Consider the following 47,729-nt stretch of genomic DNA (forward strand, 5'->3'; position numbering starts at 1 on the left):
GATGCTGGAAGGTGTGAGTCCTTGGTGGTGGGTGGTGGCGGCGGGGTTGTGTGAGGTGGTGTATGCGGTGGTGATGCCGCAGACGCAGGGGTTTACGCGGTTGTGGCCTTCGTTGTTTACGTTGGCTTTTATTGCGGCGAGTATGTATTGCCTTTCGTTGGCGATGCGGGGGTTGCCGGTGGGGACGGCTTATGCGGTGTGGGTGGGGATTGGGGCGTGTGGGACGGCCTTGGTGGGGGTGTGTTTTTTAGGGGAGTCGCGGGATGTGGGGCGGTTGTTGGGGATAGGGTTGATTGTGGTGGGAATTGTGTTGGTGAAGCTTTCGCATCGGTGATGGGGGGGGATGAGGGCCTGGTGCGGGGGGAGATTAGTAAAGGGGTTGGGGGATTATTTCTGTTGCGGGGATGAAGAGGCTGAAGGTGGTGCCTTGGCCTGGTTCGGTGCGGACGAAGACGCCTCCTTCAGCGGCGCGGAGGAGTCGTTCGACGACGGCGAGGCCGAGGCCGGTGCCGGTGCCTTGGGGTTTGGTGGAGAAGTAGGGTTCGAAGATGCGTTCGAGGATGTTGGGGGGGATGCCTTGGCCGTTGTCTTTGATGTGGAGGGCGACGAGGGGTGCGCGGTTGGCGAAGGTGAGGCGGTTGATGAAGATTTGGGTGGGGGTGTTGAGATAGAGGCTCATGTCGATGGGTTGCATGAGGATTTCGGGCTTGATTTCGATGGTGAGTGGGGTGTCGGGGTCTGCAGCGCTGCGGCAGGCGTTTTCGATGATGTTGTAGAGGATTTGGAAGAGGTCGGTGCGGCTGATTTTGATGTGGATGTCTTCGGTGGGGTGGAAGCGGAGGGTGTGTTTTTTAGATGCGGGGTGGATGCGGAAGACGTTTTCGATGTCGGCGAGGACTTGGTTGAGGGAGGTTGGTTGGGTCTGGGTGGGGTTGAAGAGGCCGAGGTAGCGGCGGCTGATTTCTGAGGCGCGTTCGGTTTCTCGGATGATGTCGTAGGTGAATTCGGCGAATCGTTTTTTGGATTCGGTGTCGAGGGTTTTGTGTTGTTGGATGAGCTCTTGGAGGAGTTCGGCTTGGGTTTTGACGGTGGTAAGGGGGCTGAGGATGTCGTGGAGGATGCCGGGGTAGATTTCGTCTTTGATGCGGGAGAGTTCGATGCTGAGTTCTTTTGCTTCAAGTTCGTTTTGGACTTGGGTGATTTTCTCGGTGTTTTCTTTGGAGAGGAGTGCTTGGTAGCGGCGGTCCATTGCTTTTTCGACGGCGTCGCGGACGCGGTGGATGTCGAAGGGTTTGTTGAGGTATTCGCAGGCGCCGTAGTTGATGGATTGGCGGAGGGATTTGGTGGTTTCGTAGGCGGTGAGGATGATGACTTGGATGTGGGGGTCTATTTTTTTGAGTTGGTTGAGGAGCTCGATGCCGGACATTTCTGGCATGCGGATGTCGACGATGGCGACGTCGATACGGTGTTGGCGGGCAATTTTGAGGGCTTGGGATGGGGCGCTTGCGACGTATACTTCGTAGTCGTCTTGGAAGACGATGCGGAGGGATTTGCGGGGACCTTCGTCGTCGTCAACGATGAGGAGGCGTCCTCGGACGGCTCGTGAGCCATCGGGTAGGGTGGTTCCGGGTTTGATGGTGGGGTCGGTGATGGAGGGGGCCATAGGATGGGTGGGGGTGGGGGTTATGCGGATCGTATGGGCATGATGACGTAGAGGAAGGGTTTTGAGTGTTTGATGACACCGGGGCTGAGTTCGTCGGTGTAGTCGAAGAAGAGGGTTTCGGTGTCGAGGTTGCGGACGGGCTCCATGAGATAGACGGGGTTGAAGGCGATGGCGAAGTCTTTGCCTTTGTAGTCGAGGGCGATGGTTTCCTTGGCTTCGCCTACGTCGGGGAGGTGGGTGCTGAGTTCGAGTTTATTTTTGGTGAAGGTGAGGCGGACAGCGGTGTGGAGGTCGGGGGCGAGGCAGGAGACGCGGCGGAGGGCGTTGAGGAAATGTTCACGGTCGATGATGACGCGTTCTTTGGCTTCAGTGGGGATGACTTGGCGGTAGTTGGGGTATTTGCCTTCGACGAGCTTGGTGACGAGGATAGTGTTGCCTAGGGAGAAAGCGATTTGTTTTTCGTCGGCGACGGTGAGGGTGAGTGGGGCTTCGGAGTCGGAGAGGATGGTTTCGAGGTTTCGAATGGCTTTGGAGGGGACGATGATGTCGAGCTCTTGGCTTTTTGTGATTTCCATTTCGTGCTCGGTGAGGGCGAGGCGCTTGCCGTCTGTGGCGACGAGGGTGAGTTTTCCGTTCTGAAAGCTGAAGAGGGTGCCCATGAGCATGCGGCGGGTGTCGTCGCTGGCCATGGCGTAGGAGGTTTTGCGGATCATTTCGCGCAAGGTTTTTTGGGTGAGGGTATAGGTGCGGGAACCTTCTACGGTGGGGAATGGCGGAAATTCTTCCTCTGGTAGGCCGAGGATTTTGAATGTGGCTTGGCCGGATTCTATGGTGGCGTTGTTTTTGGAGTCGACAGTGAAAGCTAGCTCAGGGGTGGGAAGCTCGCGAACGACGGTAGAGAGGCGGCGTGCAGGCAGAGTAGTGGCGCCTGGTTTTTCGACGGTGCCGTCGATGGTAATTTTGATAGCGTTGTCGAGGTCTGTGGCAGTGAGTGAGATTTTTCCGTCTTTGGCCTGTATGAGGGTGTTCGAGAGAACAGGCATGGTGGTTTTTTGATCAGCGGCCAAGAGGACTGTCTGAAGAGCTTGGTGTAGGGATTCCTTGCTGAGAATGCATTTCATAAGGCCTGTGGCAAAGCTTTTATCCTAGGATATGGGGGGAGAAAAACAAGACTTTTTTATTCGGCTTATTCATGGTGTGAATAAGGGCGATTTTTCTGGTTAACTCCTTGTGGGAAAAGGTGTTGTGATTAGTGAAAGGTTGTGAGTTATAAAATCAATAAGACGGGAGAGTGGGGGGTGGGCTGTTGGAGGAACTGGAGGTGGTGAGGGGTGAGGGGGTGTTATTGTGGAGAAGTTGGGGGTTATTCGCGAAGTTGTTAACATTTGTTAGAGCTGAGGATGCGGCTGTGGATAGCGGTGATAGGCTCTTCCTGGTTGATTTGTTTGGCGAGGTTGAGGGCGGCAGTCGTGAAATGGGGGTTATTTTCGATCTGAGTGATGGCAGCGAGGAGGCTATCGGCGGTGAGCGAGGTGGCTGGGAGGGTGAGGGCAGCTCCGAGATGGGCGAGACGTGCAGCGTTTTGAGGTTGGTCAAATGCGTGGGGGATGACGATGGAAGGTTTTCCTGCGCGCAGGACTTCGGCCGTTGTGCCGATGCCACCGTGGTGGATGACTGCACGGCAGTGAGGTAGGATTCGATATAAGGGAATGTAATCAGTTATGAAGTGCGCCTCTGAGTGTAGGTTTTTGTTCTTCAGGAGCATAGCATGGCGGCCTGCCAGGAAAATGGCGCGCCGCGTGCGAAGTGCGGACATCACCGTCTCAAAAAACAGGCCTGGATGCTCGATAATGGTCGTGCCAAGGGTGATAAGCCACGGGGGATCGTTGTTGTCTAGAAACATGGTAAGCGCTTGGTCGTCTTGTATGGGAGGCCACGGCTCTTTCCAAAACGCAAAGCCCAAAGGATGCCATTCTGGCGGCCATTCTGGTGCGGGTGGAGCAAACGAAGGGGAGTAGAGTTGCAGGAGGGCCTGCCGTGTGAAGCCCGCATAGAATGCGTTATTGATTGGGGGAAGCCCGACTTCTTGCCTGAGGTGATTAATAATCGGGTCTGTGACTCTTCGCATAAGCTGACGCCCGACTATCCACGCGATCTTAGAGATTGGAAAAAGCCATGGGTTACGGGGAAATATCCAGCTTGTGCCAGCGGGTCCTTGGCCGTGGCCTGGGGTAATACCGGGCGCGAGCGTGATAGTAAAAATAGGACTTTTGTGGCGGTCTGCAGCTGCTTGTGCGCTGAATGAGAAATGGTGCGCGATCATGCCATCGTGTTGTGGGATAAGTTTGCAGAGTGTTTGATATGCTTCTTTGAAGATAGGTGCGATGCCTTTTGAAAGTAAGGTTTTTAATGCACTGAGGCCGATATGTCGCGTGGAGAAGGCATCGTGTAGGCTACTAAGTAGCGCTTGCTGGCTGTGCTGAATCAAAGGACAGAAGGCAGCGTGTGTGAGCCTTGCTTTGTTTTCCCACATCGGATCCAGAGCTAGGGTGATAGAATGACCGCAGCGCTGCAATCCTTCTGCAAGAGCTAGAAAGGGATGGATATCGCCTGCGGATCCCCAGGACGTCAGAAGCCAACGCTGTGCGGCCATGGATTAACGCTCCAATACGGGGATTTGCACTTCGAAAGCCTGCATAAAAAAGGGAGTGATTCGTGGATTAGCAAATATGGCGTATCGCGGCTGTCCTACAAATTTCCAGCTTCTTTTTTTTCCCTCCTGAAGAAGCTTTTGTGTAGCTTTAAGTAAAGTTTTGATCTTTGGGCGTTGGTTGATGCGATAGCATCCTACCACGAGCGCGTCCAGGCGCTTCAGGCTCCAACGGAGGTTTTGAAAGAGTCGCGCTGAATAACGCTCTGCGACCTCGTCTGGATCAGGATATTTGCCTCCTTTATCAGGCAGGAGAAACAACCAGTCGTGTTCGGCGCGATCAGTCTCGTCCGGCAACACGAGAAAAACAGGCCAGGACATTCGCATCTTGCTATGGCTAAAGTAAAGCATCGCCGCGCGGTGTGCGATAGACCAAGTCTCCTCTTCTCTTGCGATGCTCACACGCACTGATAACACATCTGCCGATGGGAGATCCTTAATGGTGGCGGTTTCTCGGGCACTGCGTTGAAATAGTGGGTGCTCGGGCTCAGCGCATCCCAGAAAGAAATAGCATAAGAGTGCGAGCGACCCAAAGCTGGTTATCCGGATCTTATAAAAAGCTCTGTCCCGAGGGACTAAATCCGTAATTTTTCCCATGATCTGCTAAGGTTGCTTACTCCTCACAAAGTGCTCAAGCGCCTCTAAGACACCTTTTCCAGCTTTTCCCTTGGCAACGTAGCCCCCTTCTTTTCGCACATGCTTTTTTACGGCTTCTATTCCGTTTGCAGGACAAGCCAAATTGTGCGCGATAGACCGCTCTAGCATCGGGAGGTCGTTCCAGTGATCGCCTATTGCAAAGACTTTCTCGGAAATTGCCCCGATACGCTTCGATAGGGCGTTTAGGCAAGTCCCTTTATTGTATTCGGGGTGGCTAAAACGAAAATACACAGAGTTCCGCACGACCATCATCCCTGGATCCTCCGCGAGGATTTCGTTAATCAGAGCATGCGTGCGTTCAGCTTCCACTTCGTTGTCCGCAATAATTGCTAAGGGGGATCCCGGATCAGCATGGATTTGAAACGACACGCGCACTGAGCGACGCAGCACTTCATACAGGCGATCCAGCAGCGCTGCCTTCGCCGAAAAAAGCTCTCGGTGAGCAGCAGCACAGCGGTCATTCCATTCCGTCCAAGGGATGATTTCTCGATCTCGCACAGCATGAATCTCTCGCTCCACTAGCACGACCCAGTCTGGCCACTCGGAAAATTCCCGTGCGGTCAATTCCACACATAGACTATGCCAATCGCGCCCCGTGTTGATCACCCACTGCCCACCCGAGCGGCGAAGCTCCCGAACGGCTTCAAAAAAGCCATCTGGCGGCCGATCCCACGGATCCTGATCCACCAGTGTGCCGTCAAAATCCGTGCAGATCAGAGATAAAGGATAGACTGCGTTCATTCGCTCTCCCTTCCTAATCGCGTCGCTTTCGAGTCAGTCTCCATATAGCGTAGCCTAGCGCGATGCTGCTTGGTAAAAGGAACGGCGGCAACGTCATCGGAATCGGCAGAAAAATGTAGAGCAACACTCCGAGCGCAAAGATATTCACCCCTAAGAGAAAGAAAATCGGCACATAGAGAGGAAGCGCCCGCAAATGATCTTGAAGCGGATCCCACCAGCGAGACAAAATTTTACGCAGCATAGCATCAATTCTTCTCATAGCCGATCAAAGGCGTTAACGTCGAATTCAATTTTTCGCTATGAAAATGATTCCCCTCTCCCAAGACCAACTTCCTCCTCTGGGTGCTGCCACACTCATCGAAACAGAAAGTCACCGCATCGCCTTATTTCGCACCAGTAGCGGCCTCTACGCGCTCGACGATCACTGCCCGCATCGCGACGGACCGCTGCACCAAGGCACCATCGAAAATGATTGCGTCACCTGTCCGTGGCATCTCTGGCAATTTCGTCTCACCGATGGCCGTTGCACGAATGTCTCACACGCTACCGCTGCCAAGACATACCGCATCGTCGAAAAACAAGGCGAATTCTTCATCCAGATCGAGGACTAACAAAAGCTCCTTCTTCCCCTTCCCCTATTTCTGAGCTATCGCAGGCCATTTCTGCCCCAGCCACCGCCGCCCGATTCACAGCGTGCCAAACTTCGCCAAGTGCCCCTCCCGCCGCGCAGATTGATACAACACCCAAGTCAACACCCCCGCCCCCACCAGCCACAACACGTTGAGCCCCGCCGCTCGCAAGAAAAGCTCCATCGGGAAACTTCCAGGATCGGCGATCACCTGCCGCATCCCTTCAAACGCATGCGTCGCCGGCATCCAGCTCCCCACCGCCTGCATCCACGGCGGCAGCACCTCTAGCGGATAAAACACTGCAGCGAAAGGTTGAATCAGAAACGGAATCCCCCACGCCAGCGCTTCCACACCTTGCCCATACCGCATGATCAGAGCCATCGTGATCATCCCTATCGCCCATCCCATCACCATCAAATTCGCAAACAACGGAATCAACGCCAACCCCAGCCGCGTCAAATGAAAATCATAAATCGCCACCGCCAATCCGCTCAATATCAGCACAATAAATGACGTCTTCAAAAATCCCACCACATACGTCGCCACGATAAACTCCGAAATCCGCACCGGCGCCACAAAGACATTTAGCGTATTCCGCGCCCAGATGTCCTCGAGAAACGATATCGAAACCCCCTGCGCCGAGCGATACAAGATGTCCCAAAAAATCATTGCCCCGATGAGAAACGTAATCTTCGGCGAGCCGCTCAACTGCGTCATATACACCGTCAAAAACCCCCACACCAGCAAATCCATCGTCGGCCAAAACAACATCTCGATCAACCGCGGCACGCTCCGCCGATAGATATACAGATACCGCAACACAATCCCGTAAATCGTCACCCCATTCATGATCCCCTTGCCTCCACTTCCTCAAGCTGCCCATCCCGCGCGATGCGGATAAAGACATTTTCTAAACACGAAGCGTTGAACCGCCTCGTGATCTCCTGCGGCGTGCCCTCCGCTATCACACGGCCGCGACTTAGGAAAATCACCCGATCACACATCACCTCCACATCCCGCATATTGTGCGACGTGTAGAGCATCGTCATCCCGCGCTCCGCGTGGATGCGCCGCAACAACGTCCGCACTTTGTCCGCCATATCCGGATCCAAGCTCGCCGACGGCTCATCCAAAAAAAGAATCTCCGGATTATTGAGCAACGCCTTAGCCAAATTCACCCGCGTCGATTCGCCAGCCGAAAGCCGTCCCGTGATCTGCGTCCGCAGATGCGAGATTTCAAGCGTCTCCAAAAGCGACGCAATCGTCGCCTCCTTATTCTTCACACCATACAACGTCGCAAAAATCCGCAAATTCTCCACCACCGTCAGATTCGTCGGCAGCGAAACGTAGGCCGAAGAAAAGTTGCAACGCCGCAAGATCGCCACCCGATGCCGCTCCAGCGGCAACCCAAAAATTTGCACCGTTCCCGACGTCGGCAACGTCAACCCCAGCAAGATCGAAATCAACGTCGTCTTCCCTGCGCCGTTCGGCCCCAAAAGCCCTAAAATCTCGCCACGTGAGATTGAAAAGGAAACACCATCGAGCGCCTTCTTTTTTTTGAAAACCTTCGTCACCCCGCTTACCTCGAGCACGCAATCCTCGAGGAATGATGCCGACATAAAAAACAGGAATTCAATAGGGGATGCGGAGGCAGGATTTGAACCTGCGACCTTCAGGTTATGAGCCTGACGAGCTACCGGGCTGCTCCACCCCGCAATGTTGGCTGGTAATATGCACCGCCCGACTCAAAGAGCAAGAATTTTTTGAGCAACCCCCTTCGCTACGGCCTCCTGCAGAGCATCTCGTGCCCGCCGGGAAACCGCATTTGTAAAACACACGGCCCGAGAAGTTTTCAAGCTAAACATTTCGATGCAACGCGAACTAAAAAGGCGGCTGAGGAAACCTGCCCTCCTTTTTGGCCACTGGGTTTGAAAGGCAGCACGGGCACAGGGTGGGTCAACTATGAACAGTTAACAGCCAGCCTTCTGATTCTGAGAGGATCTGGAGGAGGCAACTCGGAGACAGAAGGCTGGCTGTATGGGGTTATCCTGATGCTCCTATAAGGGGGTTATCCTGATGCTCTTATATCCTGATGTCCTGCAGCGGTGTGGCGGAAAGGTAAGGTTTTAAAGCGGCGCCGGAGAGGCCTTGCGACGCCAGGGATGAAGGAGAGCAGGGAAAAGGCCGAGAGTGGGGCAACTCGGGAGAGCTGCGGTTTTTTGCCTCCCGAGTTGCCGTGGTGTTGCGTGGTTATTTACCGCAGCAATCTTCGCATTTGCCTTTGCAGCAGGCTTCGCAGTTGTCGCCGCAACATTTTTTGCAGCGGTCGCTTGTCTTCTCGGCTGTGGTGGCACAGCCGATGGTGAGGAAGGCTGCAAGAGCAATAAGGATGAATGTTTTCATAAGTGAACCTCCGTTTGTGAAGGGTTTAATAGACGAGCCCCAAGGATTGGCCTGGGTTTATTCAGGCATGATTGGGGTGCCGACTTTCGAGGCCGATCAGATGAGGCGAGGCGGAGGGAGGAGAGGGCGCTCTGTGCGGGAGAGGGCCGTCTCGTCGAGGAGATGAAAGGATTGGGTGAGGGCGGGGCAGGGCAAGAGAGAGGTCGGAAGTGAAAGGGTGTAGGGATAGGGGGAGAGGGGTGAGCAGAGACAGGTGGCGTGGCAGGGAGTGAAGGGCGCGTGGGAACAGGCTGCGGGAGATGCGTCTTGAGACGGAGATGGAGCACAGCAGGAGGAGGCAGGTGGGGTGTTTTCGCAACAAGCACAGGAGGAAGGTTGGTGGGCAAGCGGGAGCGAGGCAAAGCTTGTGATGGGCGTAAGCACTGAGGCGGCCGTCAGGCTTGTGAAAGCCAACGAGGCGATGAGCGTGGAGAGGGATGACGGCCGCATAAGGTTAAGATAAATGCGGAACGGAGCGTGTCAAGGTAGAGACGGCTTGTGAGGCGGGTCGCGGTGGGGTAGGATGAGGGGATGATAGCACGTTATGCGCGGCCGGAGATGACGGCGATTTGGGAGGAGCGGACGAAGTTGGATTTGTGGCTGGAGGTGGAGGTGACGGCGTGTGAGGTGATGGCGGAGCTGGGTTGGATCCCGGTGGAGGATGCGCGGGTGATTCGGGAGCGGGCGAGGTATGATGTGGAGGCGGTGCGCGGGAACGAGGCGCGGACGCAGCACGATGTGTTGGCGTTTTTGGAGGAGGTGGCGGCGCAGGTGGGGCCGGCTGGGCGGTGGATTCATCAGGGGTTGACGTCGTCGGATGTGTTGGATACGGCGTTTGCGGTGCAGTTGTGTCGGGCGTGTGATCTGCTTTTGGCAGATGTGGAGGGGGTGATCGAGGCGGTGCGGCGACGCGCGGTGGAGTATATGTTGACGCCGATGATGGGGCGGACGCATGGGGTGCATGGGGAGCCGATCACGTATGGGTATAAGTTGGCGGGGATGGTGGAGGAGTTTCGGCGGGCGGCGCGGCGATTGCGAGCGGGGCGGGAGGAGGTGGCGGTGGGGAAGATTTCTGGGGCGATGGGGACGTATGCGCATGGGGCGCCGGAGTTGGAGCGGCGGGTGTGTGAGCGGTTGGGGTTGAGGGCGGAGCGGCTTTCGACGCAGGTGGTGCCGCGGGATCGGCATGCGGCGTTGATGCAGGTGTGGGCGCTTGTGGCGACGAGTGTGGAGCGGTGGGCGGTGGAGTTTCGGCATTTGCAGCGGACAGAGGTGCTGGAGGTGGAGGAGTATTTTGCGGAGGGACAGAAAGGGTCGAGTGCGATGCCGCATAAACGGAATCCGATTGTGGGGGAGCGGCTGTGTGGGTTGGCGCGAGTGGTGAGAGGGTATGCGGTGACGGCGCTGGAGAATGTGGCGTTGTGGCATGAGCGGGATATTTCGCATTCGAGCGCGGAGCGGGTGATTTTTCCGGATGCGGCGGTGGCGCTGGATTATATGCTGAATTTGCTCAGAGAGCTTGTGGAGCGGCAGTTGGTGTATCCGGAGCGGATGCGGCAGAATTTGGAGCAGATGCGTGGGCTGTATGGTTCGCAGGGGTTGTTGTTGGAGTTGACGCGGAAGGGTGTGGGGCGACGGGAAGCGTATGAGGCGGTGCAGGCGGCGGCGATGGCGTGTTGGCGGGATGAGAGGGAGCGGCCTTTTGTGGAGCATGTGCGGGAGGTGCCGCTTTTGCGGGAGAAGTTGAGCGATGAGGAGATAGCCGCGGCGTGTGGGCTCGAGCGGCATGTGAGGTGGGTGAGGGAGAAGTTTGAAGAGCTTGGACTGGTGAGCCCGTAGGGATGCTGGAGAAAAAGAGCGGCGGGAAGACAGGGGGAGGGTCAGGCCTGTGGAACGGCGGGTTTTTGGGAGGTGATGTGGAGGCGGTCCCACCAGATGGGTTGTGAGGGGTGAGTGAAGGGAATGCGTTGGGTGGGACTGGCTAGAGTGTAGATGGCGTAGGAGAGATTTTGCTTGAGGTAGTCGCCGCGAAGGAATTTGCGGATACGGTGAAGGAGGACGATGGGAAGACGCAAGAGGCGCGTCCAGAGGGGAGCGAGTTTTTTGTGGAGGTAGTAGGCTTCGGCGCGGGCGTTGGGTTTGAGGTTCATATTATCTCCGGTGTCAGTGAAGGTGGAGATGTAGTCGCGGATGGCGTGGAAGGAGGAGCCGTCGCGGAGACGTTCGATGACCCAAGCGGCGTCGGCGAGGTCTTTGTAGCGGGTGTCGAAGCGTTTCCAGGGTTTTTCGACGACGTGACGTTTGTAGAAGAGAGCGGCGGTGAAGATGGGGAGGTGATCGGCATAGACGTGGCAGAGCCAAGGCTTGAGGCCTGGGCGGTTGGAGATGAGGTGACCGTTTTTATCGACGACGAGGACGCCGGCGCAGAGGATTTCAGTGGAGGGGTGACGTTGAAAGTAAGCAGCGATGGTGGTGAGTGCGGAGGGGAGAAACTGTTCGTCGCAGTTGAGGTAGCAGAGGATGTCGCCAGTGGCTTTGGCAATGCCACGGTTGATGGCATCATACATGCCGTGGTCCTGCTCTGAGTAGATGGAGAGTTGGTAGAAGGGATTGTTTGAAGAGGGGTCGAGGATTTTTTGTTGGTTGACGTAGAGGGTGGCGTTGAATTTTTGGGCGAATGGCTGGATCTCGGGGGTGCCGGCATCTTGGATGATGTGTTCGACGGAGATAGGAGGGTTTGTGCCTTGGACTTGATCGGCGACGGAGGCGATGCAGAGGGCGAGCCAGTCGAGCTGGCGATAGCTCGGGGTGATCACGGAAAACTTCATATTTTGTGGGAGGAGAGGATCACATTTTAGTATCGGTTTACGATGCAATACTTGGGGTCTTGGCGGATCATTTGGTCGTAGATCCAGCGGTAGGTTTTTTCGAGGCCGACGCGGAGGGGGATGGAGGGTTCCCAGTTGAGGAGGCGTTTGATGAGGGTGTTGTCGCTGGATCGGCCGCGGACGCCGAGGGGGGCGTCGAGTTTGTAGTGGCGCTTGAGTTTGACGCCGGCGATTTCTTCGGCGATGTCAACGAGTTGGTTGATGGTGACCATTTCAGCGCTGCCGAGGTTGATGGGGTCTGTGATTTGGCTTTCCATGATCATGGTGGTGCCTTTGATGCAGTCGTCGATGTATTGGAAGCTGCGGGTTTGTTGGCCGTCGCCCCAGATTTCGATTTCGTATTTTTTGTTGAGGACAGCGGAGATGACTTTGCGGCAGATGGCAGCGGGGGCTTTTTCGCGGCCGCCGTCGAAGGTGCCGTGGGGGCCGTAGACATTGTGGTAGCGGGCGACGCGGGTTTCGAGTCCGAAATCTTCTCTGAAGTGGCGACACATTCTTTCGGAGAAGAGTTTTTCCCAGCCGTAGCCGTCTTCGGGGTCGGCGGGGTAGGCGTCTTCTTCTTTGAGGCCGGGGTTGTTGGGGTCGCGTTGTTTGTAGCCGGCGTAGACGCAGGCGGATGAGGCGAAGAAGAAGCGCTGGGCGCCGCATTGTTTGGCGGCGAGGAGGAGGTGGGTGTTGATGAGGACGTTGAGCATGCAGAGGGCTTTGTTGAGTTCGATGAAACCCATGCCTCCCATGTCAGCGGCGAGGTTGTAAATCCAGTCGCAGCCGTTGACGGCTTGGATGCAGGCGTCTTTTTCTTCGAGGTTGAGGGTGAGGTTTTCGGCTTGGTCGAAGCGTTGATACCATTGCCATTGGGGTTTTTTATCTACGGCGCGGACGCGGTAGCCTTGGGAGAGGAGGTGTTTGACGAGGTGGCCACCGATGAAGCCGCCGGCGCCGGTGACGAGAACGAAGGGTTTGCTCATAGAGGGAGGGGTGAACCTAAGTAGTGTGGGGTTGTGGGGGTGTCAATTTTAATTCGGGGCATTTGTTGGGTGATGCAGTGGATGGCGCCGAGGCCCCAGATGAGGTCGGTGGCGTCGAAGGGGACAATGGTGCGATCGGGGAAGCATTGTGCGAGGATGGAGCAGGCGATGTCGTCGGCGGGGTCGCGGAAGATGGGGACGATGACTTGGCGGTTGGCGATGTAAAAGTTGGCATAGGATGCGGGAAGGCGCTGGTCGTCGATGTAGCGCGGTTTTGGCATAGGTAGGGTGGTGATGCGAAGGGGGCGACCGCGGGCGTCGGAGAGGGTTTGGAGGAGGGTGTAGTTGTTGGTGAGGGGGAGGTAGTTGGGGTCGTGGGGATTTTCTTCGATGGCGGTGACGACGTGGCCTGGGGCGACGAAACGGGTGAGGTCGTCGACGTGGCCGTCGGTGTCGTCGCCTTCGATGCCTTCGCCGAGCCAGAGGACTTTTTGGATGCCGAGGTAGTCGCGGAGGTAGGTTTCGATTTGATGGGGGGAGAGGGTGGGGTTGCGGTTGGGATTGAGGAGGCAACTTTTTGTGGTGAGGAGGGTGCCTTCGCCGTCGGTGTCGAGTGCGCCGCCTTCCATGATGATTCCTGGGGTGAAGAGGGGGAGGCCGAGGAATTGTGCGACTCGGGAGGGGATGATGTCGTCGAGATCGTATGGGGGGTATTTGCCGCCCCAGGCGTTGTAGTCCCAATCTACGATGGCGGCGCGGCCGTCTGGGTGTGTGAGGAAGATTGGTCCGTGGTCGCGACACCAAGGTTCATAGGATGGGAAGGGGTGTAGCCAGACGGTGCCTGGAATTTGTGCGGCTTCGAGGACCGAGATGGTGTGGCCGATGTGGGAGGCGTTTTCACCGAGTAGGGGGATGAGGCGGTCGGTTTCGCAGCGAGGAGCACAAATCACGCGGCCTTCAGCGGCATCAGGCCAATTCTCGAAGGAGGAGACAAGCGGAACGATCTCGGTGAACTCTCGAAGGGCTTGGAGGATTTGTTCGCGGTGCGTAGGGGAGAAGAAGTGGATGTGGACGGCTTCGTGGTGAGCGAGGAGGCGAGTGAGGCGAGCCCATATTTCAGGAATGGGTTCAAACCTTCCGGGGAAACTAATGCCATCTTCGCGGGGCCAGGTTAGGAATGTGGCACCGTGGAGCGTCCATTCAGCGGGCATGGAGAAGCCGAGGGAACGAGGGGAGGGAGACATGGTAGGATGAGTGCGAGGAAGGGGTGAGGCTAGGGGTTATCCAGGTAACGGCGTTGGAGGTCGGCGTAGGAGTCGATGCGGCGATCGCGGAGGAAGGGCCAATGGGTGCGGGTGGTGTCGATGAGGGAGAGATCGAGGGATGCTATGAGAATGGTTTCTTGATCGGATGGGGCTTCGGCGATGATTTGGCCCATGGGGTCGGCGATGAAGCTGTGTCCCCAGAATTCGATGCCTGGGGGGCCGTAAGGAGTTTCGTGGCCGAGGCGGTTGATGGCGGCGAGGTAGCAGCCGTTGGCGATGGCGTGGCTGCGCTGGATGGTCTGCCAGGCTTGGAGTTGAGCGGCGCCGCAGGTGGCTTTTTCGTCAGGATGCCATCCGATGGCTGTGGGGTAGAAGAGAATTTGTGCACCTTGGAGGGCGGTGAGGCGGGCGGCTTCGGGATACCATTGATCCCAACAGATGAGGACACCGATGGTGGCGTAGGCGGTGCGCCAAGCGCGGTAGCCGAGGTCGCCTGGTGTGAAGTAAAATTTTTCGTAGTAGCGAGGGTCGTCGGGGATGTGCATTTTGCGGTAGGATCCGAGGTAGGAGCCGTCGGCGTCGAGGATGATGGCGGTGTTGTGGTAGAGGCCGGGTGCGCGGCGTTCGAAGAGGGAGGCGATGATGACGATGTGGAGTTGTTTGGCGAGTTGGGAGAGTGTGCGGGTGGTGGGGCCGTCGGGGATGGGTTCGGCGAGGGAGAAGTTGGTGTGGTCTTCTTCTTGGCAGAAGTAGTGGGTGCGGAAGAGTTCTTGGGTGGCGATGATCTGGGCGCCTTTTGAGGCGGCTTGGCGGATGAGGTGGGTGTGGTGGTCGAGGTTTTGATCGGGGTCGGGGAAGGCGTGGGTTTGAATCAGGCCGAGGGTGACGGAGGTGTGTGGTGAGGGGGGGTCGGGGTGAGTCATGGGAGGGACATTGGCAGAAAAAGGTGCGGTGGGCAACGTTAGGCGGATGGAGAGTGGGGGACGTTTTCTAAGTCGATCACGCTTGCGAAGGATTTTTTGATTGTGGTGTCGGGGGGAGATGGGGAGACGTAGATAAGGGGGGCGTGCTGGGGAATTGCTTGGATAAAGGCGGAGCGGTGGTAAGTGTCGAGGGGGGCGAGGATGTCGTCGAGTAGGAGCCAGGGTGAGGCGGAGCGGCTGGTGTTGAGGTGATGGGCTTCGGTGAGTTTGAGGGCAAGGATGGCGATTTGGATTTGGCCTTCGGAGGCGTATTTTTGGAGGGGGCGTTTGTTAATCAGGATGCGCCAGTCGTCGCGGTGTGGACCGATGAGGGAATAGCCTAGGGAGCGTTCTTCTTGTAGTGAGGCGCTGAGGGATGAGGGGCGGGATGTGAAGCTTGGCAGGAAATCGAAGGTGAAGTTTGCGGTCGATGGGGAGAGGGTGTGGGCGAGGGTTTGGAGTGTGGGGTTGAGTTTTTCGACGAGTTGTGAACGAGATTGGGTGATCTGCCATCCGATCTCGATGTAGAGTGATTCGATTGCTTGGCCGACTGCTGCTTGGGGGGAGGGGGATCGGAGCCAGGCGTTGCGTTGGGCGAGGATTTTTCGCCAGCGTCGGAGAAGGGTGATGTAGGAGGTGTCGTGCATGGCGATGAGGCTATCCAACCAAGCGCGGCGATTTTCGCTGCTAGTGAGGAGGGTGAGGGTATCGGAGCGACTGATATAGACGGCGGCGGTGCGGCCGTAGAGTTCGTGGGGTTTGCATGGGATTTTGTGGGGGAGGAAGTATGATTTGGTGTGTTCGTGCCATGCGATTGATCCGACGTCGGAGTCTACTTGCCAATGATGGGAGCCGTGGTGAGCGATTTCGTGCCAGAGGCGGGTGCGGAAGGAGGAGAGGCGGCTGATGAGGTAGAGGGCTTCGAGGATGGAGGTTTTTCCGATGCCGTTTGGGCCTGTGATGAAGAGGCGTTGGGGGGAGAGATCGAGGGAAAGGGATTTCCACGATCGAAAGAAGGAGAGGTGGAGATTCCGCATATGAGTTAATGCGGATTGGAGGCGGGGAGGGGTATGAAGTGAAGAGCGGCGGAATTTAGGCAGTATCGGAGGCCAGTAGGAGGGGGACCATCGGGGAAGACATGGCCGAGGTGGCCATCGCAGCGTGTGCAGAGGATCTCGGTGCGGATCATACCGTGGGAGGTGTCGAGCCGCTCGGTGATGTTTTCTTTGGCGATGGGAGCGAAGAAGCTTGGCCAACCGGTGTGGGATTCGAATTTGGAGTGGGAATGGAAGAGTGGGAGATGACACCCTGCACAGCAGTAGATGCCGGTAGCTTTGTTGTGGAGGAGGTGGCCGCAGAAAGGACGCTCTGTGCCTTGGGCGCGGAGGATGCGGTAGGCTTCGGGAGAGAGTTTTTGTTTCCACTCGGAGTCTGGTAGGATGAGTTTGGGGAGAAGTTGTGGGGGCGTGAGGGTGCCGTCTGGTGAGATTTCTCGGATTAGGACTAGGGGGGGAGAGTTTGGGAGGGGCGAGGATGCGGGGTTGGGTGGGGAGGACATGTTGGGTTGTTGAAGATTGAGGTTGAGAAGAAAGATAAGCGCAAAGTGAAGGGAGGCGAAGGTCATTTAGGAGATGTTTGTAGCCAGGGAGGAAGGGGAGAGTGTGATCGGTGTGGAAGGGGAGGGCAAGAGAGGGGTATCGCGAAGGGCGTCTTTGACGGCTTCTTCGATTTGTTCTACGGAGATTGCGCGATAGGAGCGGATCCAATATTCCTCTGTGGTTTCCCATTTTTTGCGGCGTGGGGTGCGCATGATGATGACTGAACGGGGACTGAGAGGTCGCCAGCGTATAGGGCCATAAGTCGGTGAGGAGCGACCGAAGATATCGACTGCAGGGCAGTTTACGGCAGCTGCGAGATGGCTTGGGCCGGTGTTTCGGGAGACGAAGACCTTTGCGTAGCGGAGGAGCCAGGCGAGTTCGCCTAGGTGGGTTTTGCCGGCTAAGTTGATGAAGGGGATGTTCCAAGCGTGGAGCATGCGTTTAATTTTGACGATGGAGGGATCGCGAGCGCGATCGCCGATGAGGACGATGTCGAAGCCGTAATTTTTGTAGATGCGTTTGGAGAGTTCAGCGAAATATTCTGCAGGCCATCTTAATGTGGGGGAGAAAGCGGTGGGGTTGATGACTGCGTAATTCATGGTTTCGAAGAGTTGCGGCATTTTTTCTGCGAGTGAGTCTTTGTAGCGGACATCTAGGACGATGGAGGGGCGGATAGGTCCTTTGGGTTCGACGCCGAGTTCTTGTAGGAGGTCGAAGTTGTATAGGGCTTCGTGTTTCAATCCTTGATCGCGGGTATCGGGGTGTGAACGATTGAGGGTCCATGACCATCCTAGTCTTGAGTAACCGACGCGGAGGCCGATGCGTTGTTGCCATGCAGCTAGGTAGCAAGAGGGGTGGGGGTGGAGGTGAATAATCGATGTAGGGCGGATCTGGCGCAGGCTCATTGAAATCATGGCGACGTCTTTCCATGAGAATTCTTCTGCCTGGGGGGGGATAGAAATAAAACCGGCTAGGCATGGATGATTTTGAAGGAGGATGCGTAGGGGCTCGCGAGCCATGAAGTAGAATTTAGTGTCGGGAAAGCGCTTTTTGAGAATAGGCAGGCAAGAGGTGCTGATGATGACATCTCCAATGCGGTCGGGACGGCAAATGACGACGCGAGAGGACTGCTCCAGTTTCATTTTGATGAATAAATTAAAACAAAACAGGCGTGTGTGGCAACGCAAGGAATGTGGATAGAAGTCAGCAGAGGAGTCTTTGGACAGCGGTGTCGTAAGTGAGCATAATGGCGCGATTGTGTGCTAGGTGAGCGCGTCGGTTGCGTTCTTCAGGGTTTTCGATGGCTTCTAAGATTGCATTGCTTAGGGCGGTGGGATTGTTTTCTGGGACAAGCCAGCCTGTAGCGCCGTCTTCTATGGCGTGGACGAGACCTCCTGAAGCGTAGGCGATCGCTGGACATCTGCAGGCTGCAGCTTCGATGATAGAAAGTCCAAAGCCTTCGATACTATGTGGAAGCGACAAACTCGGCTGAATGAGGAGGTATGCTTTTTGATACTCTTGGATGAGGGTGCTGTCGCTTGCATCGGGAATGTGGACGCAGCGAATTTTATTGCGTCGAGCTAGAGAAAAAATTTTTTTTCGATAGGAACGCGATCCGCGGCCGATCATGCGATAAGTGATGCGGTATTTAATCGCGCTTGGCAGTAGGGCCATGGCTTTTATTGCTTCCAGTTGACCTTTTCGTGGATCGAGGCGAGCAACGGATAGGATGATAATTTCAGTTGGAGGCTTAGTCGTGGGGGTTGCGTTTTTTAGGGGCAAGTTTCGGAAAGGATGGCTTAGGCCGCATGGGGCGATCTCAACGGAACGGTCTTTGGGGAAATATGGAGAACGCAGCAACAGATCACGAACGAACGGGGTAGTGGCGAAAATAGAGACTTGTTTTTGTTGAAATAATGAGAGCATGATGGGGCCCCAGAACCAGGAGCGGCGGTTTATTTTTAGTATCTCCGATCCATGGAAGAGGATGCGGATGGAGGAATTCGCGGGCTTTAGCCCGGATAATGCCCATGCGCGCAGAGCGCCCCAGCTAGTTAAGCAGATGATCCGATCGGGTAAGGCATTTGCGTGGAGTCTGAGGAAGCGAATGAAGCGGTAGGTGTCACTCCACCGGAGGGTTCCTTTGCCGGGGATAGAGGTAATGATATAAGGCCAAGCGCCGGCGCGGCTTGGAGGTTGTTGGCAGCAGACTTCTAAGGGGATGCCTTTGTTATGGGCTTCAAGAGCTAGCTCCTGAACATAGCGAGCGACTCCACCGCGGAATGGGTAGAATTCATGGGTTAGAATGAGTGCAGGCTTTGAGAAAGGCATACAGAGGGGGTTAAGCAAGTTGTATGAGGCCGTTTAGCCAGTATTGTGGAGGAGCGACAATTTTGAGGCTTTGTATTTCGATGAGTCTTTTTTTAATGAGGTTATGAAATTCGATGGAGGCGGCATCGTCTAGCTGGAAGGATTCGCATAGGGAGAGAGTTTTTTCGAGTAAGGGACGGATGAATGGGTAGATCTTTTTTTTGAACAGTTCTTTGCGTTGGCGCTTAATTACAGGGATCAGTAGCTTGGCTTGTATTTGATTTTCTATCTCGGAGGCGGTTTGTGAGAAGGTTTGTGGGGCAGTAGGAGGTAATTTTTTTGAGCTTCGTGGGGCGGTTTGTCGTAGAGCTTCATATTTTTTTTCTAGTAATTCCAGTTCGAGATATTCTTTTTGTAGTTTTTTCAAAATGGCAAGGTCAGATGGGGTTAAAAATTGTCCTTGGCAAGCACGGAGTTGCTTAGCGAGGGGGCAGGTATCCATATCGGCGAGAGGCTATCGGGAAGTAGAGATAAAATCAACGTGCATGCAGTGGGGCAGTGAAGTAGATTTGTTTACTTCTGGGTAAAGATTATGAGTGTGGATGTGCTGACGCCGATGATGCAGCAGTATCGCACATTGAGGCGTGAGGTGCCGTCCGATGCGTTGCTTTTTTTTCGGTTGGGTGATTTTTATGAAATGTTTTTTGAGGATGCGGAGCGGGGAGCCAAAGCTTTAGACTTAACTTTGACGCAGCGGCAGGGGGTGCCGATGTGTGGAGTGCCGTATCATACTGCGCAGGTTTATATCAACCGTTTGATTGCGCAGGGGTTTCGAGTGGCGATTTGTGATCAGCTTGAAACGCCGCGCCCTGGCCAGTTAGTTAGGCGGGGGATTACGCAGATCATTAGTAAGGGAACGATTACTGATACGGAATGTCTAGCGCCGAAAAGGAATAATTATTGTTGTGCTTATTACGTGGGGGCGCAGGGGGTGGGATTAGCTGCGTTGGATTTGACTACTGGGGAATTTCGGGCGGGGGAATTTCCGCGTGCGGCATTGCATGAGGCGGAAGATTGGCTTATGCGCTGGCAGCCAGCAGAGATTCTTTATCCGCAAGACCAGAAATTGCCTGCGGTCTGTATCGATGCGGTTCAGACGGTGTGTGACCCGTGGACGTTTTCTTTGGATAATGCGCGGTTTGTGTTGTTGGATCACTTTAAGTTGCATACGCTGGATGCTTTTGGGTTGGAGACGTTGCCGCTGGCTACAGCTGCAGCAGGGGCTTTGCTTCATTATGTAAGGGAGACGATGCGGCACGATGTGCGGCATGTTTTGTGTGTGCGGGTGGTGGAGCGGGAGCAAGTCTTAATTCTGGATCCGACGACGTTGCGGAATTTAGAGATATTGGAGCCAGTCTCTAGGCTAGCGCCGGCTGAAGCCTCTTTGCTAGCGGCTATGGATCGAACGGTGACTGCGGGTGGGGGGCGTTTGTTGCGGCAGTGGATTACTGCGCCGTTGCGGGATGTGGAGGGGATTGAGAAACGGCTTGAGGTGGTGGATTACTGGGTGAGATATGAGCGCCATCGGGATCTTTTTCGTGAGGCTTTGCGGGGGGTGAGGGATATCGAGCGGCTTGTGGCGCGGTTGTCCTTGGGAACGGGGAATGCGCGAGATTTGGTGGCGTTGCGTTCTACTTTGGCGCAAATCCCGCGTGTCAAGGGTCTAATGAGTGAGGTTCCTTGTCGTTTGACTCAGCAACTTGCGGAGCAGGTTGTGTATCCTGAGTCGTTGTATGAGTTGCTATCGAAAGCGCTGGTAGATGAGCCGCCGGTCGCGGTGAAAGAGGGGGGACTTATACGGGAGGGATATCATCCGGAAGTGGATGAATTGAGGCAGGCTACGGTGCGGGGGAAGGAGTGGATTGCACAGCTTCAACAAAAAGAGCAAGAGCGGACGGGGATTAAGTCGCTGAAGATCCGCTACAATTCGGTGTTTGGCTATTATATCGAGGTGAGCCATGCACAGCGGGACGCAGTGCCGCGAGATTACATTCGTAAGCAGACTTTGGCGAATGCTGAGCGATACATTACGCCTGAGTTGAAAGAGATGGAGAACAAGATATTGGGGGCTGAGGAGCGGTTGAAGCAGCTTGAGTATGAGCTTTTTCTTGAGCTACGGGCGGCGGCGACGCGGGAGACTGCACAATTGCAAGCTACTGCTGCAGCGATCAGTGCTGCGGATGTCTTGGCGGGCTGGGCTTTGCTGGCAAGGGAGCAGGGTTATGTGCGGCCGATGGTGAGTGAAGGGGATCGGCTTGAAATTGAAGAGGGTCGACATCCTGTGTTGGAGCGATTGACTGTGGGAGGGCGTTTTGTTCCGAATGATATACGCATGGATAAGGAATCGCGGCTCATGATATTGACAGGGCCGAATATGGCAGGAAAGAGCACGTATTTGAGGCAGACGGCGTTGATTGTGGTGATGGCGCATTGCGGGTCTTTTGTTCCAGCTAAGAGGGCTGAGGTGCCGATTACCGATCGAGTTTTCACGCGTGTGGGGGCGTCGGATGATTTGGCGAGGGGCCAGAGCACGTTTATGGTGGAGATGAGTGAGACGGCGCACATTTTGCATCATGCGACGGAGCGCAGCTTGGTGATTTTGGATGAGATAGGGCGTGGGACGAGCACGTTTGATGGGCTATCGATTGCGTGGGCGGTGGCGGAGTATTTACATGGTGAGTTGAAAGCGAAGACTCTTTTTGCGACACATTATCATGAGTTGACACGGCTTGCGGATCAGTTGCCTGGTGTTGTGAATGCGCATGTGGCTGTGAGGGAGTGGAACGATCAGATTATTTTTCTGCATAAGATCATGCCAGGGGGTGTGGATCGAAGCTATGGCATTCAGGTGGCTCGGCTGGCAGGTTTGCCTAAGCAGGTTGTAGATCGTGCGGGAGAGATTTTGGCGCGGCTAGAGGTGGCGGGTGGGCAATCGAGGCGGGCTATTATTTCAGAGATTGAAGGAATTCATTCGGACAGAAAAAGGGCTCACCGCGCTGCGGGAGAGGCAACGGGGGAGCTTTTTGTGGATTGTGCTGAGTAGGGTAAGAGGTGTTACAGCTTCTCTGTGGGGAGATCGGATTGGAGGTAGTATTGCTGGCCGATACGGAATTCTTGCTGTTTATCTAAGAGGAGGATTCGTAGGTCGGATATGGAACGGTTTATGGTTTGTATTTGCTGGCGGAGGCGGTTTTGAGTGCGTGGATCTCGAGTTGAGGTGAGTTGTTTTTGAAGAGTTTGGACGTTGTTGGAGAGGGCGTGGATGGAGTTTTGGATGTTTTTGATTTCTTGGGAGATTTTGTTTTTCCAATTGTTGTAGGTTTTAATGATGTAGTCGAGTTGAGCTTGTTGCAATTTATCGATTTCTTCTTGGGGAATGACTCTTCGGGTGCGAGGGGATGGGGGATAGGGTAGGTCTATGGGGGGGAGGTCTCGAGGGATGTCTAAATCCAGTGGGGGAAATTCGTAGGGGGATCGTCCTGTGGGGCCGGGGATGAAGGGGTTACATTTGTTTTTACCGTGGGGGCCGGCTAGGTAAATGGCGTGTAGTGCGGCATCGGAGATGAGCCCATGGTTAAACCATTCGATTTCATCGATGCGCATGGCAGGAGGCCTTGATCCGCGGCCTATCTCAGTGGATATGCGCACTGGCTGCGTATTGGCGAATGAGGCAAAAGATTGATTGCTGGTGATGGGCGGGGAAACCCAGTCATTTACACGGAATGTGAATTGCATTCGATTGTCGGGGAGTCGTTTACCGCGGATGGCGATGAAATTCCAGGAACCATGGCAGAGGCCGCTATGGCCGACTGGTTTGGTGGGGAAGTTGGGTATGCAGGAGTTAACTGGAAGAGGGGGGCTTTGTATCAGCTCGCTTACGCTGTTGTTGTCTCGTAGGCCGGCGTATAGGTAGGTTGTGCGTGGGCCTACGATATTGGGGTTAAGAGGATGGAATGGAGCGAAATCAAATAGGCCGAGGATGAGGCCTGGTCCGGTTGCGTTGGGGAAATCGATCTTAGTCCAGAGGTTGACGCCGCCGACTCCTCTTGTGACTGTGAAATTGTCATTGGGAATATAAAGCCAGGCGTCGTAGACGAAGGCGTGGTCGTTTTGAAGTTCAGGTGAGTGTGGGATGGTGAGAGCGGGATCGGTGGTGGGGGTAGTGTATTGCAGACTCAGGGCGCCGTCTACGAGGCCGTCGGATGTCCAACTGTATCCGTTGCCAACAGTAGCCACGTGGTTACCGCGGAGGCTGGTAGCTGTGTTGCCAGAAGTTTCATCAAGTGGTAGCCAGAGGGTGAAATCAGCAGGGGTTGTGTTAACTGCTGTGGAGTTTACACGAGGGGAGCATTGGCTGCAGGCATCTGGGGAAAGGGGTGGAAGGGCTTGTTGACCGGTGCAGGAAGGATCGCTGCATTGCAGGTTGCCGCATGAATAGAGGATAGTGTTGAGATACTCGTAAATGGCTTTTTCAACTTCACAGCATTTGATGAATGCGAGGGTTTCGTCGCTATGTCCACTGCCGGTGCCCGTTAATGCACTGGCGGTTTTGTTAGTCGAACCGATGATTGCCATAGAGGAGGGAAGACCTTGGCCGGGGTCAATTAGTGTGATTTTATTGTGGAGACGGATGTTGGTGAAGTTGAGGGGGCCAGAGAAGCGTTGGTAAGGCGGGCCGAATTTGTCATCGACGCACAAAACATGTAGGTTACTCCGGCCGCCGTTTTGATAGTTTGCAGGATTTAGGAGGTATTGCCATTGGGGGTAAGATGCACCTCCGGGGTTTCGGTCGACGGGGTCAATTTCGATATAGACTTTTTTTCCATTATCGCAGGCTTCGATGAGTGCGGCGGTGATAGCGGCGTGGGTGAGTTTGTTTTCGGCGATCACGATGGTGTTTTGAGCAGCTTTGATGGCGTTTACGTAGTGAAGGAGAGCATTATTGGCGTTGGGATTTGTGGGAGGTAGGTTGTTTGGATTGGGGGAGAATCTTACGCCGACTTTGCATTTGCCGTTGTTGAATACGGCCATATCGTGAGGGTAGGTATTAAGGTTTTTGTTTTTTGTAGGATCGAGATGATATCGCCCGTCGGTGGGGTTGTTGGGAGAGTTCATCATTTGGGCGAGCTCGTTTTGCATGGGGAGAGCTAACTTGTCTCCTATGCTATTCAGAGATGGCTGAGATGATGGGAAGTCGCCTTTGAATGTGATGCCGGAGTTGTGTTGATTATTGTAGGCGCCGGTGGTTTTATTATCGGTCCCAATCTTGACCACCGATCTACCTGAGCCCGGCACGCCCGGATTAATGGGGGTGATAAGGTAATCCTTTTTGTGCATGATACCGTAGCTTGAGGGTAAGGCGGGAGGAGTGATGTGGCGTATTTCGTAACGGAAATTGGGATAATTTGCTGCCAAGGTGTTAATCATATAACCACAGTAATCGGTTACGTGAGACTGTGTGTTGCCAGGAGTGTTCAAATATCCTGCGTCCAGTATGAGGTAGATCTGGCCTAGGGGGATGAGGGGGAGTTTGTTAGAGATGGCTTGGAGGAGCTTGCATGCAGCGCCGTGGGTGAGCGCGGTGCCTGTGAAGCTGTATATTGTTATATACATGCGTTCGCCATTTTGGAGGCTGTTGATCGAGTTGATCATGCTCGTTAAGGGGTCGTATTCTCCTGGGCCTACGTTATTGGTGTTGTCGTCAGGCTCGGAGTAAGTGAACGTCCAGTCTGTTCCTACTACGGTCCCGGCATGAGCTGGGGTTGTGAGATGGAGCCAGATGATGGCGGCGGTGGAGAGGAGAGATAAGAGTTTCATAATGGGTTGTTTTTAACGGCTAGGCTATTGATAATATTTCTTTGAGGCAACTTATGGTCGGTAAAACTTTATTTACAATCTAGGCAAAAAATTAACAAAATTAGCTTAGTCTTGGGTCTTGTTCTTGCTGCGCTGTTACTGGGGTGAGCCGTGCGTTGTATGAGTCCTGGGAGTGTTTTTGGTGGATAGGGTGGGCGATGAGCTGATTTATGAGGTGTGTGGTTGCGGCTGTGTCTGGTTGCTGAGGGTGGGAGAGCTGGTTGTTGAGTAGTTTAAGGACCAGCGATGAGTTACCATGCGGGCGGAGGGAATCGAACCCTCGCGCCTAGCTTGGAAGGCTAGCGTTCTACCATTAAACTACGCCCGCGGCTGTGTGTGGTCTTAGCGGAAAGGATTTGGGGAGGCAATTTTATTTGAAAACTAGTGAGTTGTTCTCGAATCCGACGGTGACTTTGGAGTTGTCTGTGATTTCGCCGGCTAGGATTTTTCGAGACAATGGGGTTTCAAGGAGGCGCTGGATGGTGCGCTTGAGGGGGCGGGCTCCGAATTGGGGATCATAACCTTCTCGGGCGAGATGTTCCTTAGCGGCCTTTGTGACGTTGAGTTCGATGCGGCGTTCGTCGAGACGCTTTTGTAGGAGACTTAGTTGGATGGTGACGATTTTCATTATGTCTTCGAGCTGGAGAGGTTTGAAGAGGAGGATGTCATCGATGCGATTGAGGAACTCGGGGCGAAAATGTTGGCGTAATTCCCGCATTACTTCCTCGCGCGTGGATTCTGGGATTTCGCCATAAGTCTCCATGGCTTCGAGGAGGCGTGGGCTGCCGATGTTGGAGGTCATGATGATGATTGTGTTTTGGAAGTTGACGGTGCGGCCGTGGGAGTCGGTGAGTCGACCGTCGTCGAGGATTTGGAGGAAGAGGTTGAAGACGTCGTGGTGGGCTTTTTCGATTTCGTCGAAGAGGACAACGGCGTAGGGTTTGCGGCGGACGGCTTCGGTGAGCTGACCACCTTCTTCGTATCCGACGTATCCTGGGGGTGCTCCGATGAGCCGGGCGACGGCGTGTTTTTCCATGTATTCGGACATATCGATGCGAATGATGGCCTCGTCTGTGTCGAAGAGGGCGGCAGCGAGGGCGCGGGCTAGCTCTGTTTTGCCTACGCCTGTAGGACCTAGGAAAATGAAGGATCCTATTGGACGTTTGGGGTCTTTTAGTCCTGAGCGGGCGCGGATGACGGCATCTGCGGCGGCTTGGACGGCTTCGTCTTGACCGATGACGCGTTCGTGTAGGATTTGATCGAGACGTAGTAATTTTTCTTTTTCACCTTCGAGGAGGCGGGATACGGGAATACCTGTCCAACGGGCTACTACGGCGGCGATTTCGTCGGGGGTGACTTCTTCTTGGATGAGTCGTGGGGAGTCAGGGGAAGTGGATTTTTGTTTTTCTTCGGCTTCGCGGAGTTTTTTTTGGAGGTCTGGGAGGACGCCGTAGCGGAGTTGGGCGGCACGGTTGAGATCGGCTTGGCGTTGGGCTTGTTCGATTTGGTTTTCGACATCGGCAATTTGTTGTTTTAGGGTGGCGATTTGGCTGGCGCTTTCCTTTTCGCTTTGCCATTGGGCTTTGAGAGTGTCGCGTTGGGAGCGGAGTTCGGCTAGTTCTTTTTCGAGTTCGGCGAGGCGATTGGCGGAAGCTTGGTCTTTTTCTTTGCGGAGGGCTTCGCGCTCGATTTCGAGCTGGAGGACGCGGCGTTCGAGGGTTTCGAGTTCTTCGGGCATGGATTCGATTTCTGTGCGGAGTTTGGCGGCTGCTTCGTCGACGAGGTCGATGGCTTTGTCGGGTAGGAAGCGGTCGGAGATGTAGCGGTGGGAGAGGGTGGCGGCGGAGACGAGGGCGGCATCTTGGATGCGGACGCCGTGGTGGACTTCGTAGCGTTGTCGGAGGCCGCGAAGGATGGAGATTGTATCTTCGACGGAGGGTTCTTCGACGAGGACGGGTTGGAAGCGTCGCTCGAGGGCGGCGTCTTTTTCGATGTGTTGGCGGTATTCATCGAGGGTGGTGGCGCCGATGCAGTGGAGCTCTCCGCGGGCGAGCATGGGCTTGAGCATGTTTCCGGCGTCCATGGCGCCTTCGGCTTTGCCTGCGCCGACCATGGTGTGGATTTCGTCGATGAAGAGGATGATTTGGCCTGCGGCTTTAGTAACTTCTTGGAGGACAGCTTTGAGGCGTTCTTCGAATTCGCCGCGGAATTTGGCGCCTGCGATGAGTGCGCCGAGGTCGAGGGAGATGATGCGTTTTTCTTGGAGGGAGTCTGGGACGTCTCGGCGGACGATGCGTTGGGCTAGGCCTTCGACGATGGCAGTTTTGCCGACGCCGGGTTCGCCGATGAGGACTGGGTTATTTTTAGTGCGGCGGGAGAGGACTTGGATGCAACGGCGAATTTCTGCGTCGCGTCCGATGACGGGATCGAGTTTTCCTTTTGTAGCGAGGTCGGTTAGGTCGCGGCCGTATTTGGTGAGGGCTTCGTAGGTGGCTTCGGGGTTGGCGGAGGTGACGCGTTGGTGCCCTCGAACTTCTAGGAGTGCTTTTTGGAAGTTTTGGCGAGTGATGTTGAATTCTTTGAAGATTTTTCCGATGGGGGTGGTTGGGGGTTCTTCGATGAGGGCTAGGAAGATGTGCTCGACGCTGACGTAGTCGTCTTTGAGCCGTTTGGCTTCATCTTGAGCTTTGATTAGGACGGCGTTTAGGCGTTGGGTGATGTAAGTGGAGCCCGATGTGGCGGCTCCGGAGATGCGGGGGAGGGATAGCAGGTGCTGATCTAGTTTTGATTGAAGTAGTGGGGTGGAGATGTCCATGCGTGTGAGTAGGCGTGGGATGAGGCCGTCTTCTTGGGTGATCAGGGCTAGGGCGACGTGTTCGACGTCGACGGTTTGGTGTGAGTATCGGGTGGCTAGGGTTTGGGATTCTGCGATGGCGAGCTGTGCTTTTTCGGTGAATTTTGAGAAGTCCATGTAAAAGAAATAAGGCACGGGGTGTGTTCTGCAAGCTGGAATGGGGAGGGGGAGGATTTTTCAGGTTTTTGTAAGCGAAAAAATACGTGTAAGGTGCTGACATGGTATCAGCTGATAGATCTTCTGCAGGCTTTAGGTGGATTTGGGGGGTAGGTTTTCTATTGATCGCTTTCGCAATCGGCTATGGGGTCGGCGCTGGGTCGAGGCCTACAGTTCCAAGGGATGTAAAGAATTTGGCAAGGGATAATTCTATACAGCGGGCGAAAGTTTCTTCTGAGTTTCAAAGTCAGGCGACATCCTTCGAAGGTGAAGTCTCTGTGCAGCGGGCAACTTCTGAAGCAGCGACGGCGGCAATTCTAGCCGAGCAAGCGAAACAATCGGGTAATTGGCAACCTTTAATTCAAGCCATCTTTGCGGAGGAGAAGCTTTCGGAGCGGTATCGCAAGGCTCTTGGGTTATTTGATGCTGTGAGTCTTGCGGAGATGCCTTTGGTGCTACAGCAGGTTTTAGGGATGGAGGCGGGTAGCGAACGTGATTTGCTTCTTTCGATGATGGTGCAGAGGTGGGTGTATGAAGATCCGCAGGCTGCGGCGGTGTTTGCTTCGCAAATTGTTAAGATAGGGGATCGGGAGCAGGTGTTGAGTTTGGTTGCGCGGATTTGGGCTGAGAGGGATCCGCAAGCGTCTTTGGCGTTTGTTCAAAGTCTTGAACAGGGGTCTGTAAAACATCGGGCGATGCGTGCGCTTTTGGAGGGGGTAGCTAAGAGGGATCCGCGGCTTGCTGTGGGGCTTTTGGAGAGATATGGCCATCAGGGTCATGAGTGGCTTTTTGTGCGTTCGGTTTTTAGCCAGTGGGCACAGCAGAATCCTCAGGAGGCGGCACAGGTGGCGGCTTCGTTGAGGGATATGCGGCAACGTGAATTGGCGATGCGGATTGTGGCGATGGAATGGGCGAAGGTAAGCCCTGAGGCGGTGTTGGCGTGGGGAAATGGGATTTCGGAGATGAACATTAGGCGGTCGGTGTTGACCGGTTTATTTGCTAGTTGGGGACAAGACAATCCGCAGGTGGCGGCGCGCGCGGTGTTGAATTTACCTGCTGGGGATATACAGACGGATTCGCTTAGGAATGTGCTGTGGTCGTGGAGTAGTGTCGATGTGCGGGGGGCGTTGGCTTTTGCTCATCAGCTTGGTGATCCTGGGTTGCAGAAGGCTGCTTGGGAGACGATTTTCAGTCAGTGGGGGCGCACTGCGCCACGGGAGGCAGCGGATTATCTTTGGGGTAACTTGAGTGGGGAGAAGCGGTATGATTATTTATCGGGGATTATGAGTCAGTGGGGGCGGAACACGCCGGCGGAGGCTATACAGTGGATGGTTTCACGGAATGATAGCAAGTTGATTAATCGGTATTTGCCGAGTCTGATTGGTGTGTGGACAACGAGTGATTTGCCGCGGGCTACGCAATATGTGGCGAGTATGCCTGAGGGGGAGTTGAAGAATCGGGCGATACGGGAGGTGATGGGTCATTATGCGCGGATGGATGTCGTAGCGGCATCGGAGTATCTGGATAGGCTTCCGTTGAACGTTTCGCGGGATCATGCGGTGCAGAGTTTTGTTTTTGCTACAATGGGTAGTGATCCTGAGAGGGCAAGTTTATGGGCACAGAGTATCCGTGATGTGGCTTTGCGGCGGGAGACGATGATGAGTGTGGCGCGGGAGTGGCTGCGTGTGGATGCTAGTGCGGCACGGCAGTGGATTCAGGGAGGCTTATTTACGGCTGAGCAGAGGAATGAGCTTTTGAATGCGAGGGAGTAGGGCAGAGGTCGATTGGGTTGGGGAGAGGGAAGAGGAAGCGGATCTGGCTGAGGAGCACGGAGAGAGCGAGGGGACAGCGTAGCACGGAGTGACCGAGTGAGACTGGTTGGTAACCGTGACGGTAAGCTTCGGTGTATTCTTCTGGGGTGAAGTCGCCTTCGGGGCCGATGAGGAGGGAGATTGAATCCGTTGTTGTGGGGAGGACGTCGCGGAGTGGCTTGGAGTGGGGTTCGAGTGAGGCGATGATTTTTGTTGAGGCGGTTGATGAAGAGAGGAAGGTATGAAATGGTTGGGGGGGGCTAAGAGTGGGGATGTGGAATGAAGCGGACTGTTTGGCGGACTCGATGAGTATGCGGTGCCATTTTTGGATTTTGTTTGGTAGATTTTTTTCGGATAGGTGCATTTCGGAGCGGGCGGTAAGAAGGGGTTGGATATGATGGACGCCGAGGGGAACGGATAGTGCGAGCTGGTCGTGCCAGGCGTCTTGTTTGGGTAGGGCTAATGCTGCGGAGATGCGAGGGGGTGGTAGGGTGTATTGTCGGATGGGTGTGAGGGGGGTGAGGGAGAGGTGTTTTTTTTTAACGGCTGTAATTTCTGCGAGGAGATACTGGCCTTGGATATTGAATAGCACGGCGCGGTGATGTGGGCGGACTCGTAGGACGTGGATGAGATGGTGATACTCGGATTCGGGGAGGGTGAGGGGTGTGGCGTGGAGGTGGGGGCAGAAGGCACGGACGGGAAGGGACATGGTGGGGAGAGGTGCTAGTTGAGTTCGCGACGGAGGAGGAGTAGGGTGATATCGTCGTGAAAGGAGGTGGTGGAGACGTGGTTTTTTACGGCGTGTAGGATGAGGGAGCAGAGTTTTTCTAGGTCGGCCGAGGCGTGGGTGATGAGGGCTTCTTTGAGGCGTGTGAGGCCAAACTGTTCTTGGTGGGGATTGAAAGCTTCGTTGAGGCCGTCTGTGAAGGCGACAAAGGTGTCGCCAGGCTGGAGGTGAATTGTGGTGGGGGTGAGGAGGGCATCGAAAGTTTCGCCTGAGTCTAAGCCTAGTGCGAGGCCGCGGGATTCTTTAATGGAGGTGAGGTGTGGGGGGGAGTGTTGAGTGGAGAGAAGGAGGGGGATCTCGTGCCCGGCGCGGGATATTTCTAGGGTGTGAGTGGAGGAGTCGAGGATAGCGTAGATCATTGTGATGAATGTGCCTTCTTTGATGTCGGGGTAGAGGAGGCGGTTGAGGTGGCAGAGGGTTTCCTTTGTGGAGGAGTGAAGGGGGGCGCAGGAGCGAAGGGCGGATCGGCAGGTGGCCATGAGTAGGGAGGTGGAGATCCCTTTTCCAGAGACGTCGGCGATGGTGATGGCTGTTCGTTGGGGGGAGAGTGTGAAGATATCGAAGTAGTCGCCGCTGATTTCTTGCGCTGGGAGGTTTCGGCCGAATATGGAGTATCCGCGGGGAGCGGGATGGTGGTGGGGGAGGAGGATTTCTTGAATTTCGCGAACGGTGGAAGGGGGGTAGTCGGGTTTAGTTTCTTTCATTGAGGCGGGGGAGGGGTGAGGTGCTTTGGGGGGAGAGGTTATGGATTAGGTGTGTGGGTGTTGCGGGAGCGGAGGTAGTGGACGACGTCTTGAAATTTGGAGGCGTTGGGGGGGTGCCATTGGATGAGATTTTCATGGGCTTGGAGCATAGAGGCGCTGGTTTGGTTTTTATCGAGTGGGGTAATGGGTTCGATGGATTTTAGGGAGAGGGGTGTGGGGTCGGGGAATGGTGAAGTTGAGTGAATTGTGAAGAGTTTGTCTAAGCAGAGGTTGGTAATTATTTCGAGGTTGCGGCCTGTGGTGTGGATGAAGTGGAGGGGGGGAAGGCCTTGTTTTTTGTGCCGAAGGGCAATTCCTGTGAGTGTGCCGAGAAAGGTGCTGTCGAGGTAAGTGCATGTTTGTAGATCTAGGATGACGTGGGGTTGCGAGGCATTGATGGTCGAGTCGAGGAAGGCTTTGATGAGTGGGGCGTTTTGAAAGGTAGCCCGGCCTGAAATGCGGATGTAGATGTAAGGGGGATCGATGGCTGCTGAGATTTGATCAGGCATGGGGGTGAGAGGGGCTAGGCGAGAAGGAGGACGGGGTTTTCGAGGTGGCGACGGAGTGCAGATAGGAATTGAGCGCCGATAGCCCCGTCTATGACTCGATGATCACAGGATAGTGTGAGGGTCATTCGGTGACCGATTGTGATTTGGTTGAGGTCGTTGACGATGGGTTTTTTGGTGATGTTTCCTACTGCTAAGATAGCGGCTTGAGGGGGATTGATGATGGCAGAGAAGCTATCAATACCCATCATGCCGAGATTCGATACGGTGAAGGTGCCGCCGAGGTAATCGTCGGGTTTTAGTTTTCCTTCACGGGCTTTTGTGGCGAGGTTTTTAGCTTCGATGGAGATTTGGCGGATGTTTTTTGAGGAGGCAGAGCGAATGACGGGAGTGATGAGGCCGTTTTCTAGGGCTACGGCGAAGGCTAGGTGGACTTCGCTGTGCTGGCGTATGGCGTCGCCTTCGAAGGAGCTGTTGACGGCTGGAACGGCGCGGAGTGCGTGGACTACGGCTTTCATGACGAAGTCGTTGTAGCTGAGCTTGACGGGATCGGTGAGGTTGGCGAGGGCTTCGTTGAGGGCGGTGCGGGTTTGGACGAGGGGGTCGGCGTTAATTTCAATTTGGAGGTAGAAGTGGGGGATTTGGGTTTTGCTTTCGAGAAGGCGACGGGCGATCGTCTGGCGCATGGGGGTGAGGGGGATGCGAGCGTCGCGTGCTATGGGGCCAGTGGGGAAGAGGGGAGGGGCGTTTTGAGCAAGGTTTTGTGCAGCTTGGAGGACATCGCGTTTAACGATGCGTCCGCCGGGGCCAGTGCCAGAGATGAGATGCAGGGGGATGTTTTGTGTATGCGCTATTTTTTTGGCCAGTGGGGAGATTTTGATGCGTGATGTGGGGGGCGGTGGTGGGCTTGTAACGGTGGTGCGATCTGAGGAGGAGGGGGATGGCTGGGGGGAGGGGGCGGATGGTGTTTGGGTAGTGGGTTGTTGGGTAGGGGTTGTTGTGGGTGTTGGAGTGGAGGTTGTGGAGGGGAGATCGAAGGGTTCGTCTGCGGTGGTTGTAAGGATGCCGATTGGGGTGTTTATGGCGACTTTAGTGCCTGCAGGGATAAGAATTTTTCGCAGGTAGCCTGAGTCAAAGGCTTCGAGGTCCATTATGGCTTTATCTGTTTCGACCTCGGCGATGACTTCACCGGATTGGATGTGGTCGCCTTCTTTTTTGATCCAGTTTGCGAGAGTGCCCTCAGTCATGGAGGGGCTGAGCATGGGCATGGTGATGGTTTTGACGGGCATAGGGGTTTTGGGAAGGTTATTCGCTACGTCGGGGGAGGCGGAAGATTTGGTGGGCGAGACCTATGGTGATGATTTCGCCGTTGAGTTTAGTGAGGGAGAAGATGTGATGGTTATGGTATTCTAGCAGAGCGGCTGTGGCTTCACCGCTGAGGCGGCCGATACCCATGGCGCTTAAGAGTGTGTTTTTGTTTTTCATCTTGGCTTCTTCGCTTTGGATGATGTGGGTTTTGTGGGCTTCGAATGAGGGGTTTGTGAGGAAGAGGGCGAGTAGAATCAGAAGTGTGAGGAATAGGAGTCGCATAGGTGGATATTGAAAATTGGCAAATTTTAAGAAAGTGACAAGGGAAGAAGCGGTAGTGTGAGGCTTGATTTATGGGGCATAGAAAAGCAAAGTGGGGGTGTGAAACGAGTTGTTCCGTTGGATGAAGTGGGGGTGTATCGTGCGAAGTTGCGCGCGGAGGGTAAAAAGGTAGTGGGGACGAATGGGTGCTTTGATATACTGCATTATGGGCATGTGTGTTATTTGGAGAGGGCGCGGGCTTATGGAGATTTTCTTTGGGTGGGGATCAACAGCGATGCAGCGGTGCGGGCTCTAAAAGGGGATGGGCGGCCGATCAATACGGCGGAGGATCGAGCGGGAGTGTTGGGGGCGTTGCGTTTTGTGGATGCGGTGACGATTTTTGATCATGTGCGAGCGACTGTTTTTTTGGAGGCTTTGCAACCGGATGTTTACGTGAAAGGGGGCGACTACACTGAGGAGAGCCTGGATCCTGAGGAGCTGAAGGTGTTGCGAGGCTGTGGGGCGCGTATTGTGATTGAGCCGTTTGTTGCGGGGCGTTCTACGACGCGTATTATTGAGAGGATTGCGAACGTCAGATGAAGCCACTGTTGCGTTTGGGGGTGCTGGGCTCGGGGAAGGGGAGTAATTTTTTAGCCATCCATGAGGCTATACAAGCGGGGAAGCTGCATGCCGAGATTCGATTGGTAGTGAGTGATCGAGAGGATGCTGGGATAGTCGAGCATGCACGTCGGTTGGGTTACCCGATTTGGGTTTTGCCTTTGAGTCGCTACAAGACGCGATTAGAGCCGGAACTTGAGGGGGAACTTGTGGAGCGCTTGCGTGAAGCGGGATGTGAATGGGTGATTCTTGCTGGGTATATGCGGGTGGTGAAAGCACCGCTTTTGGAGGCATATAGAGGAAGGATTTTAAATATACATCCCTCGCTTTTACCGGATTTCAAAGGGCTAGAGGCTTGGAAACAGGCATTGGCAGCAGGTGTGAAAAAGACGGGTTGCACGGTGCACTATGTGGATGAGTCTCTTGATGGCGGCGAAATATTAGCCCAACGAGAAGTCCCCGTCTGGCCAGATGATACGCCTGAGGAACTTCATAGGCGAATACAAGAAGCAGAACATATCTTGTATCCAGAGGTGCTTGAGAAACTGTGGCAGAAAGAGCATGGACTAACTTTAGATTGAGCGATACTCGACAAGCTATCAATGCAGGGATAAAGGAAGAAGGACTGCATGAGTGAAATTACGCCGACGATAGGAGAATTTAATCATTGGGCGGAACAGGGGAATGTTATTCCAATTCAGAAGACTTTAGCGGCGGATTGGATTACGCCTTTGGCTGCTTATGAAAAGCTGGCAAAGGATAATCGTTATGCTTTTATTCTGGAGAGTGTAGAGAGGGGGCATCGCTTTGCGCGGTATTCGATCATTGGAGCTGGCCCTTGTGTGGTGATGATGGCGCGTGATGGGATCGAAGAGTGGATTTGGGCGGATGGCAGATGCGAACGCAGGGAGGTGAAAGACCCGTTGAGATCGCTTGAGGGGCACATGCGGCGGTATGTTATACCGAAGGGGATGCCGTCGTTGCCTTTTTTTTGCGGAGGTGCGATAGGCTTTTTGGCATACGAAGCGGGATGTGTGTTTGAGCCGGTGGTGCCGCGGGCGAGGGAAGACGACTTAGGGGTTCCTGATTTTTATTTTATTATATGTGACGAGGTTGTTGTTTTTGACCACGAGAAGCATGTGATCCATATTGTGGTAAACGTTCATCTCAGCGCTGAAAGAGATTTCTCAAGGGTCTATACGGATGCGGTAGGGAGGATAGGCATTATCGAAAGTGTCTTGTGTGAAGCGCATGAGATTAATCCCATACCGATGGGATTAGTGGGGGAAGCAATCGAGAGTAGCGTGAATATGACACGGGACTATTACTGCCAGATGGTGGCGCGTATGCAGCGGTATATCGAGGCCGGTGATATTTTCCAAGTGGTGCCATCTCAGCGTTGGTGTGTAGCGTATGATCATGATCCTATTCTTCTGTATCGTGCGCTTCGTGCGATTAATCCATCTCCGTATATGTTTTGTTTGAAGTTCGATAGTCTAGCTTTGGTGGGGTCATCTCCGGAAGTGCACGTCCGATGTGTGCAGGGGCGAGCAACGATTCGCCCGATAGCTGGCACACGGCCGCGACATGAGGATGCAGAGAGAGATCGAGCGATAGCAGAGGAGCTTTTGGCGGATGAAAAGGAACGCGCAGAGCATTTGATGTTGGTAGATCTTGCGCGGAATGATTTAGGAAGGGTTTGCAGGTATGATACGGTGCATGTGACTGATTTTATGGTGATCGAGCGGTATTCGCATGTGATGCATATTGTTTCGAATGTGGAAGGAAGGTTGCGGGAGGATGTGACGCCGTATGACGTGTTGAGAGCGACTTTTCCGGCTGGGACAGTGACGGGAGCACCGAAAATTCGAGCCATGCAAATCATCGCTGAGAATGAACCGACGTGCCGAGGCACATATGCAGGAGCAGTAGGATACTTTAGTTATGCTGGTAACTTAGACTCTTGCATTGCTATCCGAACGTGGTTGATCAAGGATGGGAAGGCTTATTTGCAAGCTGGAGGCGGATTGGTGGCAGATTCAACACCGGAAGGTGAATATCTAGAGAGCTGCAATAAAGCGCAGGCAGGGCTTAAAGCCATGTCATGGGCAGTTGCTTTAAGCAAACGCAAGATTCGAGCAGGTTCCATAGTCCAATGAGCGGCCAAAATTCTACATTTCTAATCATCGATAACTACGACTCATTCACCTATAACCTTGTTCAATACTTAGGTGAGCTGGGAGCGACAGTCATCGTCAAGCGCAATGATGCTATTTCGGTTGCGGAGATCCGAAAGATGAATCCGGTTGGGATCGTGATCTCTCCAGGGCCGAAGCGTCCAGAAGATGCGGGTGTTTGCAACGAGGTTATTGCGGAGCTAGGCCAGCGAATTCCTATTCTTGGGGTGTGTCTTGGCCATCAATGTATAGGACATGTCTTTGGTGGTGAAATTGTGCGAGCGCCGCGATTGATGCATGGAAAGACGTCGCTGATTTTACATCAAGGAGAAAGTGTGTTTGCGGGTCTTCCTTCACCTTTTGCTGCGACGCGTTATCATTCGTTGATCGTGCGGAAAGAGACACTGCCGGAATGCTTGAAAATAACGGCGACGGCGGACACTCCCGACCAAGAAATAATGGGCTTGATGCATAAAGAGTGGCCGATACACGGAGTGCAGTTTCATCCCGAAAGCATTCTCACCGAGCACGGAAAAGATTTATTAAAAAACTTTATGAAAATAGCATCGGCAACATAACATAGTCCACAGTCAGACGCGCGCTATGAAGCTTAACATCGACCTTCACTGCCACTCACGCTTCTCAGCGGATGGAGTGGCAGATCCAGAGGAAATGGTGCAGGTCGCTAAAGAGCGTGGTCTGCAAGGATTTGCTATTACAGATCACAACACGTGTGCCTGTGTCGATTATTTCCTGCAGCTTGGATTGATGCGGGAAGACGGATTGCCAGTCGATAACTTTCTTATCATTCCTGGACAAGAGATTACCACGAGTGCTGGTCATCTTTTGGCTCTTGGAGTGCGACTTCCTGACTTAAAGGGGATTGATCCGAGTGAAGCGGTGAAGATTATCCATGAACATGGAGGTTTAGCGATACCGCCGCATCCGTATGATTATTTTAGAGCGGGGATTCGAGAGGCCACGCTGCAAGCGATACGCTGGGATGCTATAGAGGTCTTCAACGCGGCCACTACCTTTCGCCATTGTAACCGCCGAGCCTACGAATTTGCCTTAGGCGCACATCTTCCAATGACGGCTGGTAGCGACGCACATCATGCCGAGATGATAGGGATTGCTTATACAATTCTCGATGCGGATGAATTCTCGGTAAATGGGGTTCTGCGAGCGATTCAAAAAGGACCGGAGCGGATGGAACGTTATCTTCGTAAACGTGACGCCTTGCGTAAGACGTGGCGCAATCTTTTCAGGAAAAGTTACGCTAAAAAAGTGAAACAAAGCTCGTCAAAAAATCTCCTGCACAAAAGTGACTAAACCTTCGCTACTCTTCATGCTGATTTATGCAAGCCAAGACGGAAGCACAACTTAACAGCACTAACGCGCAACTGTTGCAGCGCATCCGCATTGCAAAGCAGGCACAAAATTATGATTATGCCATAGCTCTATATCAAAACATATTGGCCACTGAACCTGAATTTATCGAAGGCCGCAGAGAGCTACGTGCATTGTGTATTGCTAAGTATAAGACCCTCAGTCCTCTTACGCGGCAGATGAATAGCGTAAAGGTGAGCGCGCTTCTCGTGAAAGCTGCCGCAGAAGCCAAAAGAAATCCAAAAGAAGCATTAAAAACATTGGAAGAGGCTTTGGCTCTCGAGCCGCATAATCAAAGGGCGAATTCGTTGCTTGCGGAAATCGGCATACAAGAAGGCCTAAAGGAAATGACAGCATTGGCTTATGAAACCTTGCGAGACGCTAAGCCTAACGACACCGATAACCTCTATAAGTTGGCGCTAACCTACAAGGATTTGGGCGAACTCGAGAAAGCGCGGATGACACTGGAGAGACTCGTTCAGATCGATCCAACGAATGGTGAAGCGCTGAGCTTATTGAAAAACGTTACGGCTAGCATCACTTCTAAGAGTGGTGGGTGGGAACAAGCACAAGACTATCGAAGTCTGATTAAAGACCAAGAACAAGCAGCCCTACTTGAACAGGCCTCAAAAGTCGTCAAAAGTGAAGAGGCGATTCTTGAACAAATCAACACGCTTTATGCGCGTCTCCAAGCAGAACCTAACAATATTCCTATAGCCAAGCAGATTGCGCAGCTCTGTCGTCAACGTGGAGACCTTACTACGGCATTGGAGTGGTATCGTTATGCGTATGAATTGTCTGGACGCGCAGATCCAGTGATTGAGAAAGCAATCAGTGATATAGAGCTTGAAATGATTGATGAGCAACTCAAGACTTTGAGCGGAGAACAGAGCGCCGAACGCGAAGCCTTACTTCAACGCAAAGCCCAACTACACCTGGAGCAGTGCCGCCAGCGCGTTGCAAAGTATCCGAATGATAACCAATTTCGATTTGAGCTTGGTGAGGCGCTTTATCGGGCAGGCCAATACCGTGAGGCTTTGCGAGAATTGCAGCTTGGGATGAGACAACCCTCCGTTCGTTTACGTGCGATGAATCTTATCGGGCAAGCTTACCACCATCTTGGAATGAATGATCTTGCTGTGAAGCAACTTCAAACTGCTGCCGATGAGATCCCGATCATGGACGACCTTAAAAAGGAGATACTCTACAATCTCGCCCAAGTGCTTTTTTCACTAGGCCAAAAAGATGCTGCTATTGAGCGGCTCAAGCTTATCTATGAAGTGGATATGTCGTATCGGGATGTTGCGGATCTTGTTGAAAAGTCTTATCAACAGTCGTAGAAGGCTGGCCTTTCAGATCGAAGTCTCGGGTTCTTTTAATTGAAGCTGAGGGAGGATGCGATCGAGTAAGAGGTCGAGTGCTTTTTCTGGGCTGAGGAGATCGGTGCGGATCTCGATTTCGGGGTTTTCTGGCGGTTCATAAGGGGCAGAGATGCCGGTAAAATTCTTGATCTCGCCAGCTAGCGCTTTGGCATAGAGGCCTTTTGGATCTCTTTTTTGGCAAACTTCTAGTGGGGCGTTGATGTAGATTTCGATGAATGGGATTTTGGTCTCTGTGATGATGGCTCGAGCTCGTTCTCGATCGAGTCGGTAGGGAGAGATGAAAGAAGTGATGACGATCAGGCCAGCTTCAGCCATTAGTTTAGCGACTTCGGAGGCGCGTCGAATGTTTTCTGAGCGTGCTGCGGGTGAAAAATCTAAGTCACGGTTAAGTCCGAAACGCAAATTGTCTCCATCCAAAATGAAAGTTTGGTAGCCGCGTCGAAAAAGATCTCGTTCTAGTGCAACAGCCAATGTCGTCTTGCCGCTGCCGGAGAGGCCTGTGAACCATAAGACAGCGCCGCGATGTAAATTTCTGGCCTCTCGCATTTCTCGGCTTACGCCGCCGTCAGCCCAGACGATGTTTTCACTGGAGCGTCTTTCTTCAGGCTTGGCGTGGAGCACAATGCCGCCGCCGGCAGCAATTCCATTTGAGCCGATGATCACAAATCGCCCGGTTTCTGGTAGGAAACTGGCTAGATCTAGAGCTATCGGAGATCGAGTGCGCAGGGTCACTTCGCCCACTTCGTTTTTGCCAATGAAATCAGGGCTATGCGGTGGAGCGACTAGGGTAGCGGTATCAATCACTCGATGGAGTGTAATGAGGGAGGCTTCGACTTCTTGGGTGGTGAGGCGTAGCTTGAAACGGGAGCCGACGCGTAGAGGCTCTGAGGCGATCCAGAAGACGTTTGCACGGAATTCATGAGTTTCTATGCAACCGCTCTGGGGTTTTTGGGCAATGTGTCCTCGGCGAATGAAGATTTGTTCGGTGAGAGTAATAGCGACGGAACGCCCTGCCTCTGCTTGGAGGATCGGCTCTTGAGGGATGGGCCAGGTCTCAAAGGATTTCACGCGCGACCGTTTACCATCTGGGAGAAACTCTATCTCGTCTCCGACGCGAAGGGTCCCAGCCTCGATGCGGCCGGCGATGATGCGGCGGTCGTCGAATCGATAGACATCCTGGACCGGCAATCGCAACGGCATATCGTGGCGAGCTGAAGGAGGCGTGAATTGCGCAAGAGCTTCAAGGATGGCTGGAGCAGTGCACCACGGCATCAGATCTCGTGCGGAGTGGGTGATATTGACTCCGTAGCGTGCGGATATGGGGATAAAGTAAGTCGGGGTGATATTGAGTTCTTTCAAAAAGTCTGTGTATTCCTTTTGAATTTGCTCAAAGGTTTTTTGGTCGTAGTGAACGGTATCCATTTTATTTACCGCGACGATAATTTGGCGGATACCTAGCAGAGAAAGGAGATAACCATGCCGACGAGACTGCTCTTGGATGCCTTCATTGGCGGCGATCAAGAGGATTGCGGCGTCGGCGCTTGCTGCGCCTGTGATCATGTTTTTCAAGAACTCTTTGTGGCCAGGGGCGTCAATGATGACGTAGTCGCGGGTGGCGGTGCGAAAGGGAATCTGGGTGGTGTCGATGGTGATGTTTTGCTCCTGCTCTTCAAGCAGCGCGTCGAGTAGGAAGGCGTATTCGAAATCCATTCCTTCAGCTTCAGCAGCGGCTTTGAGCTGTTCATATTTGCCTTCGGGAACTGAGCCGGTATCGAATAGAAGGCGACCGATTAGCGTAGATTTGCCGTGATCTACGTGGCCGACAATGACAATGCGCAGTTTTTCTCGAGAAGGAGCGGTGGAAGACATAGCGACTACATGAATCCTTTTGCGCGGAGCTTTTGCATGGCGTTTCGCTCGTGATGATCTTGAGCACGACCAGCTCGTTCAGAAGTCTTGGTGGTGCGAAGTTCTTCGATAATGTCATCGATTGTGGTTGCGGAACTTTCGACTGGTTTCGTGATCGGCCAGCATCCTAGGGAGCGAAACCGCATCATTTTTCCGGTCTGCGGATCGGGGCGAGCAAAATACATTTTGGGGATGGGGATTTTTTCGCGTTTTATGTAGAGCCAGATATCTAGCTCAGTCCAATCCAGCAGCGGTTGGACGCGCACATGCTCGCCTGGGCCTACTTGAGTGGTGAATTGGTTCCAAAATTCCGGGGGTTGATCTTTGTAGTCCCATTCGAATTGGGCAGTGCGAGGCGAGAAGTAACGCTCTTTTGCGCGCGTGGGATCTTCGTCGCGGCGAATGCCGGTAATCAAAGCGTCCCATTGATACTTTGCCATGGCTTGTTGTAGGGCGACGGTCTTGAGCTCGTGTGTGACGGTGACTGGGTCGTGCGTTTCATAACCGATCGGGGAAGAGTATGGGGGATCGCCGCGGCGTGCAGCTTCGTTTATCCAGACGATGAGGTCGAGGTCGTAGTAGTTTTTCGCCCAGTCGCGAAATTCGAGCATCTCTGGAAATTCGTAGGTGGTATCAATGTGAAGGATCGGGAAGGGGATTTTGGTGCAAAAGGCTTTTTTTGCGAGCCAGATGAGGACGTTGGAATCTTTGCCCATGCTCCAGGGGAGGGCGATACGTTCAAAGGCGTAGAAGGCTTCACGGAAAATGTAGATAGACTGAGATTCGAGGCGGTCGAGATGATCCATTTTCGCTAATGAAATAAGAAGGTTTGTATTAGCATGCAACGGCGTCAGCTCTCAATGCTGAAATGATGCCGATTCACGAAGAGGTGACGGGAGTTTTTCTGAGCATTGCTTGATAATCAGCGTAGTGGTGTGGGTTGAGAGTTTCTTCTGGAGCCCACGGCGCAAAAATTTTGTCTAGGGCTGGGTCGTAAGGTCCGCGTTTGATCTCTAGGATGACGGTGTCTTTTTCATGAGCCAAGATGGTGTGCCAAAGTCCTGCGTCGATGTCTGCAAGGGCATGGAGAGGAGAGTGTGGGGAAAGGACCACATGGTGAAGGATAGTGCCGTCATCGTTAAAAATAAAAACGCTGAGAGATCCTTGTATAAGGTAGATCAGCTCAGTCGCAGCAGGTTGAGGGTGGCGATGCGGGCGGAAATAGGCGGACGGTTGAATGAAGTTTAGTAGGCGCTGCACGGTGTCAGTAGGCCGGCGTTGCAGGGGCCACATGATGCGGTGACGGGGAGATTGATGTGATAAGGCCAGTGCACGTTGCCATATCTTTTGCATCGATGGGTCTTGGAGACTTAGAAAAGGAGAGGTAGGAGATTCGATAGAGAGAGGAAAAGGCATGTTCATAATATTCTTATGGAAGGGTCTGAGGCGCTAGGAGAGGTGATAGTTGAAGAGTTGTAAAATTTTGTTGCCCATCTGATCGATTGTGTGATGTGTTTTCACAAAGAGTTCAGCTTTTTCAGCGCGGGCGATGCAAGCGTCGTAGTGTCGAAGGCATTTCTCTATCGCGGCAATTAAGGCTTCTACTGAATGCGGTGGAATGAGCTCGCCATACATTCCTTGATTGAGGGCTTCTGGAATGCCGCCGACTCGCGTAGCAATGACTGGTGTGCCTGCGGCCATAGCTTGGAGTATCGACTGGGGAACTCCTTCACCGCTGGTGCTAGCGAGGATGCAGAGATCCATCGCGCGAAAGTAATTCCAAGGGGCGTCACGATGCCCGAGGAGGTGTATGCGGTCTTTGCATGCGAGCATCTCGCGGTCGCGCTTCAAATGTGGCTCGCCAGGGCCTGTTCCTACAAGCACAAGATGTAGATTCGGGAAATTTTCTGCGAGGCGATCAAATGCAGACATGAGTAGACGATGCCCTTTCCAGCTTCTCAGCACGGAAACTTGACCTATGAAGCGGGTATGTTGAGGGAGGTTGAGCTCCAGAGCTAAATTTCGGCGTGCCGTCTCGCGATCGAGTAGGCTTTGTGGCGGTTGTATTCCAGTGGGGACGTTGCATACGCGGTCGATAGGGAGTTGGAAACGGGACTTGATTTCTTCGGCTATTCTCGAGCTCGTCGTGATCGTTAAGTGGGTCATGTAGCGATAGAGCAACATGTTCTGTGGATTCTTTGCGATCGGAGTGCTGACGTGGCGATACCGCACACGTAATGGACTACGTGCAACCATTGCTGCAGACAGCCCAACCCAACTATCCACGCTGCTGTGAGTGCAAACGATGTCCGGTCTTGTCTGTAAAAAAACTCGGGCGAGCTGCGTAACATCGGCAATTTGATCGCGCTTCTGAAAACCTATCGGGAAAACTTCAAACCTCTCTGCACGAGCGCGAGCAAAGATCTGAGAATGAGATGGCGCCACTAGAAATACGGTGTGTCCATGCTCACGAAACCACATGGCTTCGGCTAGGACACGGATCTCCTGTCCTCCCCAGCCCTCGGATGCCTCGGTGTGGACTATTTTCCAACGCCTCATGCATTTACAATCTATCAGCTCAGCGGGATCAATACCAAGCCTTCTTCACAAGAGCGTAGGCGGAGTGGTTGTGGATGCTTTCGATATTTTCGGCTTCGATTTGATATGCAGTCACGCGAGGTTCACTATTGAGCTTTAGCGCGACATTTCTTACTAGATCCTCGACGAAGACTGGATGATCGTAGGCAAGCTCAGTGACTCGTTTTTCGTCAGCACGCTTCAGAAGTGAAAACACCTCCGCGCTGCCGCAAGACTCCACCCATTTGACTAATTCCTCGATCCAGACTGTCGCGCGAGAGCGAATAGCTACCGTCACGTAGCCACGTTGATTGTGGGCGCCGTATGCACTGATAGCTTTCGAGCAGGGGCAGAGAGTGGTGAGCGGCACGCGGATCTTTAAAACGAAATCATCACGTCCGTCTTCGTGGGTGACCACGAAAGTCACCCCATAATCCACTAAGCCCCGCGATTCCGTTACGGGTGCTTTCTTTTCGATAAAGTAGGGAAAATCCAAAATAAGGTGCGCCGCTGAGGCATCAAGCCGTGTGCGCAGAGAGTGCACAATCGGAAAGAGTTGATCAGCCTGGATCTCGCGTCCATGGCTGTGAAGGATTTCAACAAAACGGCTCATGTGTGTGCCTTTGTAATGATGCGGAAGATCGACGGTCATTTCGACGCGAGCTACAGTGTGTTGGATCACCTGAGAAAGATCCCGCACGGCGATCGGATAAAGCAAATCCTTGATGCCCACACGATCGATAGCGATTTCTCGATAGTCGCGCTCATTCTGGCGATCTGCCAGCATACAGTTGGCAGCATTGTCCTTACTCATCGTGTTACAAGCTACAACAAAAAAGCAAAAACGCTAAGCGTTTTGCCTTGGCGGAAACGGACGTTTTCTTAGCTTGTTTCTCGACAAGTCATGAGGGCGCGCAGTCTTTGGTTGCATATTTTCCTTATTGGAATGTGGAGCGCCTTCGGAGGCTCATTGATAGCTCAAACACAACCGCCTGATTATCATGTCGTGCGTCGAGGAGAGACCTTGTATCAAATAGCGCGATACTATGGCATTTCGCCGCGGGAGTTGATGGCAGAAAACCAAATCCGCAACCCAACTCGATTGCAGATCGGACAGCGCTTACGTATCCCTACCCCTCAAAAATCCACCTCGGCATCCGATGAGAGCGCAATCCAAAACGGCTATCTACCTCCTCATACCCCTACCCTTCCACACACCAAAGAAACCCCACCACTCAATCCTAGCTCAAAAAGAATTTCATCTTTCTTACGGCCGATTATCCATCTGATGGAGATCCCGCGAGTAAAGCGCGGGCGATGGAAATACGTGGTCGTCCACCACAGCGGCGCCTCTTCAGGCAACGCAAAAATTATGGACAGTTACCACCGACGCATCGGAATGGAAAACGGACTAGCTTATCATTTCGTGATCGGAAATGGACGACAAAGCAGAGACGGCCAAATCGAAGTTGGCCACCGTTGGGTCCATCAAATCGCAGGAGGCCACCTCTACGATGATCGCCTAAACGAGATCAGCATCGGAATTTGCCTGATCGGCAACTTCAACCGCCACGCCCCCACCAAACGCCAAATCGCCGCCACCACCGAACTCATCCGTTACCTCAACCAACGCTGCGGCCGACGCCTCATATTCCGCGGACATCGCGAAATCAACGCACGCCCCACCGATTGTCCCGGGCGCTATTTTCCCTTGCGCGCATTCCATCGCCTTTTCAACTAAACCACAGCCTCAATCCCGCCTCAGAGCAATTTGAAAACTCCCACACCCCACCCTTGCCTCGTATGAACTTTCACCACGCCGACCAAACCAAAAAGTGAATAAAAACACCCCCCACCCACCCCACCTCATCTCTCGATCCACAACCCCAACCTAAACGCCCCATCCCCCGCGCAATCCCCCACCCCCATCCCAGAAACTACCCCCTTTCCCTCACCCAGACTACTTCCCCCTCCGCGCCGCCGCCGTGCCTCTTGCCACCCTTCCACTCTCCTTTCTCTCCACCGACATCTGTGCCCGCAGCTCCAAGATTTGATCCCGAATCAGCGCAGCCTTCTCATAGAGCAATTTCTTCGCCGCCGCCTTCATCTCCGCCTCGAGCTCCGCAATCAACTTCTCCAAATCCCGCGGCCCATCTGGCTCCCCCACCACGGCCACCGCCTCCTCCTCACTCCCCGAATAAGTCCTCAAGCTCTCCTCGATCGTTCGTCGCACTGCCCGCGGTTTCACCCCATGCGCAGCATTATAAGCAGCCTGCTTCTCGCGCCGATACGCCGTCACCTCGATCAACCGCCGTATCGCCGGCGTCATCTTATCCGCATACAAGATCACGCGCCCCTGCAAATGCCGCGCCGCCCGCCCCGCCGTCTGAATCAACGACCGCTCCGACCGCAGATACCCCTCCTTATCTGCATCCAAGATCCCCACCAGCGCCACCTCCGGCAAATCCAGCCCTTCCCGGAGCAAATTGATCCCCACCAACACATCAAACCTCCCCTGCCGCAGATCCCGCAAAATCTCCACCCGCTCGATCGTATCAATCTCCGAATGCAAATACCGCACCCGAAACTTCAAATCCCGCAAATAATCCGCTAAATCCTCCGCCGTCCGCTTTGTCAACGTCAAAATCAACACCCGATCCCCCCGCTCCACCGTCTCCCGCGCCTCCGCCACAATATCATCCACCTGCCCCCTCAACGGCCGCACCACAATCTCCGGATCCAAAAGCCCCGTCGGCCGGATAATCTGCTCCACCACCTGCCCCCCACTCAACTCCAACTCCATCGGCCCAGGCGTCGCCGAAACGTATATCCGCGCCCCACACAACGCCTGAAACTCCTCATACCGCAACGGCCGATTATCCAACGCCGAAGGCAACCGAAACCCATGCTCCACCAACGTCACCTTCCGCGCCCGATCCCCATTATACATCCCCTGTATCTGCGGCAACGTCGCATGCGACTCATCCACCACCACCAACGCATCCTCAGGAAAAAAATCCAACAACGTAAACGGCCGCGACCCCGGCGCCCGCCCAGCCAAATGCCGCGAATAATTCTCTATCCCATTACAATACCCCATCTCCTCAAGCTGCTCCAAATCATAATTCGTCCGCAACCGCAACCGCTGCGCCTCCACCAACTTCCCCGCTCGCTCCAACTCCGCCACCCGCTCATCCAACTCCTCCCGAATCGCCCCAATCGCCCGCCGTATCTTCTCCCGCGGCGTCACATAATGACTCGCCGGAAACAACACAAACCGCCCAAGCCCCCTCACCGTCCCCCCCGTCACCGGATCAAACTCCGCCAACCGCTCCACCTCATCCCCAAAAAACTCCACCCGCAACCCCACCTCCATCGTAGCCGGCAACACCTCCACCACATCCCCACGCACCCGAAACCTCCCACGCCCCAACTCCACATCATTCCGCTCATACTGCATCTCCACCAACTTCCCCAAAAACGCCTCCCGCGACAACCCCTGCCCCACCTCCAAACTACAAATCATACTCAAATAATCCTCCGGCGACCCCAACCCATATATACACGACACCGACGCCACCACTATCGTATCCCGCCGCGTCAAAAGCGACGCCGTCGCCGCCGACCGCAACCGATCAATCTCCTCATTAATCGCCGAATCCTTCTCAATATACGTATCCGTCGCCGGCAAATACGCCTCCGGCTGATAATAATCAAAATACGACACAAAATACTCCACCGCATTCTCAGGAAAAAACTGCTTAAACTCCGAATACAACTGCGCCGCCAACGTCTTATTATGCGACACCACCAACGTCGGCCGATTCACCCGCGCAATCACATTCGCAATCGTAAACGTCTTCCCAGACCCCGTCACACCCAGCAAAACATTATGCCGACACCCCTCCTCAATCCGCCGCACCAAAGCCTCAATCGCCTGCGGCTGATCCCCAGCAGGAGAATACGGAGCACACAACCTAAACATCAAACCCCCCACACTACCACCCCCACCCCACCCCCGCAAGCCCCCCACACAACAACACGTTAACCCACAGCCTTCTAACTCCCAACCCACCTCTCCCCAGACCGCCACCCTCCAAACGGCACAATCCCCTTGGAGGGCGGCGTTCCACCGGCGCCCAAAGGAAAATAGCCGCCCCACGGGCTTCCGCGGGGCGACGTCATAGAGGTGCGCGCCCCGGCGGGCACATACGAGTTTCAATCCGCGCCCCGCGGGCTTCTGCGGGGCGACTCTAATATGTAGAGTGTTCCACCTCGATGAGGTCCCGTTTCAATCCGCGCCCCGCGGGCTTCTGCGGGGCGACCACATTCAACAGAATATATTCAATATTTATCTGGTTTCAATCCGCGCCCCGCGGGCTTCTGCGGGGCGACCTCCTCCCGAGCTGCCCGATACTTCTCCATTTCCGTTTCAATCCGCGCCCCGCGGGCTTCTGCGGGGCGACGAAAAAAAGTAATATGAAAAATAATGTAGCTCAGTTT

At 54.1% G+C, this 47,729-nt stretch carries 45 protein-coding genes, 2 tRNA genes, 1 pseudogene and 1 CRISPR repeat array; of the genes and pseudogenes, 13 read left to right on the top strand and 35 right to left on the bottom strand.

Features of this window, described 5'->3' with window-relative positions; all coding sequences use genetic code 11:
• Window position 1 precedes the first annotated feature (1 nt).
• Window positions 2-334, top strand: coding sequence for a multidrug efflux SMR transporter (locus NZM04_06410; protein ID MCS7063661.1), 333 nt, complete (start codon window positions 2-4; stop codon window positions 332-334).
• Window positions 335-367: 33 nt separating this feature from the next.
• On the opposite strand, the gene NZM04_06415 is transcribed toward NZM04_06410, so the two are convergent.
• The 7 genes and pseudogenes from NZM04_06415 to NZM04_06445 form a co-directional block, all read right to left on the bottom strand.
• Window positions 368-1,249, bottom strand: coding sequence for a HAMP domain-containing histidine kinase (locus NZM04_06415; protein MCS7063662.1), 882 nt, complete (start codon window positions 1,247-1,249; stop codon window positions 368-370).
• Between the two features lie 21 nt (window positions 1,250-1,270).
• Window positions 1,271-1,663: pseudogene (locus NZM04_06420) on the bottom strand (response regulator).
• Between the two features lie 20 nt (window positions 1,664-1,683).
• Window positions 1,684-2,784, bottom strand: coding sequence for a DNA polymerase III subunit beta (dnaN, locus tag NZM04_06425; GenBank protein ID MCS7063663.1), 1,101 nt, complete (start codon window positions 2,782-2,784; stop codon window positions 1,684-1,686).
• 257 nt (window positions 2,785-3,041) lie between these two features.
• Window positions 3,042-4,316: a glycosyltransferase gene (locus tag NZM04_06430; protein ID MCS7063664.1), complete on the bottom strand. Its 1,275-nt coding sequence runs from the start codon at window positions 4,314-4,316 to the stop codon at window positions 3,042-3,044.
• A gap of 3 nt (window positions 4,317-4,319) precedes the next feature.
• Complete coding sequence (locus NZM04_06435; protein MCS7063665.1) at window positions 4,320-4,970, bottom strand: hypothetical protein; 651 nt, start codon at window positions 4,968-4,970, stop codon at window positions 4,320-4,322.
• A 6-nt stretch (window positions 4,971-4,976) separates the two neighbouring features.
• A complete protein-coding gene (locus NZM04_06440) occupies window positions 4,977-5,771 on the bottom strand; it encodes a Cof-type HAD-IIB family hydrolase (protein MCS7063666.1) in 795 nt (264 codons plus the stop codon).
• Window positions 5,772-5,784: 13 nt separating this feature from the next.
• The gene (locus tag NZM04_06445) at window positions 5,785-6,012 is read right to left on the bottom strand and encodes a hypothetical protein (protein MCS7063667.1); all 228 of its coding nucleotides are present in this window, start codon (window positions 6,010-6,012) and stop codon (window positions 5,785-5,787) included.
• A 58-nt stretch (window positions 6,013-6,070) separates the two neighbouring features.
• Here NZM04_06445 and NZM04_06450 point away from each other — a divergent pair, with 58 nt between their 5' ends.
• Window positions 6,071-6,382, top strand: a complete 312-nt coding sequence (locus NZM04_06450; GenBank protein ID MCS7063668.1) for a Rieske 2Fe-2S domain-containing protein — start codon at window positions 6,071-6,073, stop codon at window positions 6,380-6,382.
• A 75-nt stretch (window positions 6,383-6,457) separates the two neighbouring features.
• On the opposite strand, the gene NZM04_06455 is transcribed toward NZM04_06450, so the two are convergent.
• The 3 genes from NZM04_06455 to NZM04_06465 form a co-directional block, all read right to left on the bottom strand.
• Entirely contained in the window at window positions 6,458-7,249 is a 792-nt protein-coding gene (locus tag NZM04_06455; protein ID MCS7063669.1) for an ABC transporter permease, read from the bottom strand.
• On the bottom strand, window positions 7,246-8,019 hold the full coding sequence (locus tag NZM04_06460) for an ABC transporter ATP-binding protein (GenBank protein ID MCS7063670.1): 774 nt from the start codon (window positions 8,017-8,019) through the stop codon (window positions 7,246-7,248). The genes NZM04_06455 and NZM04_06460 overlap by 4 nt, the downstream gene beginning before the upstream one ends.
• A 23-nt stretch (window positions 8,020-8,042) precedes the next feature.
• Window positions 8,043-8,116: transfer RNA gene (locus NZM04_06465), tRNA-Met, on the bottom strand.
• Window positions 8,117-8,163: 47 nt separating this feature from the next.
• Between NZM04_06465 and NZM04_06470 the strand changes: the two genes are divergently transcribed.
• Window positions 8,164-8,463 (top strand): hypothetical protein, encoded by a 300-nt coding sequence (locus tag NZM04_06470; GenBank protein MCS7063671.1) that lies wholly within the window; start codon window positions 8,164-8,166, stop codon window positions 8,461-8,463.
• A gap of 187 nt (window positions 8,464-8,650) precedes the next feature.
• Here the strand turns inward: NZM04_06470 and NZM04_06475 are convergent, their stop codons facing one another.
• Window positions 8,651-8,803, bottom strand: coding sequence for a hypothetical protein (locus NZM04_06475; protein ID MCS7063672.1), 153 nt, complete (start codon window positions 8,801-8,803; stop codon window positions 8,651-8,653).
• A gap of 96 nt (window positions 8,804-8,899) precedes the next feature.
• Complete coding sequence (locus NZM04_06480) at window positions 8,900-9,292, bottom strand: hypothetical protein (protein MCS7063673.1); 393 nt, start codon at window positions 9,290-9,292, stop codon at window positions 8,900-8,902.
• A gap of 81 nt (window positions 9,293-9,373) precedes the next feature.
• Between NZM04_06480 and purB the strand changes: the two genes are divergently transcribed.
• Window positions 9,374-10,681, top strand: coding sequence for an adenylosuccinate lyase (gene purB / locus NZM04_06485; protein ID MCS7063674.1), 1,308 nt, complete (start codon window positions 9,374-9,376; stop codon window positions 10,679-10,681).
• A 41-nt stretch (window positions 10,682-10,722) separates the two neighbouring features.
• On the opposite strand, the gene NZM04_06490 is transcribed toward purB, so the two are convergent.
• From NZM04_06490 to NZM04_06530, 9 genes are all read right to left on the bottom strand, one after another.
• Window positions 10,723-11,670: a glycosyltransferase gene (locus tag NZM04_06490; protein MCS7063675.1), complete on the bottom strand. Its 948-nt coding sequence runs from the start codon at window positions 11,668-11,670 to the stop codon at window positions 10,723-10,725.
• A gap of 26 nt (window positions 11,671-11,696) precedes the next feature.
• Window positions 11,697-12,698 (bottom strand): NAD-dependent epimerase/dehydratase family protein, encoded by a 1,002-nt coding sequence (locus NZM04_06495; GenBank protein ID MCS7063676.1) that lies wholly within the window; start codon window positions 12,696-12,698, stop codon window positions 11,697-11,699.
• Window positions 12,695-13,942: an agmatine deiminase family protein gene (locus tag NZM04_06500; protein MCS7063677.1), complete on the bottom strand. Its 1,248-nt coding sequence runs from the start codon at window positions 13,940-13,942 to the stop codon at window positions 12,695-12,697. Before NZM04_06500 ends, NZM04_06495 begins: the two co-directional genes overlap by 4 nt.
• A 29-nt stretch (window positions 13,943-13,971) precedes the next feature.
• Window positions 13,972-14,922, bottom strand: coding sequence for a carbon-nitrogen hydrolase (locus NZM04_06505; GenBank protein MCS7063678.1), 951 nt, complete (start codon window positions 14,920-14,922; stop codon window positions 13,972-13,974).
• A gap of 2 nt (window positions 14,923-14,924) precedes the next feature.
• Window positions 14,925-15,962 carry a DNA replication and repair protein RecF gene (recF, locus tag NZM04_06510; GenBank protein ID MCS7063679.1) on the bottom strand — a complete coding sequence of 346 codons (1,038 nt, stop codon included), beginning with the start codon at window positions 15,960-15,962 and terminating at the stop codon, window positions 14,925-14,927.
• Window positions 15,963-15,967: 5 nt separating this feature from the next.
• On the bottom strand, window positions 15,968-16,549 hold the full coding sequence (msrB, locus tag NZM04_06515) for a peptide-methionine (R)-S-oxide reductase MsrB (protein MCS7063680.1): 582 nt from the start codon (window positions 16,547-16,549) through the stop codon (window positions 15,968-15,970).
• A complete protein-coding gene (locus NZM04_06520) occupies window positions 16,550-17,665 on the bottom strand; it encodes a glycosyltransferase family 9 protein (protein ID MCS7063681.1) in 1,116 nt (371 codons plus the stop codon).
• A gap of 61 nt (window positions 17,666-17,726) precedes the next feature.
• Window positions 17,727-18,854: a glycosyltransferase family 4 protein gene (locus tag NZM04_06525; GenBank protein MCS7063682.1), complete on the bottom strand. Its 1,128-nt coding sequence runs from the start codon at window positions 18,852-18,854 to the stop codon at window positions 17,727-17,729.
• A 10-nt stretch (window positions 18,855-18,864) separates the two neighbouring features.
• A complete protein-coding gene (locus NZM04_06530) occupies window positions 18,865-19,335 on the bottom strand; it encodes a hypothetical protein (GenBank protein MCS7063683.1) in 471 nt (156 codons plus the stop codon).
• A gap of 90 nt (window positions 19,336-19,425) precedes the next feature.
• On the opposite strand from NZM04_06530, the gene mutS reads away from it, so the two are divergent.
• Complete coding sequence (gene mutS, locus NZM04_06535) at window positions 19,426-21,936, top strand: DNA mismatch repair protein MutS (GenBank protein MCS7063684.1); 2,511 nt, start codon at window positions 19,426-19,428, stop codon at window positions 21,934-21,936.
• Between the two features lie 11 nt (window positions 21,937-21,947).
• On the opposite strand, the gene NZM04_06540 is transcribed toward mutS, so the two are convergent.
• From NZM04_06540 to clpB, 3 genes are all read right to left on the bottom strand, one after another.
• Window positions 21,948-24,710, bottom strand: coding sequence for a phospholipase D-like domain-containing protein (locus tag NZM04_06540; protein MCS7063685.1), 2,763 nt, complete (start codon window positions 24,708-24,710; stop codon window positions 21,948-21,950).
• Window positions 24,711-25,006: 296 nt separating this feature from the next.
• Window positions 25,007-25,077: transfer RNA gene (locus tag NZM04_06545), tRNA-Gly, on the bottom strand.
• Window positions 25,078-25,119: 42 nt separating this feature from the next.
• Entirely contained in the window at window positions 25,120-27,720 is a 2,601-nt protein-coding gene (clpB, locus tag NZM04_06550; protein MCS7063686.1) for an ATP-dependent chaperone ClpB, read from the bottom strand.
• A gap of 101 nt (window positions 27,721-27,821) precedes the next feature.
• Between clpB and NZM04_06555 the strand changes: the two genes are divergently transcribed.
• Window positions 27,822-29,531, top strand: a complete 1,710-nt coding sequence (locus NZM04_06555) for a hypothetical protein (GenBank protein ID MCS7063687.1) — start codon at window positions 27,822-27,824, stop codon at window positions 29,529-29,531.
• Here NZM04_06555 and NZM04_06560 read toward each other — a convergent pair.
• Genes NZM04_06560 through NZM04_06580 form a run of 5 tightly spaced genes read right to left on the bottom strand, consistent with a single transcriptional unit; the run spans window position 29,488 to window position 33,196 of the window.
• On the bottom strand, window positions 29,488-30,279 hold the full coding sequence (locus tag NZM04_06560) for a 16S rRNA (uracil(1498)-N(3))-methyltransferase (GenBank protein MCS7063688.1): 792 nt from the start codon (window positions 30,277-30,279) through the stop codon (window positions 29,488-29,490). The genes NZM04_06555 and NZM04_06560 overlap by 44 nt on opposite strands.
• 14 nt (window positions 30,280-30,293) lie before the next feature.
• On the bottom strand, window positions 30,294-31,061 hold the full coding sequence (locus tag NZM04_06565) for a serine/threonine-protein phosphatase (GenBank protein ID MCS7063689.1): 768 nt from the start codon (window positions 31,059-31,061) through the stop codon (window positions 30,294-30,296).
• A 38-nt stretch (window positions 31,062-31,099) separates the two neighbouring features.
• Window positions 31,100-31,609 (bottom strand): STAS domain-containing protein, encoded by a 510-nt coding sequence (locus NZM04_06570; GenBank protein MCS7063690.1) that lies wholly within the window; start codon window positions 31,607-31,609, stop codon window positions 31,100-31,102.
• Window positions 31,610-31,623: 14 nt separating this feature from the next.
• The gene (locus NZM04_06575) at window positions 31,624-32,895 is read right to left on the bottom strand and encodes a pyruvate dehydrogenase complex dihydrolipoamide acetyltransferase (protein ID MCS7063691.1); all 1,272 of its coding nucleotides are present in this window, start codon (window positions 32,893-32,895) and stop codon (window positions 31,624-31,626) included.
• 16 nt (window positions 32,896-32,911) lie between these two features.
• Window positions 32,912-33,196 carry a hypothetical protein gene (locus NZM04_06580; protein ID MCS7063692.1) on the bottom strand — a complete coding sequence of 95 codons (285 nt, stop codon included), beginning with the start codon at window positions 33,194-33,196 and terminating at the stop codon, window positions 32,912-32,914.
• Between the two features lie 99 nt (window positions 33,197-33,295).
• On the opposite strand from NZM04_06580, the gene NZM04_06585 reads away from it, so the two are divergent.
• From NZM04_06585 to NZM04_06610, 6 genes are read left to right on the top strand one after another with little or no spacing between them, the layout of a single operon-like run.
• Complete coding sequence (locus tag NZM04_06585; protein MCS7063693.1) at window positions 33,296-33,775, top strand: adenylyltransferase/cytidyltransferase family protein; 480 nt, start codon at window positions 33,296-33,298, stop codon at window positions 33,773-33,775.
• A complete protein-coding gene (gene purN / locus NZM04_06590; GenBank protein MCS7063694.1) occupies window positions 33,772-34,374 on the top strand; it encodes a phosphoribosylglycinamide formyltransferase in 603 nt (200 codons plus the stop codon). The genes NZM04_06585 and purN overlap by 4 nt, the downstream gene beginning before the upstream one ends.
• A 48-nt stretch (window positions 34,375-34,422) precedes the next feature.
• Window positions 34,423-35,952, top strand: coding sequence for an anthranilate synthase component I (gene trpE / locus NZM04_06595; protein MCS7063695.1), 1,530 nt, complete (start codon window positions 34,423-34,425; stop codon window positions 35,950-35,952).
• The gene (locus NZM04_06600) at window positions 35,949-36,548 is read left to right on the top strand and encodes an aminodeoxychorismate/anthranilate synthase component II (protein MCS7063696.1); all 600 of its coding nucleotides are present in this window, start codon (window positions 35,949-35,951) and stop codon (window positions 36,546-36,548) included. The genes trpE and NZM04_06600 overlap by 4 nt, the downstream gene beginning before the upstream one ends.
• A 25-nt stretch (window positions 36,549-36,573) precedes the next feature.
• Window positions 36,574-37,302 carry a PHP domain-containing protein gene (locus NZM04_06605; GenBank protein MCS7063697.1) on the top strand — a complete coding sequence of 243 codons (729 nt, stop codon included), beginning with the start codon at window positions 36,574-36,576 and terminating at the stop codon, window positions 37,300-37,302.
• A gap of 26 nt (window positions 37,303-37,328) precedes the next feature.
• Window positions 37,329-38,699 carry a tetratricopeptide repeat protein gene (locus tag NZM04_06610; protein MCS7063698.1) on the top strand — a complete coding sequence of 457 codons (1,371 nt, stop codon included), beginning with the start codon at window positions 37,329-37,331 and terminating at the stop codon, window positions 38,697-38,699.
• 12 nt (window positions 38,700-38,711) lie between these two features.
• On the opposite strand, the gene cysC is transcribed toward NZM04_06610, so the two are convergent.
• The 5 genes from cysC to folE2 form a co-directional block, all read right to left on the bottom strand.
• The gene (gene cysC, locus NZM04_06615; GenBank protein ID MCS7063699.1) at window positions 38,712-40,610 is read right to left on the bottom strand and encodes an adenylyl-sulfate kinase; all 1,899 of its coding nucleotides are present in this window, start codon (window positions 40,608-40,610) and stop codon (window positions 38,712-38,714) included.
• A gap of 5 nt (window positions 40,611-40,615) precedes the next feature.
• Window positions 40,616-41,455 carry a sulfate adenylyltransferase subunit 2 gene (locus NZM04_06620; protein ID MCS7063700.1) on the bottom strand — a complete coding sequence of 280 codons (840 nt, stop codon included), beginning with the start codon at window positions 41,453-41,455 and terminating at the stop codon, window positions 40,616-40,618.
• A 73-nt stretch (window positions 41,456-41,528) separates the two neighbouring features.
• Window positions 41,529-42,065 (bottom strand): WbuC family cupin fold metalloprotein, encoded by a 537-nt coding sequence (locus tag NZM04_06625; protein MCS7063701.1) that lies wholly within the window; start codon window positions 42,063-42,065, stop codon window positions 41,529-41,531.
• Between the two features lie 33 nt (window positions 42,066-42,098).
• A complete protein-coding gene (locus tag NZM04_06630) occupies window positions 42,099-43,208 on the bottom strand; it encodes a glycosyltransferase (GenBank protein ID MCS7063702.1) in 1,110 nt (369 codons plus the stop codon).
• Between the two features lie 28 nt (window positions 43,209-43,236).
• Window positions 43,237-44,040, bottom strand: a complete 804-nt coding sequence (gene folE2, locus NZM04_06635) for a GTP cyclohydrolase FolE2 (GenBank protein MCS7063703.1) — start codon at window positions 44,038-44,040, stop codon at window positions 43,237-43,239.
• A 90-nt stretch (window positions 44,041-44,130) separates the two neighbouring features.
• On the opposite strand from folE2, the gene NZM04_06640 reads away from it, so the two are divergent.
• Window positions 44,131-44,967: an N-acetylmuramoyl-L-alanine amidase gene (locus tag NZM04_06640; protein MCS7063704.1), complete on the top strand. Its 837-nt coding sequence runs from the start codon at window positions 44,131-44,133 to the stop codon at window positions 44,965-44,967.
• A 219-nt stretch (window positions 44,968-45,186) separates the two neighbouring features.
• Here NZM04_06640 and uvrB read toward each other — a convergent pair whose 3' ends face one another.
• A complete protein-coding gene (gene uvrB, locus NZM04_06645; GenBank protein ID MCS7063705.1) occupies window positions 45,187-47,211 on the bottom strand; it encodes an excinuclease ABC subunit UvrB in 2,025 nt (674 codons plus the stop codon).
• 158 nt (window positions 47,212-47,369) lie between these two features.
• Window positions 47,370-47,692: direct repeats of the CRISPR family, unit length 37 nt; unit sequence GTTTCAATCCGCGCCCCGCGGGCTTCTGCGGGGCGAC.
• Window positions 47,693-47,729: the final 37 nt, after the last annotated feature.

Source organism: Candidatus Methylacidiphilales bacterium (assembly GCA_025056655.1).
Lineage (GTDB): Bacteria > Verrucomicrobiota > Verrucomicrobiia > Methylacidiphilales > JANWVL01 > JANWVL01.

Bases quoted from the DNA above. Each gene is read 5' to 3' on its own strand.
- NZM04_06410 (MCS7063661.1), top strand. From the start codon at position 2: ATGCTGGAAGGTGTGAGTCCTTGGTGGTGGGTGGTGGCGGCGGGGTTG.
- NZM04_06620 (MCS7063700.1), bottom strand. From the start codon at position 41,455: ATGGATCATCTCGACCGCCTCGAATCTCAGTCTATCTACATTTTCCGT.
- NZM04_06490 (MCS7063675.1), bottom strand. From the start codon at position 11,670: ATGAAGTTTTCCGTGATCACCCCGAGCTATCGCCAGCTCGACTGGCTC.
- NZM04_06540 (MCS7063685.1), bottom strand. From the start codon at position 24,710: ATGAAACTCTTATCTCTCCTCTCCACCGCCGCCATCATCTGGCTCCAT.
- NZM04_06555 (MCS7063687.1), top strand. From the start codon at position 27,822: ATGGTATCAGCTGATAGATCTTCTGCAGGCTTTAGGTGGATTTGGGGG.
- NZM04_06530 (MCS7063683.1), bottom strand. From the start codon at position 19,335: ATGGATACCTGCCCCCTCGCTAAGCAACTCCGTGCTTGCCAAGGACAA.
- NZM04_06575 (MCS7063691.1), bottom strand. From the start codon at position 32,895: ATGCCCGTCAAAACCATCACCATGCCCATGCTCAGCCCCTCCATGACT.
- NZM04_06565 (MCS7063689.1), bottom strand. From the start codon at position 31,061: ATGAAAGAAACTAAACCCGACTACCCCCCTTCCACCGTTCGCGAAATT.
- purB (MCS7063674.1), top strand. From the start codon at position 9,374: ATGATAGCACGTTATGCGCGGCCGGAGATGACGGCGATTTGGGAGGAG.
- NZM04_06600 (MCS7063696.1), top strand. From the start codon at position 35,949: ATGAGCGGCCAAAATTCTACATTTCTAATCATCGATAACTACGACTCA.
- NZM04_06460 (MCS7063670.1), bottom strand. From the start codon at position 8,019: ATGTCGGCATCATTCCTCGAGGATTGCGTGCTCGAGGTAAGCGGGGTG.
- purN (MCS7063694.1), top strand. From the start codon at position 33,772: ATGAAGCCACTGTTGCGTTTGGGGGTGCTGGGCTCGGGGAAGGGGAGT.
- NZM04_06580 (MCS7063692.1), bottom strand. From the start codon at position 33,196: ATGCGACTCCTATTCCTCACACTTCTGATTCTACTCGCCCTCTTCCTC.
- NZM04_06610 (MCS7063698.1), top strand. From the start codon at position 37,329: ATGCAAGCCAAGACGGAAGCACAACTTAACAGCACTAACGCGCAACTG.
- NZM04_06435 (MCS7063665.1), bottom strand. From the start codon at position 4,970: ATGGGAAAAATTACGGATTTAGTCCCTCGGGACAGAGCTTTTTATAAG.
- uvrB (MCS7063705.1), bottom strand. From the start codon at position 47,211: ATGTTTAGGTTGTGTGCTCCGTATTCTCCTGCTGGGGATCAGCCGCAG.
- NZM04_06640 (MCS7063704.1), top strand. From the start codon at position 44,131: ATGAGGGCGCGCAGTCTTTGGTTGCATATTTTCCTTATTGGAATGTGG.
- trpE (MCS7063695.1), top strand. From the start codon at position 34,423: ATGAGTGAAATTACGCCGACGATAGGAGAATTTAATCATTGGGCGGAA.
- recF (MCS7063679.1), bottom strand. From the start codon at position 15,962: ATGCGGAATCTCCACCTCTCCTTCTTTCGATCGTGGAAATCCCTTTCC.
- NZM04_06445 (MCS7063667.1), bottom strand. From the start codon at position 6,012: ATGCTGCGTAAAATTTTGTCTCGCTGGTGGGATCCGCTTCAAGATCAT.
- NZM04_06430 (MCS7063664.1), bottom strand. From the start codon at position 4,316: ATGGCCGCACAGCGTTGGCTTCTGACGTCCTGGGGATCCGCAGGCGAT.
- folE2 (MCS7063703.1), bottom strand. From the start codon at position 44,040: ATGAGTAAGGACAATGCTGCCAACTGTATGCTGGCAGATCGCCAGAAT.
- NZM04_06605 (MCS7063697.1), top strand. From the start codon at position 36,574: ATGAAGCTTAACATCGACCTTCACTGCCACTCACGCTTCTCAGCGGAT.
- dnaN (MCS7063663.1), bottom strand. From the start codon at position 2,784: ATGAAATGCATTCTCAGCAAGGAATCCCTACACCAAGCTCTTCAGACA.
- NZM04_06415 (MCS7063662.1), bottom strand. From the start codon at position 1,249: ATGGACCGCCGCTACCAAGCACTCCTCTCCAAAGAAAACACCGAGAAA.
- NZM04_06630 (MCS7063702.1), bottom strand. From the start codon at position 43,208: ATGAGGCGTTGGAAAATAGTCCACACCGAGGCATCCGAGGGCTGGGGA.
- NZM04_06625 (MCS7063701.1), bottom strand. From the start codon at position 42,065: ATGCCTTTTCCTCTCTCTATCGAATCTCCTACCTCTCCTTTTCTAAGT.
- NZM04_06500 (MCS7063677.1), bottom strand. From the start codon at position 13,942: ATGTCTCCCTCCCCTCGTTCCCTCGGCTTCTCCATGCCCGCTGAATGG.
- NZM04_06440 (MCS7063666.1), bottom strand. From the start codon at position 5,771: ATGAACGCAGTCTATCCTTTATCTCTGATCTGCACGGATTTTGACGGC.
- NZM04_06560 (MCS7063688.1), bottom strand. From the start codon at position 30,279: ATGTCCCTTCCCGTCCGTGCCTTCTGCCCCCACCTCCACGCCACACCC.
- NZM04_06455 (MCS7063669.1), bottom strand. From the start codon at position 7,249: ATGAATGGGGTGACGATTTACGGGATTGTGTTGCGGTATCTGTATATC.
- msrB (MCS7063680.1), bottom strand. From the start codon at position 16,549: ATGACCTTCGCCTCCCTTCACTTTGCGCTTATCTTTCTTCTCAACCTC.
- NZM04_06525 (MCS7063682.1), bottom strand. From the start codon at position 18,854: ATGCCTTTCTCAAAGCCTGCACTCATTCTAACCCATGAATTCTACCCA.
- NZM04_06570 (MCS7063690.1), bottom strand. From the start codon at position 31,609: ATGCCTGATCAAATCTCAGCAGCCATCGATCCCCCTTACATCTACATC.
- NZM04_06495 (MCS7063676.1), bottom strand. From the start codon at position 12,698: ATGAGCAAACCCTTCGTTCTCGTCACCGGCGCCGGCGGCTTCATCGGT.
- clpB (MCS7063686.1), bottom strand. From the start codon at position 27,720: ATGGACTTCTCAAAATTCACCGAAAAAGCACAGCTCGCCATCGCAGAA.
- NZM04_06450 (MCS7063668.1), top strand. From the start codon at position 6,071: ATGAAAATGATTCCCCTCTCCCAAGACCAACTTCCTCCTCTGGGTGCT.
- mutS (MCS7063684.1), top strand. From the start codon at position 19,426: ATGAGTGTGGATGTGCTGACGCCGATGATGCAGCAGTATCGCACATTG.
- NZM04_06475 (MCS7063672.1), bottom strand. From the start codon at position 8,803: ATGAAAACATTCATCCTTATTGCTCTTGCAGCCTTCCTCACCATCGGC.
- NZM04_06480 (MCS7063673.1), bottom strand. From the start codon at position 9,292: ATGCGGCCGTCATCCCTCTCCACGCTCATCGCCTCGTTGGCTTTCACA.
- cysC (MCS7063699.1), bottom strand. From the start codon at position 40,610: ATGTCTTCCACCGCTCCTTCTCGAGAAAAACTGCGCATTGTCATTGTC.
- NZM04_06520 (MCS7063681.1), bottom strand. From the start codon at position 17,665: ATGAAACTGGAGCAGTCCTCTCGCGTCGTCATTTGCCGTCCCGACCGC.